Raw genomic sequence first — 54,229 nt, 5'->3', positions numbered from 1 at the left:
GGGACCGGTCAGGTCCGGGCCACCGGGCCTCGTGGAGCGTCCGGGACCTCAGGGCCGGCCGGGGCCGGCGCCGGCGGCCGTCAGCACTCGATGACGTTGACGGCGAGGCCGCCGCGCGAGGTCTCCTTGTACTTGATCTTCATGTCGGCCCCGGTCTCCTTCATGGTCTTGATCGCCTTGTCGAGGGAGACGTGGTGGCGGCCGTCGCCGCGCAGTGCCATCCGGGCGGCGGTGACGGCCTTGACCGACGCCATGCCGTTGCGCTCGATGCAGGGGATCTGGACCAGGCCGCCGACCGGGTCGCAGGTGAGCCCGAGGTTGTGCTCGATGCCGATCTCGGCGGCGTTCTCGACCTGCTCGGGGGAGCCGCCGAGGACCTCGGCGAGGCCGCCCGCGGCCATCGAGCAGGCGGAGCCGACCTCGCCCTGGCAGCCGACCTCGGCGCCGGAGATGGAGGCGTTCTCCTTGAAGAGCATGCCGATGGCGCCGGCCGCGAGCAGGAAGCGGACGATGCCGTCCTCGTCGGCGCCCGGGATGAAGTTCAGGTAGTAGTGCAGGACGGCGGGGATGATGCCGGCCGCACCGTTGGTGGGGGCGGTGACGACGCGGCGGCCGGAGGCGTTCTCCTCGTTGACCGCCATCGCGTACAGCGTCACCCACTCCATCGCGTTGGCCGGGCCGATGCCCTCGGCGCGCAGCGCGCGGGCCCCGGAGGCGGCCCGCCGGCGGACCTTGAGGCCGCCGGGGAGTATCCCCTCGCGGGACATGCCGGCCCGGACGGACTCCTGCATGACGCGCCAGATCTCCAGCAGCCCGGAGCGGATCTCCTCCTCGGTCCGCCAGGCCTTCTCGTTCTCCAGCATCAGGCCGGAGATGGACAGGCCGGTCTCCCGGCTGAGCCGGAGCAGCTCGTCGCCGGTGCGGAAGGGGTACTTCAGCGCGGTGTCGTCGGGCTTGACCCGCTCCGCGCCGATCGCGTCCTCGTCGACGACGAAGCCGCCGCCGACCGAGTAGTAGGTCTTCTCCAGCAGGGTGGAACCGTCCGCGCGGAAGGCCCAGACGGTCATGCCGTTGGCGTGGTAGGGCAGCGAGCGGCGGCGGTGCAGGACCAGCTGGCTGTCGGGGTCGAAGTCGATGGCGTGGGTGCCGAGCAGGTTGAGCCGCTTCTCGGCCTTGATCCGCTCGACGTCCCGGTCCGCCTGGTCGACGTCGACGGTGCGGGGGGAGTTGTTCTCCAGGCCGAGCAGGACGGCCTTCGGGGTGCCGTGGCCGTGACCGGTCGCGCCGAGCGACCCGTACAGCTCGGCGCGGACGGCCGCCACCTCGGTCAGCAGGCCCTCCGACTTCAGGCGGCGGGCGAACATCCGGGCGGCGCGCATCGGGCCGACGGTGTGGGAGCTGGACGGGCCGATGCCGATGGAGAAGAGGTCGAAGACGCTGATGGCCACGGAGGGACGTCCTTGTCTGGTCTCGTGGGATGAGCAGGCGGGCGGGTGCTGACACGGGACGGGGCACCGCGCGCACTCTCCAGTGTGCGCGGTGCCCCGGAATCCCTGGTGGACCGGCGGGGTGAGGCCGGTCACCTGCACCCGAACTACAGGTTCGGGTAGAGCGGGTACTTGTCGGCCAGCGCGGTGACGCGGGCCTTCAGCGAGGCGGCGACGGTCTCGTCGTAGGCCGGCTTCAGGGCCTCGGCGATGATGTCGGCGACCTCGCGGAAGTCCTCGGCCTGGAAGCCGCGGGTGGCGAGAGCCGGGGTGCCGATCCGCAGGCCGGAGGTCACCATCGGCGGGCGCGGGTCGTTCGGGACGGCGTTGCGGTTGACGGTGATGCCGACCTCGTGCAGACGGTCCTCGGCCTGCTGGCCGTCGAGCTGGCTGTTGCGCAGGTCGACCAGGACGAGGTGGACCTCGGTGCCGCCGGAGAGCACGGACGCACCGGCCTCGGCGACGTCGTCCCGGAGCAGGCGCTCGGCGAGGATCCTGGCGCCGTCGAGGGTGCGCTGCTGGCGCTCCTTGAACTCCTCCGAGGCGGCGACCTTGAAGGCGACGGCCTTGCCGGCGATGACGTGCTCCAGCGGGCCGCCCTGCTGGCCGGGGAAGACCGCGGAGTTGATCTTCTTGGCCCACTCGGCCTTGGAGAGGATGACGCCGCCGCGCGGGCCGCCCAGGGTCTTGTGGGTGGTGGTGGTGACCACGTCCGCGTACGGCACCGGGTTGGGGTGCAGACCGGCGGCGACCAGGCCGGCGAAGTGCGCCATGTCGACCATGAGCAGCGCGCCGACCTCGTCGGCGACCCGGCGGAACGCGGCGAAGTCGAGCTGGCGCGGGTAGGCGGACCAGCCGGCGATGATCAGCTTCGGCTGGTGCTCCTTGGCGAGGCGCTCGACCTCGGCCATGTCGACCCGGCCGGTCTTGTCGTCGACGTGGTAGGCGGCCACGTTGTAGAGCTTGCCGGAGAAGTTGATCTTCATGCCGTGGGTCAGGTGACCGCCGTGGGCCAGGGACAGACCCAGGATGGTGTCGCCCGGCTGGATCAGCGCGAACATCGCGGCGGCGTTGGCCTGCGCGCCGGAGTGCGGCTGGACGTTGGCGTGCTCGGCGCCGAACAGGGCCTTGATCCGGTCGATCGCGATCTGCTCGACCACGTCGACGTGCTCGCAGCCACCGTAGTAGCGGCGGCCGGGGTAGCCCTCGGCGTACTTGTTGGTCAGGACCGAACCCTGGGCCTCCATGACCGCCACCGGGGCGAAGTTCTCGGAGGCGATCATCTCCAGGGTGGTCTGCTGGCGGTGCAGCTCGGCGTCGACCGCGGCGGCGATCTCCGGGTCGAGGGCGTGCAGGGACTGGTTCAGAACCGTCATGGTGGGGTCTTCCCGGGAGGAGAGAAGGAGAGCCGCGCGCGGCGCCCCCGCGGGGGCGGCGACGGGCGACGGGAGGGCGAAGCCGGTGGGCGCGGGGCGGGCCGCCGCGCTGCGGCCCCCCCCCACGGGTGGCTCAGGCCGAGGGGTTGGTGAGCGCGGTGTACTCGTCCGCGCTCAGCAGCTCGTCGGTGGACTCGACGCGCACCTTGAACAGCCAGCCGCCGTCGAAGGGCTCGCCGTTCACCAGGGCGTTGTCGTCCAGGACGGCCTGGTTGACCTCGGTGATCTCGCCGGTCACCGGCGAGTAGAGGTCGCTCACCGACTTGGTGGACTCCAGCTCACCGCAGGTCTCACCGGCGGTCACGGTGTCGCCGACCTCGGGCAGCTGCACGTAGACGATGTCACCGAGGGCGTCGGCCGCGTGCTTGGTGATGCCGACCGTGGAGACGCCGTCCTCGGCGACGGTCAGCCACTCGTGCTCCTTGGTGTACTGCAGGTGCTGGGGGTTGCTCATGACGTCATTCTCCAGGATGGGAAGCGGGTACGACGAAGCGGCCCGGTGGGCGGGCATGCCTCGGGAAGGGGAAGGGGTCAGCGGGCGCGCTTGTAGAACGGCAGCGCCACGACCTGGACGGGCTCGTGCTTGCCGCGCACGTCCACCGCGACGGTGGTGCCGGGGGCGGCGTGCGCCGCGTCCACGTAGGCGATCGCGATCGGCTTGCCCAGGGTGGGGGAGGGGGCGCCGGAGGTGATCCGGCCGATCGGCTCGCCGTCGGCGGAGACCACGCTGTACTCGGCGCGCGGGACGCGCTTGCCCTCGGAGACCAGGCCGACCAGCACCCGCGGCGGGTTGGCCTCGGCCGCGGCGGCGGCCTTCTCCAGCGCCTTGCGGCCGATGAACGCGCCCTCGTTGGTGGTCTTGTCGAAGCGGACGACCCGGCCCAGGCCGGCGTCGAACGGGGTCAGCTCGGTGGACAGCTCGTGGCCGTACAGCGGCATGCCGGCCTCCAGGCGCAGCGTGTCGCGGCAGGAGAGACCGCACGGGACCAGGCCGCGGTCGGCGCCGGCCGCGGTCAGCGACTGCCAGATCTGCTCGGCGTCGCCCGGGTGGCAGAAGATCTCGAAGCCGTCCTCACCGGTGTAGCCCGTGCGGGCGAGCAGCACGTCGCGGCCGGCCACCTGGGCCGGGAGGATCGCGTAGTACTTCAGGCCGGGCAGGTCGGCGTCGGTGGTGTCGGCCAGGATGCCGGTGGCCTCCGGGCCCTGCACGGCGATCAGCGCGTAGGTGTCGCGGTCGTCGGTGACGACGGCGTCGAAGCCCTTGGCGCGGGCGATCAGCTCGTCCAGCACCAGCTGGGCGTTGGAGGCGTTGGCGACGACCAGGAACGCGTCCTCGCGCAGGCGGTAGACGATCAGGTCGTCCAGGATGCCGCCGTCCTCGGCACAGATCATGGTGTAGCGGGCGCGCAGCACGCCGAGCGCGGAGACGAAGCCGACCAGCGCGTGGTCCAGCATCTCGCCGGCCTGCGGGCCGGTGACGGTGATCTCGCCCATGTGGGAGAGGTCGAAGAGGCCGGCCCTGGTGCGGACGGCGAGGTGCTCCTCGCGCTCGCTCCCGTAGCGCAGCGGCATGTCCCAGCCGGCGAAGTCGGTCATGGTCGCGCCGAGGGCGCGGTGCAGCGCGTCGAGCGCGGTCAGGCGGAGGGACGACATGGCCAGGAACTCCTCGGTCGGGGCACTCAGGGGTGCACGCGCCGGAGCCGGCCCTGCTCGGGACCGACCCTGCGCGCGGGCATGCGGCGGCTGGGCCTCCCCATCTGTCGTCGAACCTGAGAGCTTCACCGCGCGCTGTCCTACGGGAACAGCATGGCGGCTTGCACCGTGGGTGGGCGTACGGCAGGGCCGTGCGCCGCTTTCCAGATGTGCCTAACCCGTGCGGTAGGGGTGCCTGAGAGATTCCGGGGAGGACTTGCTCCTTCGGCGCCGGCTGTGCCACCAGACGGGGCACTCCGGACTCTCCCGCGCGGGTTCGAGCGGCCGGTATGGAGTTAGGGGCCTCGGTGGGAATACACCCGAGACGCGGACATCATGGCACGTCCGCCCGGATGAGGGGAGAGGGGGAGGGGCCGGGCCGGGGGATCCGGCCACCGGGGAGCCCGGCGCCGGGGCGCTCCGGAGCAGGGCCGGGGCGGTGCCCGCTAGGCTGCGGGCGTCGGCGAGCGGAGGGCGGTACAGCGGCGCATGGGGAACCCGGTGGAGCAGCAGCAGGGGTGGGGCGGCCAGGAGCCGGTGCCGCCGGGCGGCGGATGGCCGGCCAACGAGCTGGAGCAGGTGCTCACCGCCGCGCTCGGTGATCCGGGGGCGACCCCCCGGGTGATCGAGGTGCTGGCCCGCAGCCAGGTGTGGATCCCGCTGCCGGCCGGCGGCGACCCGCAGGGGCAGTCGCTGGACCTCCCGGTCGTCGAGCTGGCCGGCGACCCGTACGTGCCGGTGTTCTCCTCGCAGGAGGTGTTCGTCCAGCAGGCGCCGGGGATGGCCTTCGCGGTCGCGCCGATGTGGGAGTTCGCCCGGGGCCTGCCGCTGGGCGTGGGGGTCGCGGTCAACCCGGAGGCGGCGGTGGGCATCCCGGTGCCGCCGGAGGGCGTGGCCGAACTGCGCCGCGGGCCGCGCGAGGACCGCTGGGAGGCCGGGGACGCGCCGTCCGGCGGCCGGGTGGCGCTGCGCGAGCCGGTGCCGGGCGAGGACCCGGAGCCGTTCCTGGCCGCCTGCCGGAACGAGCTGTTCGCCCTGCCGGGGGTGTTGACCGCGCGGCGGGCACTGGCCAGTGTGGAGGGCGAGCCCACCGTGATGTTCGTGGGCGTCCAGCTCGATCCGTCGGCCCCGGCCGACCCGGGGGCGGTCAACGAGGCGCTGGGGCGCGCGCTGGGAACCGCGCCGCTGCCCGGCGGCGTCCACCTCGTACTGCTCGACCTCGCGGACGACCCGGTGGTCGACTGGATGCTGAACCGGGTCGCCCCTTTCTACGTACGGGGTTGATCCGGCCCCCGGCCGCGGTCGGGCGGGGGAGCGGTGCGCACCCTGGCACGTCGGCGTGGCGGTGGTCGGCGGCGCCCCATAGGGTGCGTCCTGGCGGCCGCGGGGCCGCCGGTGGCAGACGAGGAACGAAGAGGCGCAGCGAGGTGGGCGCATGAGTGCGGGAGCGGTAGCGGGCGGTGCACCGGGGCCCTGGGGCCAGGCACCCACCGGACGTCCGGATCAGGGCGCGCTGGAGCGCGCCCTGCGCGAGGTGGCGCCGGAGCGCTACGAGGCGTACGAGACGCTGCTGCACGCGCTGGCCGAGGGGCAGGTCTGGATGCTCCTCTGGCACGGTACGCCGGGCAGCGCGGACGCCCAGTACGGGAACATGGAGATCAGCGGCCACGGCTACGCGCCGGCCGTGACCTCGCCCGAGCAGTTGACGGCGTCCGGCTGGGCCCGGGCGCACGAGGTGATCTCCGGCCGGGAGATCGCCGCCTCGCTGTTCCGGACCCGCTGGGGGCTCTGGCTGAACCCGCACGCGCCGGGTGGCGGTGTCGGGGTGCCCTGGGCGGACCTGCGCCGGGTCGCGGCGGGGCTGGACCGGCTGCCGGCCGGTCCGTTGAAGCTGAGCGAGCCGCAGGTGCCGGCGCAGCAGTTCTTCGCGCTGCTGGAGCGCCAGGCGGTCGAGGTGCGGGCGGTGCGGGCGCTGCGCCGGGCCTGGGTGCGCCCGACGGTGGGCGAGCCGTACCTGGCCATCGGCCTTGAGCTGTACGAGAGTTCGCCGCCCACGGTGGAGGCCGTGCGAGCGCTGATGCAGCGGGCGATCGCGGTCGCGCCGGAGGGCCTGGCCGTCTCGACGGTGGCGATGGCGGACGAGTTCGACCCGGTGGCGCTCTGGATGCGGGCCAACGCGCGCCCGTTCTACGACCGGGAGGCGGCCGGGACGGGCCGCCCGCAGGGGCCGTACCCGCCGGTGCCGCCGCCGCCCTACGCCTCGCAGCAGGGGCCCGGCTACGGCTACGGCACGCACCCGCCCGCGCCGGGCTGGCCGGGGCAGCAGCCGCCGCCCCAGCAGCCGTGGCCCGGCTACCCCGGGCGCTGAGCCGCCAAACGCAATAGCAACGTTCCTTTTCCGGAACCGGTCTGACGACAAGTCAGGCCGGTTCCGACGTTTTCCGGACGAACTTCCCGAAGTCGGTGGCCATCATCTTGACATGGCTGTTACAGCTGTGTGAAGAGGGATATACCGGGGATCAGGGAGGTGCATGGGCGCAGATCACAGTTGGGCATCTGTCGGTTGTCAGGGCTGGCGCAAGCCAGTTCGGATGGCAGAGAGTTCTGCAACAGCCGCCGCGCGTGGTTGGCGCCTCACAAAGGCGAACGCGCTGACGGACCGCAATATCCACGTGATGCCCATGCCGCGTGGCAGCAGTACTGAGCACGCCGTACCGCTGGGAACACCGCACTCCGCATGCCCGCACGTCCGCACCAGCCGTACCGCCGATCCCGGCGTCCGGCACCCGTGGGCCGGCCACCGTCGGCGAGGGGACCGAACTGACCATGACCGCACCCGTCAAGACCGCCGGCAACGCTCCGGAGGCAGCAGCCGCCGCGAGCCCGGCCAACAAGATCGAGGGCCGCTCGCTCGGCCGGATCGCCTGGACCCGCTTCAAGCGGGACAAGGCCGCCGTCGCAGGCGGCGTCGTCGTGATCCTGCTGATCCTGCTCGCCGTGCTGGCCAAGCCGATCGAATCGGTCTTCGGCCTCGACCCCGACGCGCTCAACCAGGACCTGCTGGACGCCAACCTCGGCGGCCTGCCGCTGGGCGACTGGGGCGGGATGAGCTGGGACCACCCGCTCGGTGTCGACCCCCTGCAGGGCCGTGACCTGCTCTCCCGCGTCATCGAGGGCTCCTGGGTCTCCCTGCTGGTCGCCTTCGGCGCGACCCTCCTGTCCAACACCATCGGCACCGTGCTCGGCGTGATGGCCGGCTACTACGGCGGGTGGGTGGACACCCTGATCAGCCGGGTGATGGACGTCTTCCTCGCCTTCCCGCTGCTGCTCTTCGCCATCGCGATCTCCGCCTCGCTCCAGGGCGGCGCGTTCGGCCTGCACGGCCTCCCGCTGCACATCGCCGTGCTGATCTTCGTGATCGGCTTCTTCAACTGGCCCTACATGGGCCGGATCGTGCGCGGCCAGACCCTCTCGCTGCGCGAGCGCGAGTTCGTCTACGCGGCCCGCAGCCTCGGCGCGCGGGGTCCGTTCATCCTGTTCAAGGAGCTCCTGCCGAACCTGGTCGGTCCGATCCTGGTCTACTCGACCCTGCTGATCCCGACCAACATCCTCTTCGAGGCGGGCCTCAGCTTCCTCGGCGTCGGCATCCAGGCACCCCAGGCCTCCTGGGGCGGGATGCTCAACGACGCGATCCAGTACTACCAGGTGGACCCCCAGTACATGGTGGTCCCCGGTATGGCGATCTTCCTGACGGTGCTCGCCTTCAACCTGCTCGGCGACGGGCTCCGTGACGCCCTCGATCCCAAGAGCAACTGACCCAGCGTCAGGACCCTCCGTTCGGCCACCACTTCCTCAAGGGGTTGATCCCACCCATGCGCAGGTCCCGTACCGTCGCACTGACCGCCGCAGCTGCCGCCGCGGTCCTGGTCGTCACCGGCTGTTCGTCGAGCTCCAAGAGCGACGACGCCAAGTCCACCGCCACCGGTAGCTCCGCGGCCGGCGGTGCCTCCGGCGCCGACGCGGCCACCAAGGGCATCGTCAACGCCTCGGACAAGAAGGGCGGCACCGTCACGTACGAGATGCGTGGCACGCCGGACTCGCTGGACCCGGGCAACACGTACTACGCGTACATCTACAACTTCTCCCGCCTGTACGGGCGTCCGCTCACCACCTTCCAGCCGGACGGCCAGAAGCTCGTCCCGGACCTGGCCGAGTCGCTCGGCCAGGCCAGCGCGGACGGCCTGTCCTGGACGTACAAGCTGCGCGCGGGCCTGAAGTACGAGGACGGCACGCCGATCACGTCCAAGGACGTCAAGTACGCGGTGCTGCGCTCCAACTACGCGCCGGAGGTCAACTCCAACGGCCCGACGTACTTCAAGGAGATGCTGGTCGACAACGAGACGCCGTACCAGGGTCCGTACAAGGACAAGGAAGGCGACCTCAAGTCCATCGAGACGCCGGACGACCAGACCATCGTCTTCCACCTGAAGCACGCCTTCGCGGACTTCGACTACCTGGTCTCCGCCCCGCAGACGGTGCCGGTCCCGAAGGACAAGGACACCGGCTCCAACTACGTGAAGCACGTCATCTCCTCGGGCACCTACAAGTTCGAGAGCTACGAGGACGGCAAGCAGGCGGTCCTGGTCCCGAACACCAACTGGGACAAGAGCACCGACCCGATCCGCAAGCAGCTGCCGGACAAGATCGTGCTCAAGATGAACATCGAGCAGTCCACGATCGACAAGGACCTGCTCGCCGGGAACGCCCAGGTCGACCTGGTCGGCGCCGGCGTCGACCAGCAGACCCAGGCGAAGATCCTCCAGGACCCGAAGCTCAAGGCCTCCACCGACAACGCCTACGGCGGCCGTCTGGTCTACACCGCGATCAACTCCAAGGTCGCGCCGTTCGACAACGTCGAGTGCCGCAAGGCCGTCCAGTACGCCATCGACAAGGTCTCGGTGCAGACCGCGATCGGCGGCCCGATCCGCGGCGCGGTCGCCAACACCGTGCTGCCGCCGGACATCCCGGGTCACGAAGACTTCAACACCTACCAGACCAAGGACAACAAGGGCGACGAGGCCAAGGCCAAGGACGCCCTGAAGGCCTGCGGCAAGCCCGGCGGCTTCGACACCGTCATCACCGCGCGCACCGAGCGCGGCCCGGAGATCGCCGCCGCGACCTCGATCCAGGCCGCGCTGAAGAAGGTCGGGATCAACGCCGAGATCCAGCAGTACCCGCAGGGCAAGTACCTCTCCGACCACGTCGGTGTCCCGGCGTTCAACAAGGAGAAGAACGTCGGCCTGATGATGATGCAGTGGGGCTCCGACTGGCCGACCGGCTACGGCTTCCTGCAGCAGATCGTCGACGGCCGCTCGATCAAGGCCTCCGGCAACAGCAACCTCGCCGAGCTGAACGACCCCGAGGTCAACAAGCTGATCGACGACGCCGCGGTCAACACCGACAAGGCGGCCCGCGAGAAGATCTACGCCCAGATCGACAAGAAGGTCATGGACGCGGCCGTCTACGTCCCGCTGACCTACTTCAAGGTCTTCCTGTACCGCCCGGACAGCGCGACCAACCTCGTCTCCACGCCGGCCTTCTCGGGTGAGTACGACTACCTGAACATCGGCACCACCAAGTAAGAGCCTGGCTCCGCATCCCTGAAGGCAGGTGAAGGCAGCGGCGCCCGCCGTCGTCCGGAGGATCCCGGACGGCGGCGGGCCGCCGGAGCCGCCCAACTGTGTTTGCCTACATCATCCGCAGGACGCTGGCCGCCGCGGTGCTGCTGCTGGTGGTCAGCGCGGTCACCTTCGCGATCTTCTTCCTGCTCCCGCGTCTGGCCGGCGAGACCACCGACCAGCTCGCCGCCCAGTACATCGGGAAGAACCCGTCCCCCGAGGCGATCGCGGCGGTCAAGAAGAACCTCGGGTTCGACCAGCCGCTGTACACCCAGTACTGGAACTTCCTGAAGGCGCTGGTCGCCGGTGCCGAGTACAACTTCGGCCCTGACCCCGCCACCTGCCACGTGCCGTGCTTCGGCTACTCGTTCAAGAACCACCTGGAGGTCTGGCCGGAGCTCACCAAGCGCATCCCGGTCACCATCTCCCTGGCCATCGGCGCCGCCGTCATCTGGCTCGTCTCCGGCGTCACCACCGGCGTGATCTCCGCGCTCAAGCCGAAGTCGATCTTCGACCGGCTCTCCATGGGCGTCGCCCTGGCGGGCGTCTCGCTGCCGGTCTTCTTCACCGGTGCGCTGCTGCTCACGCTCTTCAGCTACGAGTGGCCGATCCTGGACAACCTCCAGTACACCAACTTCACCGACGACCCGCTGATGTGGGCGCGCAACCTGATCCTGCCGTGGATCTCCCTCGCCTTCCTGTACTCCGCGCTCTACGCCCGGCTCACCCGCGCGGGCATGCTGGAGACGATGAGCGAGGACTACATCCGCACCGCCCGGGCCAAGGGCCTGGCCGAGCGGAAGGTGGTCGTCCGGCACGGCCTGCGGGCCGCGCTCACCCCGGTCGTCACCATCTTCGGCATGGACCTCGGCCTGCTCCTCGGTGGCGCGCTCATCACCGAGCAGGTCTTCTCGCTCCAGGGCGTCGGCTTCTTCGCGGTCTCCGCGATCAAGGACAACGACCTGCCGAAGATCCTCGGCGTCACCCTGCTCGCCGCGTTCTTCATCGTCCTGTGCAACCTCGTGGTTGACCTCCTGTACGCCCTTGTCGACCCCCGGGTGAGGCTGTCGTGACCGAGCTCCAGAAGACCGCGGCACCCGAGGCCGCCCCGACCGGGTCCGCCCCGACGGGGGATGCCTTCCTCTCCGTCCGGGACCTGCGGATCCACTTCGACACCGACGACGGCCTGGTCCGCTCGGTCGACGGGGTCAGCTTCGACCTCAGCAAGGGGCGGACCCTCGGCATCGTCGGCGAGTCCGGCTCCGGCAAGTCCGTCACCTCGCTCGGCATCATGGGCCTGCACCGCTCCAAGCGGGCCCGGATCGGCGGCGAGATCTGGCTGGACGGCGAGGAACTGGTCGCGGCCGGCCCGGACCGGGTCCGCCAGCTGCGCGGCCGCCAGATGGCGATGATCTTCCAGGACCCGCTCACCGCGATGCACCCGTACTACACGGTCGGGCAGCAGATCGTCGAGGCCTACCGGGTGCACCACCCGCGGGCCACCAAGAGGCAGGCGCGGGCCCGCGCGGTCGAGATGCTCGACCGGGTCGGCATCCCGCAGCCCGACCGCCGGGTCGACGACTACCCGCACCAGTTCTCCGGCGGCATGCGCCAGCGCGCGATGATCGCCATGGCCCTGGTCAACGACCCCTCGCTGCTGATCGCCGACGAGCCCACCACCGCCCTGGACGTCACCGTCCAGGCGCAGATCCTGGACCTCATCCGCGACCTCCAGGAGGAGTTCGGCTCCGCCGTCATCATCATCACCCACGACCTCGGGGTGGTCGCCGAGCTCGCCGACGACATCCTCGTCATGTACGGCGGCAAGTGCGTCGAACGCGGCCCGGCCGAGACCCTCTTCGACGCGCCCGAACACCCCTACACCTGGGGCCTGTTGGGCTCGATGCCGCGCCTCGACCGGGAGCTCCAGGACCGGCTCGTCCCGGTCAGGGGCACCCCGCCCAGCCTCATCAACGTGCCGTCCGGCTGCGCCTTCCACCCGCGCTGCCCGTACGCCGAGCTGACCGGCGGGCGCTCGGCCGGCGAGGTCCCGGTGCTCACCGAGGCCGCGGCCGGACACCACGCCGCCTGCCACCTCGCGACCGCCGACCGGCACCGCATCTTCACCGAAGAGATCGCGCCCCGACTGTGAGCCCCGCCCCGTACCACCTCTCTGGAGAGAACCGATGACGGACACTCAGGCGGCGGCCATCCCTTCTCCCGCACCCGCCCCCGACCGGGAGCCGCTGCTCCGGGTGGCCGGCCTGACCCGGCACTTCCCGATCCACGGCGGCCTGCTGCGGCGCCAGACCGGCGCCGTCCGCGCGGTCGACGGCATCGACTTCACGGTCAACGCCGGTGAGACCCTGGGCGTCGTCGGCGAGTCCGGCTGCGGCAAGTCCACGATGGGCCGGCTGGTCACCCGGCTCGACGAACCCACCGGCGGGACGATCGAGTTCGAGGGCACCGACATCACCCACCTGGGCGTCGGCGCGATGCGGCCGCTCCGCCGTGACATCCAGATGATCTTCCAGGACCCGTACTCCTCGCTGAACCCCCGGCACACCGTCGGCACCATCGTCAGCGCGCCGTTCCGGCTGCAGAAGGCCGAGCCGGCCGGCGGGGTGAAGCAGGCCGTCCAGGACCTGCTGGAGCTCTGCGGACTCAGCCCCGAGCACTACAACCGCTACCCGCACGAGTTCTCCGGCGGCCAGCGCCAGCGCATCGGCATCGCCCGGGCGCTCGCCCTGCGGCCCAAGATGATCGTCGCGGACGAACCGGTCTCCGCCCTGGACGTCTCCATCCAGGCGCAGGTGGTCAACCTGCTGGACGACCTCCAGCAGGAACTCGGCCTGACCTACCTGATCATCGCGCACGACCTCTCGGTGGTCCGGCACGTCTCCGACCGGGTCGCGGTCATGTACCTCGGCAAGATCGTCGAGATCGCCGACCGGGACTCGCTCTACAGCCGCCCGATGCACCCCTACACCAACGCCCTGATGTCCGCGGTGCCGGTGCCCGACCCGCGCCGCAAGCAGCGGGCCGGGCGTGAGCGGATCCTGCTCAAGGGCGACGTGCCGTCCCCGATCAACCCGCCCAGCGGCTGCCGGTTCCGCACCCGCTGCTGGAAGGCCCAGGACGTCTGCGCGAGCCAGGAGCCGCCGCTCGTCGCGCTGGAGTCCGGGCACCAGGTGGCCTGCCACTTCCCCGAGAACGCTCCCGGGTCCGCCGCCGCGGCCGCCCCCGGGACCGCCCCGTCGGGCGGACCGGTGCCCGTCTCCGGGTGAGGCCCGGGCCGCCCGCCGAACGGCGCAGGCCGTCCCGCACCGTCCGTCCGGAGCTCCGGGCTCCGGACGGACGGTGCGCGGAGGTCCGGACCATCGGGTCCATAGTGGTCCGGTGACCTCGCAGATCTTCCCCTCCGACGTGCAGCAGTCGCTGGACCTCGTCGGCATCTTCGTCTTCGCCCTCTCCGGAGGGCTGCTCGCCGTCCGCAAGAACATGGACATCTTCGGCATCTGTGTGCTGGCCGAGGTCACCGCACTGGGCGGCGGGGTGATGCGCGACCTCGTGATCGGCGCCACCCCGGTCGCCGCCTTCAGCAACCTCGGCTACTTCGTCACCCCGCTGGCCGCCGGGCTGGTCGTCTTCTTCCTGCACCCCGAGGTCGAACGGATCAACCGCGCCGTGCAGACCCTCGACGCGCTCGGCCTCGGCCTGTTCTGCGTCACCGGGACCGCCAAGGCGCACGACTACGGGCTCGGAGCCGTCGCGGCCGTCGCGCTCGGCATGGTGACCGCGGCGGGCGGCGGCGTCATGCGCGACCTGCTCGCCGGGGAGATCCCCTCCCTGCTCCGCTGGGACCGGGAGATCTACGCCGTGCCCGCCCTGGTCGGCTCGGCGCTGGTCGCCGTGCTCATCGCCCTCGACCGGCTGACCGCCCTCACCGGCACCGCCGCCGCCCTGACCGCCTTCCTGCTCCGGATGCTCGCCCTCAAGTACGGCTGGCGCGCACCGCGGGCCTGGCACCGCAACGGTTCTCGCACCAGCGAGGAGTAGGCGAACCGCCGTACGCCAGCGAGATCGCCTCGACCGTGCAGAGCAGCTCCGGCACCAGCCGCACCAGCTCGGCGGGCGACACCCGGCCGGTCGGCGCCGAGACCGCGCAGGCCGCCACGGCCCGCCGGTCGCTGCCGGCCACCGGCGCGGCGACGCAGGTGACCGCCTCCCGGTGCTCGGCCGACTCGGCGGCCCAGCCCCGGCGGCGGACCGCGGCCAGGTCGGCGGAGAGCTCCGCCTCGGGCAGGCCGTCCCCGGGCAGCCCGGCCAGCAGCACCCGGCCGATCGCCGTCCCGGCCGCCGGGGCGCGCCGCCCGATCCTGGTCGGCCGCCCGGCCTCGCCGTCCCACCGGCCCGCCAACTCGTCCAGGTACAGCACCTCGCCGTCCTGCAGCACCGCCAACTGCACGGTGCAGCCGGAGCGCTCGGCGAGGGCCGCCAGGTACGGCGCGGCCACCTGGCGGACGTCGATCTCCTCCAGGGCCCGGTTCGCCAGCGACAGCACCTTGCCGCCCAGCCGGTAGCGACGGTCGGACTGCCGGTGGACGAAGCCGTGCTCCTCCAGCGTGCGCAGCAGCCGCAGCGCGGTCGACTTGTGCACCCCGATCGAGGTGGCGGCCTGTTCGAGGGAGACCGGGCCGTCGCCGAGCGACCCGAGCAGGGTCAGCGCACGATCGACAGACTGCGACATTCCGCCCCGTCCTGTTCCGTCCGGCCGCATTGCGGTGGCCGTCAGGCTAACCGTTCGAGGCGGGTGCCCCCTACCGGGCCCCGGCCGCCCGGCACCCCCGCCGTCCGGGTCCGCCCCTCCGCCCGCCGCCGGACCCGCCCGTCCGACTGCCCGCCCGGGCACGGCGGGTCACCGGCCGCCCGGGAGCGGCGGTCGGTGGCCGGATCGGTACGGTGGGCGGATCGGCCGCCGGACCGCACACCGGGGGCCCTCTACAATCGGATGGTTATGCCATACCTGGACCATGCGGCGACCACGCCGATGCTGCCCGAGGCGATCGCCGCGATGACGGCGCACCTGGGGGTCGTCGGCAACGCCTCCTCCCTGCACGCGGCCGGCCGCCGGGCCCGCCGCGTCGTCGAGGAGTCCCGCGAGTCGCTGGCCGACTCGCTCGGCGCCCGGCCCAGTGAGATCGTCCTCACCGCCGGCGGCACCGAGTCCGACAACCTGGCCGTCAAGGGCCTGTACTGGGCCCGCCGGGGGGCCGACCCGGCCCGCACCCGGGTGCTCTGCAGCCCCGTCGAGCACCACGCGGTGCTGGACGCCGTGCACTGGCTCGCCGAGCACGAGGGCGCCACCGTCGACTACCTGCCGGTGGACGGCCTCGGCCGGGTGCACCCGGCGGCGCTGCGCGAGGCGGTCGAACGCGACCCGGCCTCGGTCGCGCTCGTCACCGTCATGTGGGCCAACAACGAGGTCGGCACCGTCCAGCCGGTCGCCGAACTCGCCGCCGTGGCCGCCGAGTACGGCATCCCGATGCACGCCGACGCGGTCCAGGCGCTCGGTCAGGTCCCGGTGTCCTTCGCGGACTCGGGGCTCACCGCGCTCACCGTCACCGGCCACAAGATCGGCGGACCGTTCGGCATCGGCGCCCTGCTGCTCTCCCGCGGCGCGACGCCCGTCCCGCTGCTGCACGGCGGCGGCCAGGAACGCGACGTCCGCTCCGGCACCCTCGACGCACCCGCCGCCGCCGGCTTCGCGGCCGCCGCGGCGATCGCCGTCGAACGCCGCGCCGAGCACGCCGGCACGCTCGGCGCACTGCGGGACGACCTGGTCGCCGAGGTGCTGGCCGGGGTCCCGGACGCGGTGCTCAACGGCGACCCGGCGGCGGACGGACGGCTGCCCGCCAACGCGCACTTCTCCTTCCCCGGCTGCGAGGGCGACGCACTGCTGATGCTGCTCGACGCCCAGGGCATCGAGTGCTCCACCGGCTCGGCCTGCTCGGCCGGCGTCCCGCAGCCCAGCCACGTCCTGCTGGCGATGGGCGTCGACCCGCTGCTCGCCCGGGCCTCGCTCCGCTTCTCGCTCGGCCACACCTCCACCCGGGAGGACGTCGCCGCCCTCACCGGGGCCATCGGCCCGGCCGTCCACCGCGCCCGCAACGCCGGTCTCGCGGCCGTCCGGCGCTGAGGAAAACCCCGGCGGAATGCCGGACGGCACCACGTACGCTTGGACTCATCATGACTGACTTCCCGGGTGCTCCGACCGCTCCGTCCCCCACCGGCCGCCTGCGCGTGCTCGCGGCGATGTCCGGCGGGGTGGACTCCGCCGTCGCCGCGGCCCGCGCCGCCGAGGCCGGACACGAGGTGACCGGCGTGCACCTGGCGCTCTCCAGCAACCCGCAGTCCTTCCGTACCGGCGCCCGCGGCTGCTGCACCATCGAGGACTCCCGGGACGCCCGCCGGGCCGCCGACGTGATCGGCATCCCGTTCTACGTCTGGGACCTCGCCGAGCGGTTCCGCGAGGACGTGATCGACGACTTCGTCGCCGAGTACGCGGCCGGGCGCACCCCCAACCCCTGCCTGCGCTGCAACGAGAAGATCAAGTTCGCCGCGCTGCTGGACAAGGCGGTCGCGCTCGGCTTCGACGCCGTCTGCACCGGCCACTACGCCCGGATCGTCGACCTGCCGGACGGCCGCCGCGAGCTGCACCGCGCGGTGGACGGCGCCAAGGACCAGTCCTACGTGCTCGGCGTGCTCGACGCCGACCAGCTCGCCCACTCGCTCTTCCCGCTCGGCGACACCACCAAGGACGTCATCCGCGAGGAGGCCGAACGGCGCGGCCTGGCCGTCGCCAAGAAGCCCGACAGCCACGACATCTGCTTCATCGCGGACGGCGACACCCAGGGCTTCCTCGCCCGGCACCTCGGCACCGCGACCGGCGACATCCTCGACGCCGACGGCACCAAGCTCGGCGAGCACGACGGCGCGTACGGCTTCACCATCGGCCAGCGCAAGGGCCTGCGGATCGGCCGCCCGGCCGCGGACGGCAAGCCGCGCTACGTCCTCGACATCTCGCCGGTGAACAACACCGTCACCGTCGGTCCGGTCGAGGGCCTGGACGTCACCGCGCTGACCGCGATCCGTCCGCGCTGGTGCGGCGACGAGGCACCCGCCGAGGGGCGCTACACCGCCCAGCTGCGCGCCCACGGCGAGGAGGTCCCGGTCGCCGCCTCGGTCGCCGACGGCGAACTCCGCGTCCGCCTCGACACCCCGGCCCGCGGCATCGCCCCGGGCCAGGCGGTCGTGCTCTACGACGGCACCCGCGTGGTCGGCTCCGCCACCATCGCCACGACGGAGCGCCCGGCCGTCAACGCCTGAGCACACGACGGTCGGGCCCGTCCAGCCAGGCCCACTGCCGCTCCGCCGTGACCGTCAGGCCGAACCGGCCGGGGGGACGGCCGGCCGTTGTCGAGCCACCAGCGGTGGGCCTCCTCGACCTCGTCCCAGAGCCGGCGGGGGCCGTACTGCCACGCGGTGCCGTCCTCGACGGCGGCCCAGGAACGGGCGTCGGTGGTCGCCACCCACAGCCGGGCGCCGTCCTCGTCCCAGGCGGTCCACACGGTCCCCAGCCGCAGCCCGAGCGCGAAGCGGGCCTCCCACTCGTCTCCCGTGACCCGCCACGGGGACAGCACGGTCCGGCGTTCTTCGGGGACGTGCTCGTCGCGGACGACGTCGCGGAAGATCCGCAGATCCTGCCGCTGGGTGCGCATCAGCATGAATGCCGAGTGCGGGGCGAACCGGCCCTGCGCACGGCCCCGTTCGACGGTGAGCCTGAGAAGACCCCAGCAGAGCATGGGGTTGTCCCAGGGAGTGAGGACGATGCCGCCCGGCCTGGTCTGTTCGATCCACGCCCACGGGACCCGTCGGACCGAGCAGGTCGAGATGATCCGGTCGTACGGCAGTCGACGGTGCCGGCCGAGGGAGCCGTCCCCGCAGATCACGTCGACGGTCAGGCCGGCCGCGTTCAGGGAGGTCTGCGCCTGCCGGGCGACCCGGGGGTCGATCTCGATCGAGGTGACGCCTCCGGGGCCGAGGCGGTGGGCGAGGAGCGCGGCGTTCCAACCGGTACCGGTGCCGATCTCCAGGACGTGCATGCCGGGGCGGACATCGAGGTCGCGGAGCATCCGGACGACGATCGAGGGGGCGGAGGCCGAGGAGGAGGGCCAGGCCTCGGTGGGGTCGGGCGGTTCGGCGCCGTCGTTGACCTGGGTGACGATCGGCACGTCCGCGCAGGCGGCATCGAACCAGCGGTCGTGGTCGGTCCGGAGGTCGCACGGCACGTAGCCGCCTCGGCCGTCGTCCAACCAGACCCGCTCCGGGAGGAAGCGGTGGCGGGGGACTGCCGTGATCGCTTCCTGCCACTCGCGGGGGACGGGGCCGCCGAGCGCTTCGCCGGCGGCCCGGAGCAGGCCGCGGGCGGCGGCCTGCTCCGGGTGGTGAGGGGAGTCCGTCACTTCTTGTCGTCGTCCTTCCGGTGCTTCGGCTCGGGTGCGGGCCGCGCGCCGTCGGGGGACGGCTTGTCCGTGCCGGGGTCCTTCTTGCCCCCGTGCTTCCCGCCGCTGTCCTTGTCGGTTCCCCAGGCCATGGGTCCTCCTCGTGTTGTGGTGGTGATCGGGTTGTGGCTACCGGTCCGGAGGGCGCGGCGTGGGCGGATTCGTCGGCTTCGGTCGGGGTGGCTTCGGTTCGGGCGCGGGCATGGCGGTGCTCCTTTCTGTGCGAGGGGAGAGCGGTCCGGCTTCAGCGGGCGCGGTCGATCAGCACCAGGGCACCGGCGACGACGTGGAGTGCGGCCGCGACCGACACCCCGTAGGCGGCCCAGACCCGAACGGGATCGTCGCCGGAAGGCGAGCCGCCCTCGGAACAGCGATCGTCGTCCGTCGACGGGCGGTTCATCGGGGGATCGAAAGGTCGGCGTGCACGACCTTTCCGAGTGCCTCGACGCTCACGCCCCATCTGCCCCGGGTCAGGCGGTTCACCAGGGTCAGGCCGCGGTGGCACTCCTCGTCCGGAGCGGCCTGGATCAGTACCGGCAGGGCACACGAGCCGTCCCGAACCGAGATCCGCACGGTCGTCCGCGAGATGACTCGGACGGTGACCGCCATCTGCTGCCGGCATCCGGTCTTCGCGGCATTGGCGACCAGCTCGCTCGCGACCAGCTCGGCCGTGTCGAGCAGCTGGTCCAGTGCCCATTTCGTCAGGGTCTCCCGGAGGAACCGGCGAGCCTGCCCCGCCGATTCCGGCAGGTAGGGCAGCAGGATCTCGGCTGCCGCCGAGTCGAGGATCGGTTCAGGGCCGGACGGCGCGTGAGTCTCCATCAGGGTGTGCTGCATGGGAGCTCCAAGGTGTCGGCCACGGGTGTGGCCATCTCCTTTAGATGAGGTCTTGCCATGCACTCATGTATATGAGTGCATGGCAGAAGAGTGCCCTACTCCTGTACATGAGTCAACCCGCCGCGGGAGCGATCCCGAGGCGGGTTGAAGAAATTAACCGATGGTCAGTCGCGTGCCGGGAAGCGGTAGTCGAGAACGAACTGGTCGGCGGCCATGACGGTGTCGCACACCTCCACGACTCGGCCGCTCACGGAAATTGCGTCACGAACGAGGTGGATCACCGGTGCGCCGGGGCTCAGGGCGAGCGCCTTGGCTTCGGGCTTGGTCGCGAGACGGGCCCGCACGGACTCGGTGAACTCGGCCAGGGAGTGCCCGTGCTCCTCCAGTCGTGCGTAGATGCCGCCGCCTCCGGGGTTTTCGGCGAAGACCTCCGGGATGTCCTTGACGACATCCCACGGCAGGTAGGAGGTGGCTTCCTCCGTCGGTACCCCATCCCGGAAGTATCGGCGCTTGCGTGCCAGTACCTGGGTGCCTGCGGGAAGCTCCAGGCGGTCGGCGATCTCCGGAGGCACCGCAGTGGGGCCTACGAACAGCACTGTCACGGAGGGTGCGCCGCCCGAAGTCTCCGCTTCTGCCAGGTACGCGGCCTTGCCGGCCCTGCGGTGGGCGCGGCGGAAGCGGTCCGCGGACTTCCGCTGAACCGGCGGACGGGAGCGGACGAACGAGCCCCGACCGTGGTGCGTCTCGATCAGTTGAGTCGTCCGGAGTTCGGCGATGGCCTTGCGCACCGTCCCGGACGCGACTCCGTACCGCTGCATGAGTTCAGCTTCACTGGGTACGGTCGCGCCGGGAGCGAGGGCGCCCGATGTGATCTGTGCGGCGAGATCAGCCGCAATCTGCAGGTACTTCGTTGTGGCCGACGAGGCCAACTCACCATTCGCCATAGTCCTTCAAGGCTCCTATTCTCCTGCACATGAGTAACAGTGCCGGGAAGGCCCAGTCAACGTCGCTGCACTCCGTGTCCGTCGCAGGGGTGGTGGTGCGGGAGGACGGGCGGGTGCTGGCGATCCGCCGGGCGGACAACGGGGCGTGGGAGCCGCCGGGCGGGGTGCTGGAGCTGTCCGAGGCCGTCGAGGACGGGGTGCGGCGGGAGGTCTTCGAGGAGACGGGCATCAAGGTCGGTGTGGAACGTCTGACCGGCGTGTACAAGAACGTGACCCGCGGCATCGTCGCGCTGGTCTTCCGCTGCCGTCCGGAGGACGGGACGGCGCGGCTCTCGGACGAGTCGACCGCCGTCGACTGGCTCACGCCGGCGGAGGTCTCCGACCGGATGGCCGAGGTGTACGCCGTGCGCGTGCTCGACGCGCTCCGGGACGGTGCCGCGCCCAGCATCCGTGATCACGACGGCCGGCGGGTGCTCGGGCGGTAGGGCGTCCCACCGGGGAGGAGGATCTCCGGACCGTGATAGACCGGACGCACTATGAACCTCACTGTCTTCTGCTCCGCGTACTCGCTCGACGACCGCTACTCGGCTCCGGCCGCCGAGTTCGCCCGGCTGCTGGGGGAGGGCGGGCACACGCTGGTCTGGGGCGGTTCGAACGCCGGGCTGATGGGTCTGCTCGCGGACGGGGTGAAGGCCGCCGGGGGCCGGCTGGTCGGGGTCTCCGTCGAGTTCCTGAGGCACAAGGCGTACGACGGGGCCGACGAGCTGATCACCACCGCCGACCTCGCCGAGCGCAAGGCCCAGCTGCTGATGCGGGCCGATGCCGTGGTGGTGCTCGTCGGCGGCCTCGGCACGCTGGACGAGGTCACCGAGGTGCTGGAGCTGAAGAAGCACGCGCTGCACGACAAGCCGGTGGTCGTCCTGGACACCGAAGGTTTCTACGCGGGCCTGCGCACCCAGCTGGAGCGGATGGACGCCGAGGGCTTCCTGCCCCGCCCGCTGGGCGACCTGATCACCTTCGCCGGTACTCCGGCCGAGGTTTTCGAACAGCTCAAGTCCGGCGCCTGAGAGGATCGGCCCCATGGCTGCACATCTGATCACCGGCGCCGGCTCCGGCATCGGCGCCGTCCTCGCCGAACGCCTCGCGGAACGCGGGGACGACCTCTGGCTGCTGGCCCGCGACGCCCGCCGCGCCGCCGAGCTGCGCGAACGCTTCCCCGGGGCGCAGACCCTGGTCGGCGACCTCGGCACCCCGGCGAAGCTCTCCTGGGCCCTGGGGCACCAGGCACCGCCGATCGAACTCGACTCGCTGCTGCACGTCGCGGGCATCGTCGAGCTGGGCCCGGTCGGCGAACTGCCGGTCAAGGCCTGGCAGGACACCCTGAACGTCAACCTGGTCGCGCCCGCCGAGCTGACCCGTCTGCTGCTGCCCTCGCTGCGGCTGGTCAAGGGCCACGTCGTCTTCGTGAACTCCGGTGCCGGTCTGCGGGCCAGTGCCGACTGGTCGGCGTACGCGGCGAGCAAGCACGGCCTGAAGGCGCTCGCCGACTCGCTGCGCGCGGAGGAGCACGGGCACGGCGTCCGGGTCACCTCGGTCTACCCCGGCCGCACCGCCACGGCGATGCAGGTCAAGGTGCACCAGCAGGAGGGCAAGGAGTACGACGCCGGGCAGTGGATCGAGCCGGAGTCGGTGGTGAAGGCGATCCTGACCGCCCTCGACGTCCCGCGCGACGCCGAGATCACCGACATCACCGTCCGCCCCGGCCGCTGAGCCGCGACCGGCGGGGCGGGAGGTCGGCCGGTCCGACCTCCCGCCCCGGCGCACTAGGCTCGGGCGGGTGAGCAACGGACACCCCTTCCCCGACCTGGTCGGCGCCGCCACCGGCGTCGGATCGCTGCCCGGCACCGACGCCCGGGAGGCCGCCAGGACCTCCACCGGTGCGCTGGAGCACCTGCCGTTCCTCCCCGAACTGCCCGCGCGCGGGCCGGGCGCGGACATGATCGGACGCTCCGCCGGGATGCTGGTCGAGCTGTTCACGCAGACCGAGCCGAGCGGCTGGCGGTTCGCCGACCGCCCCGGCCGGGACACCCGCCGCGCCCACTCCTGGCTCGGCGAGGACCTGGACGCGCTGGAGGAGTACACCCAGGGCTACCGGGGACCGCTCAAGGTCCAGGCGGTCGGCCCGTGGACGCTGGCCGCGTCGATCGAGCTCAAGCACGGCGAGAAGGCGCTCGCCGACCGCGGCGCCTGCCGCGACATCGCCGCCTCGCTCACCGAGGGCCTCCGCCGCCACCTCGCCGACGTCCGCCGTCGCGTCCCCGGCGCCGAGGTCGTCCTCCAGCTCGACGAGCCCTCGCTGCCCGCCGTGCTGGCCGGCTCCGTGAAGACCGCCAGCGGCTTCCAGCGGCTGCGCTCGGTCGACCGGCAGGTCGCCGAGGAGGTCCTGCGCGAGGTGGTCCTCGGGCTGGACGCGCCGGTCGTGGTGCACTGCTGCGCGCCGCAGGTGCCGCTGCCGCTGCTGCGCCGCGCCGGGGTGGTCGGGGTCTCGCTGGACTTCTCGCTGCTGACCGAGCGTGAGGACGAGGAGCTGGGCGAGGCGATCGACGCGGGCACCGTGATCCTCGCCGGTGTCGTCCCCTTCACTGACCAGGGAGTGTCGGACGCGGCCGGTAGTGTCCAGGGTGTCAGGACGTTGTGGCGCAGGCTCGGGTTCGCCCCGGAGCTGCTGGGCCGCCGTGTGCTGGTGACGCCCACCTGCGGGCTGGCCGGGGCCTCACCGGCCTACGCGCGCACGGCACTGTCACTCAGCGTGAAGGCGGGCCAGAGCCTGGTGGACAACCCGGAATGAGAAGTTAACGGAGGGCTTGCGGTGGTGGCTGTCGAGGGCTGGGAGGACGTTCCGGCGGAGGTTCGCAGGCGGCACGCCGAGCTGGCCACCGAGATCGAGGACCACCGGGCCCGCTACTACGAGCAGGACGCTCCGGTCGTCAGCGACGCCGAGTTCGACGCGCTGATGCGCGAGCTGGAAGGGCTGGAGGCCGAGCACCCGGCGCTGGTCACGCCGGAGTCGCCGACCCAGCGGGTCGGCGGCGCGCCGACCGGGCTGTTCGCCCCCGTCGAGCACCGGGAGCGCCTGCTCAGCCTGGACAACGCGATGGACGACGACGAGCTGGCCGCCTGGGCCGAGCGCGTCGCCGCCGAGCTGGCCGGCATCGACTACCACTACCTCTGCGAACTCAAGGTGGACGGCCTGGCCGTCAACCTCACCTACGAGAACGGCCAGTTGGTGCAGGCGGCGACCCGCGGCGACGGCCGGGTCGGCGAGGACATCACCGCCAACGTCCGCACCATCAAGGAGATCCCGCACCGGCTCAAGGGCGAGAACATCCCCGAGCTGGTGGAGATCCGCGGCGAGGTCTACTTCCCGACCGACGCCTTCGAGGCGCTCAACGCCTCCTTCGCGGAGGAGAACGAGCGCCGCCGGCTGGAGAACGAGGAGCGCGCCAAGGAGGGCAAGCGGCCCCGGGCGATGATCCGGCTCTTCATGAACCCGCGCAACGCCGCCGCCGGCTCGCTCCGTCAGAAGGACCCGCTGGTCACCGCCTCCCGTCCGCTGCAGATGGTGGTGCACGGCATCGGTGCCCGGGTCGGCTTCGACATCGACGACCAGTCGCACGCCTACCGGCTGCTGCACGACTGGGGCCTGCCCACCGCGCGGCACAACGAGGTGGTGGGGACCCTCGACGAGGTCCGCGCCTTCATCCGGCGCTTCGGCGAGCAGCGGCACTCGGTCGAGCACGAGATCGACGGCGTGGTCGTCAAGGTCGACGAGATCGCCCTGCAGGGCCGGCTCGGCTCCACCTCCAAGTCCCCGCGCTGGGCGATCGCCTGGAAGTACCCGCCGGAGGAGGTCACCGGCAAGCTGGCCGAGATCAAGATCGGCATCGGGCGCACCGGCCGGGCCACCCCGTACGCGGTGCTGGCCGAGCCGGTCAAGGTGGCCGGCTCGATGGTCCAGTACGCGACGCTGCACAACCAGGACGTGGTGAAGGCCAAGGACGTCCTGCTGGGCGACACCGTGGTGCTGCGCAAGGCCGGCGACGTCATCCCGGAGATCCTCGGCCCGGTCTACGACGTGCGGGACGGCAGCGAGGTGCCGTTCGTGATGCCCTCGCACTGCCCCGAGTGCGGTGCCGAGCTGCGGCCGATGGCCGAGGGGGACATCGACCTGCGCTGCCCCGACGCCCGGTTCTGCCCGGCCCAGATCCGCGAGCGGATCGCCTTCCTCGGCGGGCGCTCGGCGCTGGACATCGAGGGTCTGGGCTACGTCGCGGCCACCGCGCTGACCCAGCCGCTGACGCCGGCCGAGGCGCCGGTGCGCAACGAGGGCGACATCTTCGGCCTGACGGTGGAGCAGCTGCTGCCGATCAAGGTCCTGGTGCGCGACCAGAAGACCGGCATGCCGAAGCTCGACGACGAGACCGGCGAGGAGAAGGAGGTGTTCTTCTTCGCGACCACCGCCGGGGCGCCGAAGAAGAACACCGGGGTGATGCTCGACAACATCGAGAAGGCCCGGGACCGCCCGCTCTGGCGCTTCCTCAACGGCCTCTCGATCCGGCACGTGGGCCCGGTCGCGGCCCAGGACCTGGCCCGGGAGTTCCGCGACCTGGACGCGATCTTCGCGGCGAGCGAGGAGCGGCTGGCCGCGACCGACGGCGTCGGCACGGGCACCGCGCGGTCGATCATCGAGTGGTACCAGGTGGACTGGCACCGCGAGATCCTGGAGAAGTGGCGTGCGGCCGGCGTCCGGTTCACCGAGGAGGCCCCCGAGGAGGAGGCCGAGCGTCCGCTGGAGGGCCTGACCGTCGTCGTCACCGGGACGCTGGCCGGGCACACCCGGGACGGCGCCAAGGAGGCGCTGACCTCGCGCGGCGCGAAGGTGACCGGATCGGTGTCGAAGAAGACCCACTTCGTGGTCGCCGGGGACAACCCGGGGTCCAAGTACGACAAGGCCGTCCAGCTCGGACTGCCGGTCCTCGACGACGCCGGCTTCGACGTCCTGCTGGCGCAGGGCTCGGCCGCGGCGCGGGTCCACCTGGGCCTGCCGCCGGAGCCCGAGGCCGAGGAGCCGGTGAAGAAGGCGCCCGCGAAGAAGCGTGCGGCGAAGGCCGCCGCGGGAGCGGTCGCGGAGGCCGCCGAGGGCGCGGCGGACGCGGGGGAGAGCGCGGCGGGGGAGCCCGCCGAGGCGCCCGCGTCGGAGGCCGCCGGGCAGGATCCGTCGGCGCCGGAGCCGGGGGCGGAGGAGCCCTCTGAGGGCTGACCCGCGCGCGGAGGCCGGGGATCCGTCTTGTTATCGTCCTGATGCAACGTCATCGGGTGTCGCACGGTGGGAGCGGGCATCGTGTCACCGTGCGACACCGGAGCGCGGTGGCGCATTTCCGGTTGTCCGAAAGTCTGCCCGTCGGGTGGACCCGCGCATACCCTGGAGCGCAACAGAGTGTCAGCAGGGGTGGGGGTACCGGCTGAGCCGGACTCCGCGGGGCCGCTCCATGCCCGGCAGGCTGCCGGCACCGGTACGGTGCCTCACCGCTAGGCGGCCTGACGGGGCGGGCCCGACGGAGGACAGGGCTTATGGATCATACGACCGGCGGTGCGCCCACACGCCCGCCGCAGGGGGTGGCGGGTGCGGTCCTGCTGCTCGGAGTCCTGCTGGCCGGCGCCGCACCGCTCATCCCGCTGGCCGTCCTGGTCTACCGCTACGAACCCGAGCTGCTGCCGCTGTTCGCGGTTCCGCTGGCCGTGCTGGTCGCCGCCTGGCGGATCGCCCGGGACCGTGCCCGGGACCAGCTCACCGACCCGCTGACCGACCTGCCCAACCGCCAGGCGTTATTGATCGCGGCCCAGGAGGCGATCGCCGAGCACGCCGAGGGATACAGCGTCGGTCTGATCCTGCTCGACCTCGACCGCTTCCGGTCGCTCAACGACACCCTCGGTCATACCGCCGGTGACCGGCTGCTGGTCCACATCGCCCGCCGCCTGCACCGGGCGCTGCGCTCCGGCGGTGCGGCCGGCAGCGCCACCCGGGAGTCGATCGACGACGTCTTCGCCGGGCTGCCCCGGCACTACCGCGGCCGCCCGATGGTGGCCCGGATGGGCGGCGACGAGTTCGCCGTCCTGCTGCCCGGCATCGGCTGTCCGGACTCGCTGGAGAAGGTCGCCAAGGCGCTGATCGCCGAACTCGCCGCGCCGATCCGGCTGGACGGCCTGCTGCTCGTCCTGGAGGCCAGCGCCGGCGTCTGCGTCTACCCGCAGCACGCGCAGGACGCCGAGTCGCTGCTGCGCCGGGCCGACGTCGCGATGGGCCACGCCCAGCGCGGCCGTACCTCGGTCGAGCAGTACGACGAGGCGCAGGACGCCGACACGCCGTACCGGATCGGGCTGCTGGGCGACCTGCGGCGGGCCCTGGAGACCGGCGAGGTGCAGCTGCACTACCAGCCCAAGGTGGCCTTCGACGGCCGGGTGGTCGGGCTGGAGGCGCTGCTCCGATGGGAGCGGCCCGGCCAGGGGAAGGTCTCGCCGGACGAGTTCGTCGGGCTGGCCGAGTCCAGCGGCCTGATGCCCCGGCTGACCGACTACGTGCTGGAGGCCGCCGTCGGCCAGCTCGCCACCTGGCGCGAGCAGGGCCTCCAGGTGCAGGTCGCGGTGAACGTCTCCCCGCGCGACGTGCTCAACCCGGGCTTCGCCCAGCGGGTCGCCGGCCACCTGGTCCGCCACCAGGTCCCGGCCCACGCGCTCCAGCTGGAGATCACCGAACGGCTGCTGCTGGACGACTCCCGGCGGGCCGCCGACACCCTCGCCGAGCTGCGCGGCTACGGCGTCGGGATGTCCCTGGACGACTTCGGCACCGGCCACTCCTCGCTGGTGCGGCTGCGCAGCCTGCCGGTCGGCGAGCTGAAGATCGACCGCTCCTTCGTCTCCCGGATGGTCGCCGACGACCACGACGCGGCGGTGGTCCGCTGCTCGGTGGAGCTGGCGCACTCGCTCGGCCTGACCGTGGTCGCCGAGGGCGTCGAGGACGACGAGACCTGGGAGCGGCTGAACCGCATGGGCGTGGACGCCGTGCAGGGCTGGCTGGTCTCGGCGGCGCTGCCGGCCGAGCAGGCCACCGCCTGGCTGCGGGTGCACCGCACCGGCGCGCCGCCGGTGGAGCGGCTCACCACCGCCCCCGCCGTCCAGCTGCCGTCGGTGATCCACCCGGTGCGGCCCCCGGTGCTCCCGCCGGTGCCCCACGTTCTGCCGCCGGTGATCCAGGCGGTCCAGGCCGCGAAACTGGAGATCCAGGCGCCCGGGCAGCAGAGTTGGGCGCCGACCCGCCCCCAGTGAGCCGCCCCGCTCACCCGGGTGACCCGGGCCCGCCCTCGCTCGTTGGCCGGTGGCCGGGCCGTGCCCCATAGGATGGGGACCACAGACCAAGAGGACGGGAGCGCCGGACAGGCCGCTCCTGCCCGGGCCCGGCGCCGCCGGAAGGCGGTACCGGGCCTCACCAGAACTCACCCTGAGGATCGCTGCATGCCTGGCATCACGCGCGAGGAGGTTGCCCACCTCGCTCGGCTGTCGCGTCTTGAGTTGCAGGCCGAAGAGCTGGACCACTTCGCCGAGCAGCTCGACGTGATCATCGGCGCGGTCGCCCGCGTTTCCGAGGTCGCCGGACAGGACGTCCCGCCGACCTCCCACCCGCTGCCGCTGACCAACGTCATGCGCGCGGACGAGGTGCGGCCGTCGCTCACCCCGGAGCAGGCGCTGGCCGGTGCCCCCGCCGCCGAGGAGCAGCGTTTCCGTGTGCCGCAGATCCTCGGGGAGGACTGACCGAGATGACCGACCTGATCCGTTACACCGCGGCCGAGACGGCGAACGCCGTCGCCACCGGCGAGGTCTCCGCCGTCGAGGTCGCCCAGGCGCACCTGGACCGCATCGACGCCGTCGACAAGAAGGTCAACGCCTTCCTGCACGTCGACACCGAGGGCGCGCTGAGCGCCGCCCGGGCCGTCGACGAGAAGCGCGCCAGAGGCGAGGAGCTGGGCCCGCTGGCCGGCGTCCCGCTGGCGCTGAAGGACGTCTTCACCACCAAGGGCGTCCCGACCACCTGCGGCTCCAAGATCCTCGAAGGCTGGATCCCGCCGTACGACGCCACTCTGACCACGCGTCTCAGGGACGCCGGCGTGGTGATCCTCGGCAAGACCAACATGGACGAGTTCGCGATGGGATCCTCCACCGAGAACTCCGCCTACGGCCCGACCGGCAACCCGTGGGACCTCTCCAAGATCCCCGGCGGCTCCGGCGGCGGTTCGGCCGCCGCGCTGGCCGCCTTCGAGGCCCCGCTGGCGATCGGCACCGACACCGGCGGCTCGATCCGCCAGCCCGGGGCCGTCACCGGCACCGTCGGCGTGAAGCCCACCTACGGCTCGGTCTCCCGCTACGGCCTGGTCGCGTTCTCGTCCTCCCTGGACCAGGGCGGCCCGTGCGCCCGCACCGTGCTGGACGCGGCGCTGCTGCACGAGGCCATCGCCGGCCACGACCCGCTGGACTCCACCTCGATCGACGCGCCGGTCCCGGCCGTGGTCGAGGCCGCCAGGCGGCGTGACGTCCGCGGCATGCGGATCGGCGTCGTGAAGGAGTTCGCCGGCGAGGGCTACCAGGCCGGCGTGATGCAGCGCTTCAACGAGTCGGTGGAGCTGCTGCGCGAGCTGGGCGCCGAGGTCGTCGAGGTCTCCTGCCCGTCGTTCACCCTGGCGCTGCCCGCGTACTACCTGATCGCGCCCAGCGAGGCCTCGTCCAACCTGGCCCGTTTCGACGCGATGCGCTACGGCCTGCGGGTCGGCGACGACGGCACCCGCTCGGCCGAGGACGTCACCGCGCTCACCCGCGAGGCCGGCTTCGGCGCCGAGGTCAAGCGCCGCATCATCCTCGGCACCTACGCGCTCTCCTCGGGCTACTACGACGCCTACTACGGCTCGGCCCAGAAGGTGCGCACGCTGATCTCGCGCGACTTCGACGCGGCCTTCGCCGGCGTGGACGTCCTGGTCTCGCCGACCACCCCGACCACCGCCTTCCCGATCGGCGAGCGCGCCGACGACCCGATGGCGATGTATCTGGCCGACCTGTGCACGATTCCGTCCAACCTGGCGGGCAATGCGGCCATGTCGCTGCCGTGCGGGCTGGCCCCGGAGGACAATCTCCCGGTCGGCCTGCAGATCATCGCACCCGCGATGGCGGACGACCGCCTGTACCGCGTGGGCGGCGCCGTGGAGGCCGCACTCAACGACAAGTGGGGGCACACCCTGCTGGAGGAGGCACCGGCACTGTGAGCAAGATCGAGAAGGCCAAGGGCTTCAAGCACTCGAAGCCAGGCATCTGGCTGTCCATCGGCACGAGCGCGTTCAGCGTGATCACCGTGGTGAAGGACGTCCGCAAGGCCCGGGGCGAGAACGACACCCTGAAGCTGGTCAACGCCCTGGTCGGTGCCGCCGCGCTGGTCACCGGCACCGCCCTGCTGGTGCGCGAGCTGCGCCGGCTGGGCGACGACGACGTCCTGCTGGGCTGACCGAGCCCGCGAGGCCCGGCCTGTACCCGCCGTACAGGCCGGGCCGGCACCTCCAAGACTTTTAGTGAAGGGGACGCTGTGAGCGTCAAGAACCTGGTCTCCTACGAGGACGCTCTCGCGTCGTACGACCCGGTGATGGGCCTTGAGGTCCACGTCGAGCTGGGCACCAAGACCAAGATGTTCTGCGGTTGCTCGACCGAGCTGGGTGCCGAGCCGAACAGCCAGGTCTGCCCGACCTGTCTGGGCCTGCCGGGCTCGCTGCCGGTGGTCAACGCGATCGGCGTGGAGTCGGCCGTCAAGATCGGCCTGGCGCTGAACTGCGAGATCGCCGAGTGGTGCCGGTTCGCGCGGAAGAACTACTTCTACCCGGACATGCCGAAGAACTTCCAGACCTCGCAGTACGACGAGCCGATCGCCTTCGACGGCTACCTCGACGTGCAGCTGGAGGACGGCTCGACCTTCCGGGTGGAGATCGAGCGCGCCCACATGGAGGAGGACACCGGCAAGTCCAGCCACGTCGGTGGCGCGACCGGCCGCATCCACGGCGCCACGCACTCGCTGCTCGACTACAACCGGGCCGGCATCCCGCTGATCGAGATCGTCACCAGGCCGATCGTCGGCGCCGGCGAGCGCGCCCCCGAGGTCGCCAAGGCGTACGTCGCCGAGCTGCGCGAGCTGATCAAGGCGCTGGGCGTCTCCGAGGCCCGGATGGACAAGGGCCAGATGCGCTGCGACGTCAACCTGTCGCTGCGCCCGAACGGCACCGAGACCTTCGGCACCCGTTCGGAGACCAAGAACGTCAACTCGCTGCGCAGCGTCGAGCGGGCCGCCCGGTTCGAGATCCAGCGGCACGCGACGGTGCTCTCCGACGGCGGCACGATCGTCCAGGAGACCCGGCACTTCCACGAGGAGGACGGCAGCACCACGGCCGGCCGGATCAAGGACAACGCCGAGGACTACCGCTACTTCCCGGAGCCGGACCTGGTCCCGATCGCGCCGTCCCGCGCGTGGGTCGAGGAGCTGCGGGGCGGTCTCCCCGAGCTGCCGCGGGTGCGCCGGGCCCGTCTCCAGGCCGAGTGGGGCCTGACCGACAAGGACATGCAGTCGGTGCTGAACGCGGGCGCCGTCGAGTCGATCCAGGAGACCATCGCCGCCGGCGCCCCGGCCGACCAGGCCCGCAAGTGGTGGATGGGCGAGCTGGCCCGCCGGGCCAACGAGACCGGCACCGAGCTGAGCGAGCAGCCGATCACCCCGGCGCAGGTCGCCCGGGTCGCCGCGCTGGTCGCCGAGGGCAAGCTGAACGACAAGCTGGCCCGCCAGGTCATCGAGGCCGTGCTGGCCGGTGAGGGCGAGCCGGACGAGGTCGTCGAGAAGCGCGGCCTGGCCGTCGTCTCGGACGACTCCGCGCTCGGTGCCGCCGTCGACCAGGCCATCGCCGAGAACGAGGCGATCGCCGCCAAGATCCGTGACGGCAAGGTCGCGGCCGTCGGCGCCCTGGTCGGCGCGGTCATGAAGGCCACCCGTGGCCAGGCCGACGCGGCCCGTGTGAAGGATCTGATTCTGGAGAAGCTGGGCGCTTCTGCCTGAGTTTCTAAGGTGTCTTAGACCTTCTAAGGTCTACTTAGGCGCCTCAGGCCCGGTCTTGCCCCTCGTAAGGGGTAGGCCGGGCCTTTGCCGTGTCCGGGCCGGGCACCCGGGCCCGGCACCTAAGGCCCGGACGGCCCGGAAGATCCGGCAGGCTGCCGATGCGCCCCACCCCCCTGGGAGAGGAGTGTTTACCCCAGAACGAGAGAGACACACCGAAACCCACAAGGGGAACACCGTGATCGAGTACGAGCTCATCAAGCAGCACGAGCAGGAACTCCAGGCCCTGGCCGAGCACGAGCGGCTGGTACGCCAGGCGAAGGGCGCCAAGCGCACCGGATGGCGGCCGAACGTCGCCTTCCGCTCCGTGCGCCGCGCCGTGCGTCCCGGCGAATGCTGACGGACCGGCACCAGCCCGGTGCCGCAGGGAATCCGGAGGGGGAGGCGACACGGGGGTGCGCCTCCCCTTCCGGGCGTCCGGAGGGCGGGATAACCGCTCGGCCGGCGCTGGACCTCTATGGCATGCTCGCAGCCATGCAGCAGATATCGGTGAGTCCCGTCTTCGTCGGCCGCGATCCGGAGCTCACCGCCCTGACGGCCGCGCTGCGACGGGCCGGCTCGGGACAGCCGCAGGCCGTGCTGATCGGCGGCGAGGCGGGCGTCGGCAAGACCCGGCTGCTGGAGGAGTTCCTGCGACAGGCCTGCGACGACGACGTGCTGACCACCGTCGGCGGCTGCCTGGAGATCGGCGCCGAGGGCCTGCCGTACGCACCGCTGGCCACCGCGCTGCGCCGGCTCCACCGCGGCATGGGGGCCGACTTCGAGGGCGCCGCCTCGGGGATGGAGGGCCATCTCGCCCGGCTGCTGCCCGACTTCGGCGAGGCTGACGGCGAACCCAACAACGAGTACGGACGAGCCCGGCTGTTCGAGCACACCGCGAGGCTGTTCGAACGACTCGGCACGGACCGTACTCTCGTGCTCGCCGTGGAGGACCTGCACTGGTCCGACCGGTCCACCCGCGAGCTGTTCTCCTACCTGGTCCGCACCCTGCACCGGGCCCGCGTCCTGCTGGTCGCCACCTACCGCAGCGACGACCTGCACCGCCGCCACCCGCTGCGGCCCTTCCTGGCCGAACTGGAGCGGCTGCGCACCGTGCAGCGCATGGAGCTGGAGCGGTTCGGGCCGGGCGAGGTGGCCGCGCAGCTGGCCGGCATCCTCGGCACCGCCGCGCCCGACCGTCAGCTCGTCGACCGGATCCACCGCCGCTCGGAGGGCAACCCGTTCTTCGTCGAGGAGCTCGCCACCTCCGTCCGGGAGGGCTGCTCGGCCGGGCTCACCGACTCGCTGCGGGACATCCTGCTGGTCCGGGTGGAGGCCCTGGACGAGCAGACCCAGCGGGTCCTGCGGATCGCCGCCGAGGGCGGCTCCTACGTCGAACACGCCCTGCTCGCCGCCGTCCTGGACGACGAGGAGGAGCTGATCGACTCGCTGCGCGAGGCGGTGGGCGCCAACATCCTGCGCCCGGACACCGACGGCGACGGCTACCGGTTCCGGCACGCGCTGGTCCGCGAGGCCGTCTCGGACGACCTGCTGCCCGGTGAACGGCACCGGATCAACCGCCGGTTCGCCGAGGCCCTGGAGGCCGAGCCGCACCTGGTCGGCAGCGACACCCGGCCGGCCCGGCTGGCCAACTACTGGTACCACGCGCACGACCCGGCCCGGGCCCTGCCGACGGCCCTGGACGCCGCCCGGGCCGCCCGGCGGCGCAACGCCTTCGCCGAACAGCTGCGGATGCTGGAGCGGGCCCTCGAACTCTGGGACGAGGTCTCCGAGGAGGTGCTCGGCGGCACGCTGCGGCCGTACGACTGGGCCGAGACCTACCCGCCGTGCTCCTGCGACGCCGACGCCCACGACGAGAGCTGCGACCGGCTGAACCTGATCGACGTGCTGGCCGAGGCGGTCGTCGCGGCCCGCCGCACCGGCGACCGCGAGCGCGGGCTGAGCCTGGCCCGACGGGCGCTCAAACTGGTCGACGAGGTCGAACACCCGGCCCGCGCCGCCTGGTTCCGGATCAACCGGGCCCGGATGCTCGGCCACCTGCGTCGCTCCGGCGACGAGGAGGAGATCGCGTACGCGCACCGGCTGGTCGAGCACCTGCCGGCGTCCGCCGTCCAGGCGGAGGTGTTCGCGCTCGGCGCCGGCAGCGGGATGCTCTCCAACCCCCGGCCCGAGCTGGTCGAGCTCGCCGAGCGGGCCGTCCGGATCGCCCGCCAGGTGGGCGCGCACGCCGTCGAGCAGCACGCCGTGATGACGCTCAGCGGACTGCGCAACGACCTCGACTCCGACCCGGACGCCGCGGTCGCCCAGCTCACCGCCGCGGTGGAGGCCACCCGGCGGATCGGCGCACCGGACGTCCTGCTGCGCGGCATCAACAACCTCTCCTCCATGCAGCGCGGGCTCGGCCGGGCTGAGGAGGCGGTGGCGCTGGCCCGCGAGGGCCTGGAGTCGGCGCGCGGCAACGGCCTGCAGCGCAACATCGGCGCCATCCTGACCGGCAACCTCGTCGAGGCGCTGATGGACCTCGGGCGGATCGACGAGGCCGAGCGGGTGCTCGCCGAGTGCGACCTGCTCGGCTCGACCGGCACCCACGCCGAGTTCCTGGACCGGATGCGCGGCGAACTCGCCCTGCTCCGCGGTGACCTGTCCGGCGCCGCCGCGATGCTGGCGCAGGCCAGGGCGGCCAACCGGGTCGGTCAGCTCCAGCACTCCGTCCCGATCGCGCGGCTGGCGCTGCGGATCGCGGTCGGGGCCGGCCGCCCGCTGGACGCCCGCGCCGAGCTGCTCGCCGCCCTGGACGAGGACCTCCGGTGCGGCTACCTCGCCGACCTCTACCCGCTGCTGGTCGACGGCGCCGCCGCCGAGGCGGACACCCGGGGCCTGCCGGAGGCCGGCCCCGGCCGGGCCGCGGTGCTGGCCCGGATCACCGCCGTCGCCGCCGGGCTGACCCCGACCGCGCCGCTGCACCGCGGCTGGGCCCGGCTGCTGGCGGGCGAGCTGGCCCGCGCGGAAGGGGCGGACGCCCCGGCGCACTGGGCCGCCGCGATCGAGGCGCTGCGCCCGACCGGGCTGCCGTACCCGCTGGCGCTCGCGCTGCTGCGGGCCGGCGAGGCGGAGGTGCTGGCCGGCCGCCGCGAGGCTGCGGTCGAACTGCTGCGCGAGGCAAGGGAACTGGCGATCGCCCGGTCCGACGCCGGACTCGGCGCGGAGGTCTGTGCGCTGGCCGAGCGGGCCGGTCTGGCGCTCACCGTGCGCCGTCCCGCCCCGGCTCCGGCGGCCCCGATCGGCGACTCCTTCAGCCTCACCCCCCGTGAGCGGGACGTGCTCCGTCTGCTCGCGCGGGGCTGCACCAACCGGCAGATCGCCGAGGAACTGTACATCTCGCCGAAGACCGCGAGCGTGCACGTGTCCAACATCCTCGGCAAGCTCGCGGTGGCCGGTCGGGGCGAAGCGGCCGCGCTGGCGCACCGGTTGCGGCTCTTTCCGGAGGACCTGGTCCCGGCCGGCCGCTGACCGCCCGACCCCGCAGATGCCCGACCGGTACCGCCGCCTTCCGGCGGTGGCCGGTCGGGCACTGCCGTGTGCTCCCGTGCGCGCCGCGTGAGCCCCTGCCCGCGCGCCCCCGCCAACCGGCCGGTTTCGTCGGAATCGAGTGTATTTCCCCACCTCCGCGCCATTACTCTACGTTGAGTGTGCGTGTCATTGAGTGACCGAAGTGGTGTAGGGTCCCGACCGGGAACATCGGTGCGGCGGGCCGGCCTGCAGGCCGCCCACCCCCTGGGCCACCGCCCTGACGGGGCGCCAGGTCACCGCGTACGGCCACCAGGCGTGCGGCCGGTGGTCCGTGGCCGGGGCGCCAGGCCCCGGGCCGGAGGGGGAGAGGCCGAGTGAGCCCCACCGACGCGGTGCTGCCCGGAGCCGGACGGCCGGAGGTGCCGGACACCGACCTGCCCGCGACCGGGCCGCCCACCGCCGGCCGGCCGGAACGGGGCCGCTTCCCCGCCGCCGACCGGCCCGCCCGCGACCGCCCGGCCGTTGACCACGCCGCCGTCGACCGCCCGGCCGCCGACCGGGCCAACGGCCGTGCCGCCGACCGGGTCACCGCCGCCGCCCGCCCCGCCGTTCCGGGCGCGGCCGGCCGGTTCGGGCCGGCCCGCCGCGCGCTCCGCAGCCGCAACCTGCCCGGCGCCGCCCTCGGCGTGCTCTGCCTCGCCTATGCCCTGGGTGCGGCGCTCGGCTGGGGCTCGCACCAGATCGCCGTCTTCATGGGCGACTTCGGTCTGGCCGCGGCGGCCCTCGCCGCCGCGCTCTCCTGCCTCGCGTACAGCTGCACGGTCGGTGGCCACGCCCGCCCGGCCTGGCTGCTGTTCGGCCTCTCCTCGCTCATGGTCGCCTTCGGCAACGGCACCTGGGGCTGGTACGAGCTGGTCGAGCGGACCCCGCTGCCGCCGAACTCGCTCGCCGAGTACGCCTTCCTGCTGTTCGCCCCGCTCGCCATCACCGGCGTCCTGGTGCTCGCCCAACGCCCCCGCACCGCCGCCGGCTGGCTCTGCCTGCTGCTGGACGGCTGGCTGGTGGCCGGCTCGCTGTTCACCCTCAGCTGGAGCCTCGCGCTCGGCCGCACCGCCGCCGGCGAGGACGGCTCCCCGCTCCGGCTGGCCCTCAACCTGGCCTACCCCGTCCTGGACATCCTGCTGGTCTCGCTGGTCGTCGGGCTGCGCTTCGGCGGCCGGGACGGCAACCGGGCCGCCGTCCACACCGCCATGGTCGGCCTCGCCGTCACGGTGCTCTGCGACGCCCTGTTCACCTCGCCCGAGCTGCGCAGCAGCTACCACTCCGGCGAACTGCTGGACGCCGGCTGGTTCGCCGGCAGCCTGCTGCTCGCCTGGGCGCCGTGGTCCCCGCGGTGGCGCCGCCCGCTGCGCGAGCACCCGGCGCTCGGTGGACTGCCCCGGCGCCGGGTCGCCACCACCTTCAGCGCGCTCACCCCGTACGCGGCCGCCGCCGTCTGCACCGCCGGCATCCTCTACAACGCCCTCGGCGGGCGGTCGCTGGACCGGGTGGTGGCCTCGGCCGCCTGCACCGTCGGCCTGGCGCTGATCCTGCGGCAGGGCATCATGCTGCTCGACAACCTCTCACTGGCCCAGGAACTCGCCCACAAGGAGGCGCACTTCCGCTCCCTGGTGCAGGGCTCCAGCGACGTCATCATGATCGCCGGCGCCAACGGCGTGCTCTCCTACGTCTCCCCGGCCGCGCTCGGCGTCTACGGGCGCGACCCGGAGGAGCTGGTCGGCGGCAACCTGCTCGACCTGATCCACCCCGAGGACGTCGACCGGGTGCTGCTGGAGGTCCGCCGCTTCCTGGCCCGCGGCCGGCTCGCCGCCCACCGCGACCCCGGCGGCGCCGAACCGGCCGCCGCCCGGGTGGAGTGCCGGATCAGCTCCGGTGACGGCGAGTGGCTGCACGTCGAGTCGACCGTCGACCGGTACCGCGACGGTCTGATCCTCAACAGCCGGGACGTCACCGAACGCGTGATACTCCAGGCCCAGTTGCAGCACAACGCCTTCCACGACCCGCTCACCGACCTGCCCAACCGGGCGCTGTTCACCCAGCGCCTGCGCGCCGCCCTCGCCACCCGCAGCCAGCAGGACGAGGCGGGCGCCGGGGTCGCGGTGCTCTTCCTCGACCTGGACGGCTTCAAGGCCGTCAACGACACCGCCGGCCACCAGGTCGGCGACGAGCTGCTCGTCCGGGCCGCCCGCCGGCTGCAGTCCGCCGTCCGCTGCGGGGACACCGTCGCCCGGTTCGGCGGCGACGAGTTCGCCGCGCTGGTCTGCGGCCCGCTCGGCCGCCTCCAGGTCCAGGAGCTCGCCGACCGGCTGCGGACGGCGCTCTCCGAGCCGTACTGGATCGGCGGCGTCGAACTCAGCGTGGCCGCCAGCATCGGCATCGCCTTCGGCACCCCCGAACGCGGCCCGGCCGCCGACCCGCGCGCCGCCACCGACGAGCTGATGCGCAACGCCGACCTCGCGATGTACCGGGCCAAGTCCGAGGGCAAGGGCCGGGTGGTGCTCTACACCCCCGCCATGCGCGCCGACCTGGAGCGCCGCACCGAACTCGACGAGCGGCTCCGGGCGGCTGTCCGGGAGGGCGGCTTCACCCTGCTCCACCAGCCCGTGGTGGACCTCGCCAACGGTGTGGTCACCGGCGTCGAGGCGCAGGCCCGCTGGCGCTCCGCCCAGGGCCTGCTGCTCACCCCCGCCGAGTTCCTGCGCTCCACCGAGCACGGCGACGCCGCGACCCGGTTCTCCCGCTGGCTGATCCGCGAGGCGGTCACCGCCGCCGCACTGCGCCGCGGCCTGCCGCTCAGGGGCCGCCCGGCGCCGCCGCCCGTCCCGGTCTCGATCCGGCTCTCCGCCGAGCGGCTCTGCGCGCCGGGCCTGTACGAGGCGGTGGTCGCGGCGCTGCGCGACAGCGGGCTGCCCGGCGGCCAGCTGGTCATCGAGGTGGCCCGGATGGGGCCGGACACCCTGGCGGACGAGCTCGGCCGCCGGCTCGGCGCCCTGCGGATGCTCGGCGTCTCCACCGCGCTGGCCGGCTTCGGGGCCGGCAACGGCTCGCTCGGCGCGCTCGCCCGGCTGCCGTTCGACGGCCTCAAGCTGGACCGCACGCTCGTCCAGGACCTGGGGGAGTCCCCGCTCAGCCGGACCCTCGCCGGGCACGCCCTGCGGCTCGGCCGCGACCTCGGGCTGGTCACCGCCGCCGAGGGCGTCGACCTGCCCCGGCAGATGGCCGTGCTGCAGGAACTGGGCTGCCGGCAGGGCCAGGGTTCGGCCTTCGCCCCGCCGCTGGACGAGACCCGGCTGAGACGCGCGCTGGCCCGCCGTTCCTACCCACTGCCGAGACCGGTCGGCGCCCTCGCGGCGCGGCGGGCCTTCCTCGCCGCGGACGCCCGTACGAGTGGCGGCGGCGAGGGTGCGCCGGGACGTGTCGCACCTCACCACGGTGGCCCCGACCTGCCCGAACACCGAGCCGCCGCAGGTCCGGGAGCGGGTCCGCATGGCGAGACTGTCGTCCCACCTGCTTGACAGTCGACCCTTGACGGGAGGAAGGTCGTTGCCATGCGCACCCGAATTCTCGTACTTGGCGGGCGCGTCGGCTGAGCGGGCCTCGCCCCGTTCGTGACAGACCGACGCGCCACCCCTCGCATGCCCTTGGCACGAGGGGTTTTTTGTTGCACTGACGCTGTTCCACCACCGCAAGACCCCTGGCCCCGAGCCCCTCGAATTGGGACGATTGGGGCAGAGCCGGCGATCGGCCCGCAAGCGGGACCCCACCCTCGACCTACCGGGGCCCGGAACCACCGGGCCGGCAAGAACCGAGAAGAGACAGGCAGATGACTGAGCACGCCGCATCCCCCCGCCGCGGGGACACCCCGGCCGCCCACGCTCCCGCTCCCCAGCACGTCGTCGAGACCATGACCGGCGCCCAGTCGCTCATCCGCTCGCTGGAGGCCGTGGGCGCGGACACCGTCTTCGGTATCCCGGGCGGGGCCATCCTTCCCGCGTACGACCCGCTGATGGACTCCGTCAAGGTGCGCCACATCCTGGTCCGCCACGAGCAGGGTGCCGGCCACGCCGCGACCGGCTACGCGCAGGCCACCGGCCGGGTCGGGGTCTGCATGGCCACCTCCGGCCCGGGCGCCACCAACCTGGTGACCCCGATCGCCGACGCCTACATGGACTCGGTGCCGATCGTCGCGATCACCGGCCAGGTCGCCTCCAAGGCGATCGGCACGGACGCCTTCCAGGAGGCGGACATCTGCGGCATCACGATGCCGATCACCAAGCACAACTACCTGGTCACCGACCCGGCCGAGATCCCCCGGGTGATCGCCGAGGCGTTCCACATCGCCGCCACCGGCCGCCCCGGCCCGGTCCTGGTCGACATCGCCAAGGACGCCCTGCAGGCCACCACGACCTACCGCTGGCCGGTCGAGACGTCGCTGCCCGGCTACCGTCCGGTGACCAAGCCGCACGCCAAGCAGATCCGCGAGGCCGCGAGGCTGCTGGTCTCCGCCAAGCGCCCGGTCCTCTACGTCGGCGGCGGCGTCATCAAGGCCGGTGCCACGGCCGAACTGCGCATCCTGGCCGAGCTGACCGGCGCCCCCGTGGTCACCACCCTGATGGCGCTCGGCGCCTTCCCGGACAGCCACCCGCAGCACCTGGGCATGCCCGGCATGCACGGCTCCGTCCCGGCGGTCACCGCACTGCAGAAGTCCGACCTGCTCTTCACCCTCGGCGCCCGCTTCGACGACCGGGTCACCGGCAAGCTGGACGGCTTCGCGCCGCACGCCAAGGTCGTCCACGCCGACATCGACCCGGCCGAGATCGGCAAGAACCGCCCCGCCGACGTGCCGATCGTCGGCGACGCCCGCGAGGTGCTGGCCGACCTGATCGTCGCCGTGCAGGCCGAGTTCGACGCCGGCCACAAGGGCGACTACGCGGACTGGTGGGAGAAGCTCGACGCCTGGAAGAAGACCTACCCGCTGGGCCACGAGCCCGCCCCGGGCGGCCAGCTCTCCCCGCAGCAGGTCATCGAGCGGATCGGCCGGCTGGTCGGCCCGGACGCGATCTACGCGGCGGGCGTCGGCCAGCACCAGATGTGGAGCTCGCAGTTCATCCGGTTCGAGAAGCCGGGGACCTGGCTGAACTCCGGCGGCGCCGGGACGATGGGCTACGCGGTGCCGGCCGCGATGGGCGCCAAGGCGGGCCGCCCGGAGACCGCGGTCTGGGCGATCGACGGCGACGGCTGTTTCCAGATGACCAACCAGGAACTGGCCACCTGCGCCCTGAACGACATCCCGATCAAGGTCGCGGTCATCAACAACGGCTCGCTGGGCATGGTCCGCCAGTGGCAGACCCTGTTCTACAACCAGCGCTACTCCAACACCGTGCTGCACTCCGGGCCGGAGCACGACGGCATCGAGCCGCCGGCCCAGGGCACCCGGATCCCCGACTTCGTCCTGCTCTCCGAGGCGATGGGCTGTGTCGGTCTGCGCTGCGAGCGCCCGGAGGACCTGGACGCGGTGATCAAGCAGGCGATGGAGATCAACGACCGCCCGGTGGTCATCGACTTCATCGTCCACCAGGACGCCATGGTCTGGCCGATGGTCGCGGCCGGCACCAGCAACGACGAGATCCTGTTCGCCCGGGGCGTCCGCCCCGACTTCGGCGACGACCTCGACTGAAGCCCCCACCTCCAGAACGACCTAGGGAACAGAGACCCATGTCCAAGCACACCCTCTCCGTCCTGGTCGAGAACAAGCCCGGCGTGCTCGCCCGCATCGCCTCGCTGTTCTCCCGTCGGGGCTTCAACATCGACTCCCTCGCCGTCGGCCCCACCGAGCACCCGGACGTCTCCCGGATGACGATCGTGGTCAACGTCGAGGACCTCCCGCTGGAGCAGGTCACCAAGCAGCTCAACAAGCTCGTCAACGTGATAAAGATCGTCGAACTCGACCAGTCCGCTGCGATCCAGCGGGAACTGGTCCTGGTGAAGGTCCGCGCCGACAGTGAGACCCGGTCGCAGATCGTCGAGATCGTCCAGCTGTTCCGCGCCAAGACGGTCGACGTGTCCCCGGACGCGGTGACCATCGAGGCCACCGGCAGTTCGGACAAGCTGGAGGCCATGCTCCGGATGCTGGAGCCGTACGGCGTCAAGGAGCTCGTCCAGTCCGGTCTGGTCGCCATCGGCCGCGGCGCCCGTTCGATCACGGACCGCTCGCTGCGCGCCCTCGACCGCAGCGCGTAGCGCCCCGCCGGCCGCCCGCCACCACCCTCCCGGGCGGCGTGCCGGCGCGCGACACCGCGGTCCGTCTCACACCCTGAAGCACCGTCCCACCGCACCGCCGGGTCCACGTACGGTTGGAACCGCAGTACCCGGCAACACCACCACGCAAGGAGAAGTGCCCCCGTGGCCGAGCTGTTCTACGAAGACGACGCCGACCTGTCCATCATCCAGGGCCGCAAGGTCGCGGTCATCGGCTACGGCAGCCAGGGCCACGCCCACGCGCTGTCCCTGCGCGACTCGGGCGCGGACGTCCGGGTCGGCCTGAAGCCCGACTCGAAGTCGCGCCAGAAGGCCGAGGAGGCCGGGCTGCGCGTGGTCACCCCCGCCGAGGCGGCGGCCGAGGCCGACGTCATCATGATCCTCGTCCCGGACCCGATCCAGTCCGACGTGTACGAGGCGGACATCGCCCCGCACCTGAAGGCCGGCGACGCCCTGTTCTTCGGCCACGGCCTGAACATCCGCTTCGGCTTCATCAAGCCCCCGGCCGACGTCGACGTCTGCATGGTCGCCCCGAAGGGCCCGGGCCACCTGGTCCGCCGCCAGTACGAGGAGGGCCGCGGCGTCCCCGCGATCGTCGCCGTGGAGCAGGACTTCAGCGGCAACGCGTTCGCCCTGGCGCTGTCCTACGCCAAGGGCCTGGGCGCCACCAAGGCCGGTGTCATCAAGACCACCTTCACCGAGGAGACCGAGACCGACCTGTTCGGTGAGCAGGCCGTCCTCTGCGGTGGCACCGCCGCCCTGGTGAAGGCCGGGTTCGAGACCCTGGTCGAGGCCGGCTACCAGCCGGAGATCGCCTACTTCGAGTGCCTGCACGAGCTGAAGCTCATCGTCGACCTGATGTACGAGGGCGGCCTGGAGAAGATGCGCTGGTCGGTCTCCGAGACCGCCGAGTGGGGCGACTACGTCACCGGCCCCCGCATCATCACCGACGCCACCAAGGCCGAGATGAAGAAGGTCCTCACCGAGATCCAGGACGGCACCTTCGCCAACACCTGGATCGCCGAGTACAAGGCCGGTCTGCCCAAGTACAACGAGTACAAGAAGGCCGACGAGGACCACCTGCTGGAGACCACCGGCAAGAAGCTCCGCAAGCTGATGAGCTGGGTCAAGGAAGAGGCCTGAGCCTCACCGCTCCTGTGACGCCCTTGTACAACTAGGCTGCTCCCGTCCGGGTGATTTCGCCGGACGGGAGCAGCCTGGTACCCAGCCCGTCGATACACTTCCGAGTGCGCGTCAGGCCCACAGCGTCGTGCGTCTACCTACGCGGCATGCCACCTTCCCCCCGCCTTCCACGCCACCTACGTGCCGGGGAGAACCGGACAGTTAAGGACAACACTGTCGTGAGCACTGCTAACACTGTGAAATCCGGCGTCGTACTGATCGCCGAGGAGCTGTCGCCCGCCACCGTCGACGCCCTCGGTCCCGACTTCGAGATCCGTCACTGCAACGGCGCGGACCGCACCGAGCTGCTGACCGCCATCGCGGACGTCGACGCCGTCCTGATCCGCTCGGCCACCAAGATCGACGCCGAGGCACTGGCCGCCGCACGCAAGTTGAAGGTCGTCGCCCGTGCCGGCGTGGGCCTGGACAACGTGGACGTCGCCGCCTCCACCAAGGCCGGCGTCATGGTCGTCAACGCGCCGACCTCCAACATCGTCACCGCCGCCGAACTCGCCTGCGGCCTGCTGATCTCGGTCGCCCGCAACATCGCGCCGGCCAACGCCGCGCTCAAGCAGGGCGAGTGGAAGCGCAACAAGTACACCGGCGTCGAGCTGAGCGAGAAGGTCCTCGGCGTGGTCGGCCTCGGCCGGATCGGCGTCCTGGTCGCGCAGCGGATGTCCGCGTTCGGTATGAAGATCGTCGCGTACGACCCCTACATCCAGGCCGCCCGCGCCGCGCAGATGGGCGTCAAGCTGGTCTCCCTGGAGGAGCTGCTGGAGGTCTCGGACTTCATCACCGTCCACCTCCCGAAGACCCCGGAGACCATCGGCCTGATCGGTGACGAGGCGCTGCACAAGGTCAAGCCGAGCGTCCGGATCGTCAACGCGGCCCGCGGCGGCATCGTCGACGAGGAGGCGCTCGCCTCCGCGCTGCGCGACGGCCGGGTGGCCGGCGCCGGCCTCGACGTGTACACCAAGGAGCCGTGCACCGACTCGCCGCTGTTCGCCTTCGACAACGTGGTGGCCACCCCGCACCTGGGCGCCTCCACCGACGAGGCGCAGGAGAAGGCCGGCATCGCCGTCGCCAGGTCGGTCCGGCTGGCGCTGGCCGGCGAGCTGGTGCCGGACGCGGTCAACGTCCAGGGCGGCGTCATCGCCGAGGACGTCCGTCCGGGTCTGCCGCTGGCCGAGAAGCTCGGCCGGATCTTCACCGCGCTGGCCGGCGAGGTGGCCGTCCGGCTCGACGTCGAGGTGCGCGGCGAGATCACCCAGCACGACGTGAAGGTGCTCGAACTCTCCGCGCTCAAGGGCGTGTTCGAGGACGTCGTGGCGGAGACGGTGTCCTACGTCAACGCCCCGCTGTTCGCGCAGGAGCGCGGCGTCGAGGTGCGCCTGACCACGTCCAGCGAGAGCCTGGAGCACCGCAACGTGATCACCGTGCGCGGCACCCTGGCGAGCGGCGAGGAGATCGCCATCTCCGGCACGCTGTCCGGCCCGAAGCAGACCCAGAAGATCGTCGGCGTGGACGCCTTCGACGTGGACGTGGCGCTCACCGACCACATGGCCTTCTTCAAGTACGAGGACCGCCCGGGCGTGGTCGGCGTCCTCGGCCGCCACCTCGGCGACGCCGGCGTCAACATCGCCGGCATGCAGGTGGCCCGTGACGGCAGCGGCGCGCTGGCCTCCATCACCGTGGACAGCCAGATCCCGCAGGACGTCCTGACCGCCATCGCCGGCGAGATCGGCGCCCGCTTCGCCCGCTCGGTCGACCTGGGCGACTGAGCCCCGGAACGCCCCGCCGGCAGGGCCCGGACCACCGTTCGCACGGTGGTCCGGGCCCTGCTGCTTTCCTCCGGGTGACCCGCGTCTCAGATAGTAGGAAATCCAAGTATTCGTGCAGACACGGCCGCGCCCCGGTCGTACCGTGGAGGGACCGTACGGTGTGCCGCCCCTGCAGCCAGGGCGTTCGGCCCGGACGGCCCCGCATGCCCGATGGGCGGGTGATCCCCGCCCGGCGTGCCGTCCCGTGACCCGCCGCCGCCCCCGTGCGGCGCGCTTCGCACGGGTCCCCCCGTCGCACACCCTCCACCGCGTCCTTCCCCGGCACGCAACGAACCAAGGAGCCCGGCATGTCCCCGACCGCAGACCGCCACGCCGCTTCCGCCGCCGCCACCGCCACGACCCGCGCCCCCCGCCGCCGTCGGACGGCCGAGCCGAACCCCTTCGCCGCCGCCGCGCTGCAGCGTGCGCTCGACCGCCGCGACAACGGCGGGTCGGCCGGCCGCGCCTGACGGGCGGGCCCTGGCCTGACGGGAGGGCCCGCCTCCGGCGGGCTCGCCGTCCCCTCCGGACGACCGGATCCGCAGGATCCGCGTTCATCCTCCGAATAGGCCGACCGGGCTGACGGCGGGTCACTCGGGAGAGTGCAAGTCGCCACCGTTCGGGGGATGTTGCTCGCCCTGACCGGCGCGATATTCCTAATTTGGGGCCCCCGGAAGGGTGATCGACGGCCGCGCGGGCGGGCGTCAGCGGCGCGACATGCGGATCAGCTCCCCCGGCCGGGGGAGAGGGTCCCATGCGTCAGCCGACCGTCCGTCGACCGCTCGTCCGGATCGGGCTCGTCCTGAGCCTCCTGGCCGGGCCGATCCTGCTCACCGCCGCCCCGGCGGCCGGCAGCCCACCGGGCGCCCCGCCGGGCCGCACGGCCGCGGCCGGCGCCCCGGCCTCCGTCCTGCTGGAACTCCGCACCGAAGCCGTCGCCCCCGCCTGGCGCCGGGCCGGCGCCGAGGCCCGGCGGGCCCAGCGCTCTCCGGAGGCCGTCCGGGGCGAGGCGGCCCGGGCCGGAGCCGGACAGCGGGCCCGGGCCTCCGCGGCCCTGGACCGGCTCGCCGAGGCTGTCCGCGGCGTCGCTCCCACCGCCCGGGAGCTCTACCGCACCCGCACCCTGCTCACCGGCCTCGCCGTCACCGTGCCCGCCGACCGGCTGCCCGCGCTGCGCACCCTGCCCGGGGTCGCGGCCGTCCGCCCGATCGTCCGCAAGCAGCGCGCCAACGCCCACTCCGTGCCGGTGACCGGCGCGCCCGAGGTCTGGTCCGGGGCCTCCGCGGACACCTCCTCCGGAGCCGCCGGGAACACCGGCGGGGGCGTCCGGATCGGCGTCGCCGACAGCGGCATCGACTACACCCACGCCGACTTCGGCGGCCCCGGCACCGAGGAGGCCTTCACCGCGGTGGACGGCGCGAAGCCCGCGCCCGCCGGCCTCTTCCCCAACGCCAAGGTGGTCGGCGGCCGGGACCTCGTCGGCGACGACTACAACCCCGACCCGGCCTCCCCGCACTACCAGCCCGAACCCCGCCCCGACGACAACCCGATCGACTGCGCCCGCAACGGCCACGGCACCCACGTCGCCGGCACCGCCGCCGGCCTCGGCGTCACCACCGACGGACGCCCCTACACCGGTCCCTACCGGCCCGGCCTCGACCCGGCCGGCTTCAGGGTCGGCCCCGGCGCCGCACCCGGCGCCCAGCTCTACGCGATCCGGGTCTTCGGCTGCGACGGCTCCACCGACCAGCTCGCCCAGGCCCTCGACCTGGCCGCCGACCCCGACGGCGACGGCGACCTCGGCGACCGGCTCGACGTCCTCAACCTCTCGCTCGGCAGCCGCTTCGGCTCCACCGACGACGCCGACGCCCTCGCCGTCGACCGGCTCTCCGAACTCGGCACCGTCGTGGTCGCCGCCGCCGGCAACGAGGGCGACGTCCACGGCATCGGCGGCAGCCCCGGCACCGCCGCCCGGGCCGTCGCCGTCGCCGCCTCCGTCGACCCGCACAGCGACGCCGACGGCATCACCGTGCTCGACCCCGAACCGCTCGCCGGCGTCGTCCCCGCCCACTGGAGCGCCCGCTACCAGGACTGGTCCACCGCCGACGTGACCGGCGCGCTGGCCCTGCCCGCCGACCAGTCCGACGGCTGCACGGCCTTCACCGAGGCCGACCGGCAGCGGATCGGCGGAAAGATCGCCGTCCTCGCCTGGCGCACCCGCGAATCCGAGCGCGCCTGCGGCTCCGGCCCCCGCGCCGACCACGTCGCCGAGGCCGGCGCGATCGGTGCGCTGCTCGCCGCCGACGACGACCACCTCGCCGAGATCGCCGGGAACGACCGCGTCCCGCTCGCCCTGCTCGCCCGCGCCGACGGCGCGCGGCTCCGCGAGGGCGCCGCCGCCGGCCCGGTCCGGGTCCGGCTCGCCGCACCCGGCAACCCGCTGCACGGCGTCGTCCCCCAGGACCAGCCGCAGCGCCTCGACACCCTCACCGACTTCACCTCCCGGGGCATCGGCGTGCCCGGCGTGGTCAAGCCCGACCTGGCCGCCCCCGGCGAGACCATCTGGTCCGCCAAGGTCGGCAGCGGCAGCGGCGGCCAGCGCGAGGACGGCACCTCGATGGCCACCCCGCACACCGCGGGCCTGGCCGCCCTGGTCCGCGCCGCCCACCCCGACTGGACCGTCGAGCAGGTCAAGGCCGCGCTGATGAACACCGCCGGCGACACCTGGGCCGGCGACGGCGCCACCGGCCCGGTCTACGGCCCCGAACGCACCGGCGCAGGCCGGGCCCGGGTGGACCGCGCCGTCCGCACCCCCGCCGTCGCCTACGCGGCGGGCGCGGGCGCGGTGGAGGGCGCCGTCGGCGTCTCCTTCGGCCCGGTGGCGGTCGGTGGACCGCTCACCCTCGACCGCGAGGTCGAGGTGCGCAACCTCTCCGGCTCCCCGGTCGTGTACCGCACCGGCTACGCCGCCGCGACCGAACTGCCCGGCGCCCGCTTCGACGTCTCGCCCGGCCGGGTCGACGTCCCGGCCGGCGGCAGCGCCCGGGTCCGGGTCACCCTCGCGGTCCCCGGACAGCTCGGCCGCGTCCCGGACCCGACCATCGCCACCCTCCAGGGCGGCAAGGCCCGCACCTACCGGGGCGAGCTCTCCGGCCGGCTGCTGCTCACCCCGGACGACCCGGCCGTCCCCGAGCTGCGGGTGCCCGTCCTCGCGGCCCCGCGAGCGGCCTCCGAGCTGACCGCCACCACTCCGGTCCGGACCATCCGCGCGAACGCCCTGGCCGCCCTCTCCGGCACCGCCGCGCCCGGCGACCGGCCCGGACTGCTCAGCGCCTTCGCCCTGGGCGGGGAGGCCGCCCGCTGGCCCGACTGCCCGCCGGACAGCGGTGCGGCGGTCGGCCCGGGCGCCGGCATCGTGCCGGACGACAGCACGGACGAGGCCGCCGGGATCCAGGACGTCTGCGTCGAGCGCGCCGGGGACCGGGCCGCCAACCTGCGGGCGGCCGGCGCGGCCACCGACGCTCCCGCCGTCGCCGGCGACCCGCTCGCCGAGGGCGTGCTCTACCTCGGGGCCCAGGTCTGGGCGCCCGCAGCCACCCCGGTCGGCCTGTTCGGCGTCCGGGCCTCGCTCGACACCGACGGGGACGGCGCCACCGACGTGATCGTCAAGGCCGACCGGCAGCGCGGCAGCGACGTCCTGGTGGCCCGGGCGCTCGACGCCCGCACCGGCGCCGAGTTGGACGTCCAGCCGCTCAACGCGCGCTGGGGGGACACCGACACGGCGTTGCTGGACAGCGACGCGGTGGTCCTCCCGGTCCGGCTGGCCGTCCTGCCGGGCGTGCGGGCGGGTCACAGCACCGTCCGCTACGCGCTCTGGACCGGTGTGGCCGGCGCGGGGAAGCCCGATCCGGCCGGGGCCTTCTCGGCGATCGGCCTGCGCGGCACCCGGCCCACGCTGACCGTCGACGTCCTGCAACCGGCTGTCGACGTCCGCACCGGTCAGGGCGGCCCGGCGGCCCTCGCCGCGCCGGCCGGGCCCGGCACCGTCCTCGACATCCGCCGCACCGAGGGCGACACGTCCCGCCTGTTCCTGCTCCACCACTTCAACCCGGACGGCCGGAGGGGGCAGGTCCTGACCCTGCCGTGACCCCGAGGAGGGAGCGCCCGCAAACAGCCGGGCGCTCCCTCGAAAGGTGGAAGATCGGGACGGTCGGCCCGAGTGGCCTGAGATCAGCCGCGAGGATGCCCGCATGGGAGGAACCATGAGCGTCGCGCCGTACCCCGACTGGATTCGGCCCCCCGCCGGTGGTTACACCGCCGAGGACCTCGACCGGCTGCAGGATCTCCCGCCGCACACCGAGCTGCTCGACGGGCGCCTGGTCTTCGTGAGTCCGCAGACGAAGTTCCACGTGAGGACGAAGCGCCTGCTGGAGCGTGCGCTGGAACAGGCTGTTCCGGACGGGTGGGAAGTCTGGCCCGGGATGACGGTGACCATCGACCGGCGGAACCGTCCGGAGCCGGACCTGCTCGTCGTCAACGCGTCCTCGGACACCGGGTATCTCCAGACGACCTTCGACGCCGAACACGTCCTGCTCGCCGTCGAGGTCGTCTCGGAGGAATCGCGGGACCGGGACCGGGAGGTCAAGCCGCGGAAGTACGCGAGGGCGGGCATCCCGCACTTCTGGCGGGTCGAGTGCGACGAGGGGCGTCCGATCGTCCACACCTTCGAGATCGACCCGGCCACCGGCCTCTACGGCCCCACCGGCATCCATCACAAGCAGCTGAGGCTGAACCGGCCCTTCCCGGTCGACATCGATCTGACCTGATCGCTTCCGGGTGGCTATGTCCGGATAGTGGACGGCAGATGTCAGGCTCTGGGACGGCGGAGTAGCCTCCGAGCATGTCTCGCACGATTCGTCTCGCAGTTGTCCCCGGTGACGGCATCGGCCAGGAAGTGGTGGCCGAAGGCCTCAAGGTCCTTGGTGCGGTGCTCCCCGCCGACGTGAAGCTGGAGACCACCGAGTTCGACCTCGGCGCCCGGCGCTACCACCGCACCGGCGAGACGCTGCCGGACAGCGTCCTGGCCGAGCTGAAGGCGCACGACGCGATCCTGCTCGGCGCCATCGGCGACCCGAGCGTCCCGTCGGGCGTCCTGGAGCGGGGGCTGCTGCTCAAGCTGCGGTTCGCCTTCGACCACCACATCAACCTCCGCCCCGGCCGGCTCTTCCCCGGCGTGAAGTCCCCGCTGGCCGGCGAGCCGGACATCGACTTCGTGGTCGTCCGCGAGGGCACCGAGGGCCCGTACGTCGGCAACGGCGGCTCGCTGCGCACCGGGACCGAGCACGAGGTGGCCACCGAGGTCAGCCTGAACACCGCCTTCGGCATCGAGCGGGTCGTCCGGGACGCGTACGCGCGTGCCGCCGCCCGGCCGCGCAAGAAGCTCACCCTCGTCCACAAGAACAACGTGCTGGTGCACGCCGGCCACCTGTGGACCCGGATCTTCGAGCAGGTCGGCCGGGAGTTCCCCGAGGTCACCACCGACTACCTGCACGTCGACGCGGCGACCATCTTCTTCGTCACCCAGCCCGAGCGGTTCGACGTCATCGTGACCGACAACCTGTTCGGCGACATCCTGACCGACCTGGCCGCCGCCGTCACCGGCGGGATCGGCCTGGCCGCCAGCGGCAACATCAACCCGAGCGGCGCGTTCCCGTCGATGTTCGAGCCGGTGCACGGTTCGGCGCCGGACATCGCGGGCCAGGGCAAGGCCGACCCGACCGCCACCGTGCTGTCGGTCGCCATGCTGCTGGAGCACCTCGGCCTCGCCGCCGAGGCCGCCCGGATCGAGGCCGCGGTCGCCGCGGACCTCACCGAGCGGACCGGAACCCGCACCACCGCCCAGGTCGGCGACGCGCTCGCCGCCCGAGTATCCGGCTAGGCCGGAACCGAAAGAAGGTAGTCCGGCCTGGCAGGGCCGGAACCGACAGACGGTGTTCCGGCCGGTGGGCCGGACCCCATAACGGCAGCTTGCGGCTCTCCGAGGAGCCGGCGACTGTTCGGCACGGCCCTCTGGATGCGAGTATCGACAGTGGGCCGTGCCGTTGTGCGTCCGTTTCGGGGAAATCCACCGAAACGCTCACCCGGCGGAGGCGGCCCGGACCAACCCCACGGTGAAGGACACACAGCCATGAGCACGCCCACCCAGGCGCCCATCACGTTCGACCTCAAGCCCTCCGCCCACCCGCTCTCCGACGCGGAGCGCGAGGCCCGACTGGTTAACCCGGGTTTCGGCAGGGTCTTCACCGACCACATGGTCACCATCCGCTGGACCGAGGGCGTGGGCTGGCACGACGCCCAGCTGGCGCCGTACGCGCCGCTGGAGATCGACCCGGCCAACATGACCCTCCACTACGGTCAGGCGATCTTCGAGGGCCTCAAGGCCTACCGCCAGGCCGACGGCTCGATCTCGACCTTCCGCCCGGAGGCCAACGCGGCCCGCTTCCAGTCCTCGGCCCGCCGCCTGGCGATGCCGGAGCTGCCGGTCGAGACCTTCGTCGAGGCGGTCGAGCTGCTCGTGCAGCAGGAGCAGGCGTGGGTCCCGAACGAGGCCGAGCAGAGCCTCTACCTGCGCCCGTTCATGTTCGCCACCGAGGTCGGCCTGGGTGTCCGCCCGGCCAACTCCTACCTCTTCATGATCATCGCCTCCCCGGCCGGCGCCTACTTCTCCGGTGGCGTCAAGCCGGTCTCGGTCTGGCTCTCCGAGGACTACGTCCGCGCCGCCCCGGGCGGCACGGGCGCCGCCAAGTGCGCCGGCAACTACGCCGCCTCGCTGGTGGCCCAGGCCGAGGCCGCCGCCAAGGGCTGCGACCAGGTGGTCTGGCTCGACGCCGCCGAGCACCGGTGGATCGAGGAGATGGGCGGCATGAACCTGTACTTCGTCTTCGGCGAGGGTGCGGACGCCCGGATCGTCACCCCGGAGCTGTCCGGCGCCCTGCTGCCCGGCATCACCCGTGACTCGCTGCTCCAGCTCGCGGCCGACCTCGGCTACGCGGTCGAGGAGCGGAAGATCTCCACCGAGGAGTGGAAGCAGGGCAACGCCGACGGCACCCTCACCGAGGTCTTCGCCTGCGGCACCGCCGCGGTGATCACCCCCGTCGGCTCGGTCAAGTCCCGCGGCGGCGACTGGACCGTCGGCGCCGGCGAGCCCGGCCCGGTCACCATGGAGCTGCGCAAGACCCTGCTGGCCATCCAGGGCGGCCAGGCGGCCGACACCCACGGCTGGCTGCACAAGATCGTCTGACCGCCGCGAGCGGCACGTCCGGGAGCCCGCCAAGGCGGGCCCCGGACGGAACGGGAGCCGCCCGGGCCGCGCGCCGGCCCGTCGCGCGGCCGCGGCCCCCGTTCCGGATACCGAGACGGGGCGGCCGGATCCCGGATCGGTGTGCCAGACTGCGAGCGTGTCCTCGCTTTCGCTGATTATTAGCAGCAGGCGCGCCGGTCCGCAGTGACCGCTCCCGCAGTACCCGATGCGGAGCGACCACCAGCGTCCAGACCCGCGCGCAGACCTCTCGCACCCGCGAGGGGTCTTTTTGTTTCCCCCGGACCGGCCGGAGCCCCCACAAGGGGCCGAGGGACACCGGGGAGCGCGCGGGATGCTGGACAGTGGAGCCGGATCAGAACCGGCAGAGCAGCACCCGACCTCCCGGAACGGAGAACCCAGGGTCATGACCCAGGCGAGCAACCTCCCAGACGACGCCTTCCACGTCTTCGACACCACCCTGCGCGACGGGGCCCAGCGCGAGGGCATCAACCTCACGGTGGCCGACAAGCTGGCCATCGCCCGGTACCTGGACGAGTTCGGGGTCGGCTTCATCGAGGGCGGCTGGCCCGGCGCCAACCCCCGGGACACCGAGTTCTTCGCCCGCGCCGCCACCGAGCTGGACCTGGCCAACGCCCAGCTCGTCGCCTTCGGCGCCACCCGCCGGGCCGGCGGCAACGCGGCCGACGACCCCCAGCTCGCCGCCCTGGTGAACTCGGGCGCGCCCGTCGTCACCCTGGTCGCCAAGGCCCACGACCGCCACGTCGAGCTGGCGCTGCGCACCACGCTGGACGAGAACCTGGAGATGATCCGGGACAGCGTCGCCCACCTGCGCGCCCAGGGCCGCCGCGTCTTCATCGACTGCGAGCACTTCTTCGACGGCTACAAGGCCAACCGGGACTACGCCCTCGCCGTGGTCCGGGCCGCCCACGGGGCCGGCGCCGACGTGGTGGTGCTCTGCGACACCAACGGCGGGATGCTGCCGGCCGGCGTGCACGACATCGTCGCCGACGTCCTCCGCGAGACCGGGGCCCGGCTCGGCATCCACGCCCAGGACGACACGGGCTGCGCCGTCGCCAACACCCTGGCCGCGGTGGACGCGGGCGCCACCCACGTCCAGTGCACCGCCAACGGCTACGGCGAGCGGGTCGGCAACGCCAACCTCTTCCCGGTGGTCGGCGCGCTGGAGACCAAGTACGACCGCCGGGTGCTGCCCGCCGGCAAGCTGGCCGAGATGACCCGGATCTCGCACGCCGTCGCGGAGCTGGTCAACCTGACCCCCTCCACCCACCAGCCCTACGTCGGCTTCTCCGCGTTCGCCCACAAGGCGGGCCTGCACGCCTCGGCGATCAAGGTCGACCCGGACCTGTACCAGCACATCGACCCGGAGACGGTCGGCAACACCATGCGGATGCTGGTCTCCGACATGGCCGGCCGGGCCTCCGTCGAGCTGAAGGGCAAGGAGCTCGGCTACGACCTCTCGACCGACCGCGACCTCGCCGGACGGGTGGTGGCCAGGGTCAAGGCGCAGGAGAGCCTCGGCTACACCTACGAGTCCGCCGACGCCTCGTTCGAGCTGCTGCTCCGCGACGAGGTGCGGGGCGACCGCGCGCGCTTCTACACCCTGGAGTCCTGGCGGACCATCAGCGAGCAGGGCCCGGAGGGGAGTACCGGGAACGAGGCCACCGTCAAGCTCCGGGCCAAGGGCGAGCGGATGATCGCCACCGGCGAGGGCAACGGTCCGGTCGACGCGCTGGACAAGGCCCTGCGCACGGCGCTGGAGCGGATCTTCCCGCAGCTGGCCAAGCTGGAGCTGGTCGACTACAAGGTCCGGATCCTGGAGGGCCAGCACGGCACCGGCTCGAAGACCCGGGTGCTGATCGAGACCACCGACGGGACCTCCGCCTGGTCCACGGTCGGGGTGGCGGACAACGTGGTGACCGCCTCCTGGCTCGCCCTGGAGGACGCCTACACCTACGGCCTGCTCCGGTCCGGTCTGGAGCCCGTCACCGAGTGACCGGCGTGACCGTGCGGCCCGTGGACCGGAGGGTCCGCGGGCCGCACCGCTGTCGCGCGCACCGTCGCCGTACGCGCCCGTCTCACCGGAGGCGGGCGAGGAGGGCGTGTTCGACGAGGGTGATGAGGGCGCTCTTGGCGCTGTCCCGGCGTCGGGCGTCGAGGGTGACGACGGGGGTGTC

General features: G+C 72.6%; 43 protein-coding genes, 1 pseudogene and 1 riboswitch. Of the genes and pseudogenes, 33 read left to right on the top strand and 11 right to left on the bottom strand.

Annotation, left to right across the window (positions count from 1 at the left end):
- Positions 1 to 80: 80 nt before the first annotated feature.
- From ACFWOG_RS09430 to gcvT, 4 genes are all read right to left on the bottom strand, one after another.
- The gene (locus ACFWOG_RS09430; protein WP_329882954.1) at positions 81 to 1,448 is read right to left on the bottom strand and encodes an L-serine ammonia-lyase; all 1,368 of its coding nucleotides are present in this window, start codon (positions 1,446 to 1,448) and stop codon (positions 81 to 83) included.
- A gap of 146 nt (positions 1,449 to 1,594) precedes the next feature.
- Complete coding sequence (gene glyA / locus ACFWOG_RS09425) at positions 1,595 to 2,863, bottom strand: serine hydroxymethyltransferase (RefSeq protein WP_329882953.1); 1,269 nt, start codon at positions 2,861 to 2,863, stop codon at positions 1,595 to 1,597.
- 133 nt (positions 2,864 to 2,996) lie between these two features.
- Positions 2,997 to 3,377 carry a glycine cleavage system protein GcvH gene (gcvH, locus tag ACFWOG_RS09420; protein ID WP_329882952.1) on the bottom strand — a complete coding sequence of 127 codons (381 nt, stop codon included), beginning with the start codon at positions 3,375 to 3,377 and terminating at the stop codon, positions 2,997 to 2,999.
- 77 nt (positions 3,378 to 3,454) lie between these two features.
- Positions 3,455 to 4,576, bottom strand: a complete 1,122-nt coding sequence (gene gcvT / locus ACFWOG_RS09415) for a glycine cleavage system aminomethyltransferase GcvT (protein WP_329882951.1) — start codon at positions 4,574 to 4,576, stop codon at positions 3,455 to 3,457.
- A gap of 213 nt (positions 4,577 to 4,789) precedes the next feature.
- Positions 4,790 to 4,895, bottom strand: a riboswitch (glycine riboswitch).
- 209 nt (positions 4,896 to 5,104) lie between these two features.
- Here gcvT and ACFWOG_RS09410 point away from each other — a divergent pair.
- From ACFWOG_RS09410 to ACFWOG_RS09375, 8 genes are all read left to right on the top strand, one after another.
- Positions 5,105 to 5,899, top strand: coding sequence for an enhanced serine sensitivity protein SseB (locus ACFWOG_RS09410; RefSeq protein WP_329952184.1), 795 nt, complete (start codon positions 5,105 to 5,107; stop codon positions 5,897 to 5,899).
- Positions 5,900 to 6,050: 151 nt separating this feature from the next.
- Positions 6,051 to 6,983 (top strand): enhanced serine sensitivity protein SseB C-terminal domain-containing protein, encoded by a 933-nt coding sequence (locus ACFWOG_RS09405; RefSeq protein WP_329882949.1) that lies wholly within the window; start codon positions 6,051 to 6,053, stop codon positions 6,981 to 6,983.
- Positions 6,984 to 7,441: 458 nt separating this feature from the next.
- Positions 7,442 to 8,431, top strand: a complete 990-nt coding sequence (locus ACFWOG_RS09400; protein ID WP_329882948.1) for an ABC transporter permease — start codon at positions 7,442 to 7,444, stop codon at positions 8,429 to 8,431.
- 56 nt (positions 8,432 to 8,487) lie between these two features.
- A complete protein-coding gene (locus ACFWOG_RS09395) occupies positions 8,488 to 10,257 on the top strand; it encodes an ABC transporter substrate-binding protein (RefSeq protein ID WP_329882947.1) in 1,770 nt (589 codons plus the stop codon).
- Between the two features lie 98 nt (positions 10,258 to 10,355).
- Complete coding sequence (locus ACFWOG_RS09390; protein ID WP_329882946.1) at positions 10,356 to 11,366, top strand: ABC transporter permease; 1,011 nt, start codon at positions 10,356 to 10,358, stop codon at positions 11,364 to 11,366.
- Positions 11,363 to 12,445, top strand: coding sequence for an ABC transporter ATP-binding protein (locus ACFWOG_RS09385; protein ID WP_329952183.1), 1,083 nt, complete (start codon positions 11,363 to 11,365; stop codon positions 12,443 to 12,445). Before ACFWOG_RS09390 ends, ACFWOG_RS09385 begins: the two co-directional genes overlap by 4 nt.
- A gap of 34 nt (positions 12,446 to 12,479) precedes the next feature.
- The gene (locus tag ACFWOG_RS09380; RefSeq protein WP_329882944.1) at positions 12,480 to 13,580 is read left to right on the top strand and encodes a dipeptide ABC transporter ATP-binding protein; all 1,101 of its coding nucleotides are present in this window, start codon (positions 12,480 to 12,482) and stop codon (positions 13,578 to 13,580) included.
- Between the two features lie 112 nt (positions 13,581 to 13,692).
- Positions 13,693 to 14,352 (top strand): trimeric intracellular cation channel family protein, encoded by a 660-nt coding sequence (locus ACFWOG_RS09375; RefSeq protein WP_329952181.1) that lies wholly within the window; start codon positions 13,693 to 13,695, stop codon positions 14,350 to 14,352.
- On the opposite strand, the gene ACFWOG_RS09370 is transcribed toward ACFWOG_RS09375, so the two are convergent.
- Positions 14,288 to 15,043: an IclR family transcriptional regulator gene (locus tag ACFWOG_RS09370; RefSeq protein WP_380356370.1), complete on the bottom strand. Its 756-nt coding sequence runs from the start codon at positions 15,041 to 15,043 to the stop codon at positions 14,288 to 14,290. The genes ACFWOG_RS09375 and ACFWOG_RS09370 overlap by 65 nt on opposite strands.
- Before the next feature lie 267 nt (positions 15,044 to 15,310).
- On the opposite strand from ACFWOG_RS09370, the gene ACFWOG_RS09365 reads away from it, so the two are divergent.
- Positions 15,311 to 16,492 carry a cysteine desulfurase family protein gene (locus tag ACFWOG_RS09365; RefSeq protein WP_329882941.1) on the top strand — a complete coding sequence of 394 codons (1,182 nt, stop codon included), beginning with the start codon at positions 15,311 to 15,313 and terminating at the stop codon, positions 16,490 to 16,492.
- A 50-nt stretch (positions 16,493 to 16,542) separates the two neighbouring features.
- Positions 16,543 to 17,682, top strand: coding sequence for a tRNA 2-thiouridine(34) synthase MnmA (gene mnmA / locus ACFWOG_RS09360; RefSeq protein ID WP_329882940.1), 1,140 nt, complete (start codon positions 16,543 to 16,545; stop codon positions 17,680 to 17,682).
- Here the strand turns inward: mnmA and ACFWOG_RS09355 are convergent.
- The 5 genes from ACFWOG_RS09355 to ACFWOG_RS09335 form a co-directional block, all read right to left on the bottom strand.
- A complete protein-coding gene (locus ACFWOG_RS09355) occupies positions 17,613 to 18,818 on the bottom strand; it encodes a methyltransferase domain-containing protein (RefSeq protein WP_380356367.1) in 1,206 nt (401 codons plus the stop codon). The genes mnmA and ACFWOG_RS09355 overlap by 70 nt on opposite strands.
- Positions 18,815 to 18,949 (bottom strand): hypothetical protein, encoded by a 135-nt coding sequence (locus tag ACFWOG_RS09350; protein ID WP_327680895.1) that lies wholly within the window; start codon positions 18,947 to 18,949, stop codon positions 18,815 to 18,817. Before ACFWOG_RS09350 ends, ACFWOG_RS09355 begins: the two co-directional genes overlap by 4 nt.
- A 152-nt stretch (positions 18,950 to 19,101) precedes the next feature.
- The gene (locus ACFWOG_RS09345) at positions 19,102 to 19,257 is read right to left on the bottom strand and encodes a hypothetical protein (protein WP_355404356.1); all 156 of its coding nucleotides are present in this window, start codon (positions 19,255 to 19,257) and stop codon (positions 19,102 to 19,104) included.
- Positions 19,254 to 19,694, bottom strand: a complete 441-nt coding sequence (locus ACFWOG_RS09340) for an ATP-binding protein (RefSeq protein ID WP_380356363.1) — start codon at positions 19,692 to 19,694, stop codon at positions 19,254 to 19,256. The genes ACFWOG_RS09345 and ACFWOG_RS09340 overlap by 4 nt, the downstream gene beginning before the upstream one ends.
- A 164-nt stretch (positions 19,695 to 19,858) precedes the next feature.
- A complete protein-coding gene (locus ACFWOG_RS09335) occupies positions 19,859 to 20,638 on the bottom strand; it encodes a GntR family transcriptional regulator (RefSeq protein WP_380356361.1) in 780 nt (259 codons plus the stop codon).
- 17 nt (positions 20,639 to 20,655) lie between these two features.
- On the opposite strand from ACFWOG_RS09335, the gene ACFWOG_RS09330 reads away from it, so the two are divergent.
- The 23 genes from ACFWOG_RS09330 (at position 20,656) to cimA (ending at position 54,048) form a co-directional block, all read left to right on the top strand.
- Positions 20,656 to 21,123, top strand: coding sequence for an NUDIX hydrolase (locus ACFWOG_RS09330; protein ID WP_380356386.1), 468 nt, complete (start codon positions 20,656 to 20,658; stop codon positions 21,121 to 21,123).
- Positions 21,124 to 21,174: 51 nt separating this feature from the next.
- Positions 21,175 to 21,705 (top strand): TIGR00730 family Rossman fold protein, encoded by a 531-nt coding sequence (locus ACFWOG_RS09325; protein WP_380356358.1) that lies wholly within the window; start codon positions 21,175 to 21,177, stop codon positions 21,703 to 21,705.
- 13 nt (positions 21,706 to 21,718) lie between these two features.
- Positions 21,719 to 22,408, top strand: coding sequence for an SDR family oxidoreductase (locus ACFWOG_RS09320; protein ID WP_329882938.1), 690 nt, complete (start codon positions 21,719 to 21,721; stop codon positions 22,406 to 22,408).
- 67 nt (positions 22,409 to 22,475) lie between these two features.
- Positions 22,476 to 23,486 carry a methionine synthase gene (locus tag ACFWOG_RS09315; protein ID WP_329952177.1) on the top strand — a complete coding sequence of 337 codons (1,011 nt, stop codon included), beginning with the start codon at positions 22,476 to 22,478 and terminating at the stop codon, positions 23,484 to 23,486.
- A gap of 24 nt (positions 23,487 to 23,510) precedes the next feature.
- Positions 23,511 to 25,958: an NAD-dependent DNA ligase LigA gene (gene ligA, locus ACFWOG_RS09310; protein ID WP_380356383.1), complete on the top strand. Its 2,448-nt coding sequence runs from the start codon at positions 23,511 to 23,513 to the stop codon at positions 25,956 to 25,958.
- Positions 25,959 to 26,269: 311 nt separating this feature from the next.
- Positions 26,270 to 28,021, top strand: coding sequence for a bifunctional diguanylate cyclase/phosphodiesterase (locus ACFWOG_RS09305; RefSeq protein ID WP_329952175.1), 1,752 nt, complete (start codon positions 26,270 to 26,272; stop codon positions 28,019 to 28,021).
- 186 nt (positions 28,022 to 28,207) lie between these two features.
- Positions 28,208 to 28,504: an Asp-tRNA(Asn)/Glu-tRNA(Gln) amidotransferase subunit GatC gene (gene gatC, locus ACFWOG_RS09300; RefSeq protein ID WP_035845952.1), complete on the top strand. Its 297-nt coding sequence runs from the start codon at positions 28,208 to 28,210 to the stop codon at positions 28,502 to 28,504.
- A 5-nt stretch (positions 28,505 to 28,509) separates the two neighbouring features.
- Positions 28,510 to 30,003: an Asp-tRNA(Asn)/Glu-tRNA(Gln) amidotransferase subunit GatA gene (gene gatA, locus ACFWOG_RS09295; protein WP_329952174.1), complete on the top strand. Its 1,494-nt coding sequence runs from the start codon at positions 28,510 to 28,512 to the stop codon at positions 30,001 to 30,003.
- Positions 30,000 to 30,239: a hypothetical protein gene (locus ACFWOG_RS09290; RefSeq protein ID WP_329882933.1), complete on the top strand. Its 240-nt coding sequence runs from the start codon at positions 30,000 to 30,002 to the stop codon at positions 30,237 to 30,239. The genes gatA and ACFWOG_RS09290 overlap by 4 nt, the downstream gene beginning before the upstream one ends.
- Before the next feature lie 78 nt (positions 30,240 to 30,317).
- Positions 30,318 to 31,826, top strand: a complete 1,509-nt coding sequence (gatB, locus tag ACFWOG_RS09285) for an Asp-tRNA(Asn)/Glu-tRNA(Gln) amidotransferase subunit GatB (RefSeq protein WP_329882932.1) — start codon at positions 30,318 to 30,320, stop codon at positions 31,824 to 31,826.
- Positions 31,827 to 32,061: 235 nt separating this feature from the next.
- On the top strand, positions 32,062 to 32,223 hold the full coding sequence (locus tag ACFWOG_RS09280) for a hypothetical protein (protein WP_329882931.1): 162 nt from the start codon (positions 32,062 to 32,064) through the stop codon (positions 32,221 to 32,223).
- A 134-nt stretch (positions 32,224 to 32,357) separates the two neighbouring features.
- Positions 32,358 to 35,393, top strand: a complete 3,036-nt coding sequence (locus ACFWOG_RS09275; protein WP_355404373.1) for an AAA family ATPase — start codon at positions 32,358 to 32,360, stop codon at positions 35,391 to 35,393.
- 686 nt (positions 35,394 to 36,079) lie between these two features.
- Positions 36,080 to 38,968, top strand: a complete 2,889-nt coding sequence (locus ACFWOG_RS09270) for a putative bifunctional diguanylate cyclase/phosphodiesterase (protein ID WP_380356380.1) — start codon at positions 36,080 to 36,082, stop codon at positions 38,966 to 38,968.
- Between the two features lie 308 nt (positions 38,969 to 39,276).
- Positions 39,277 to 41,130 carry an acetolactate synthase large subunit gene (locus ACFWOG_RS09265; protein WP_329882929.1) on the top strand — a complete coding sequence of 618 codons (1,854 nt, stop codon included), beginning with the start codon at positions 39,277 to 39,279 and terminating at the stop codon, positions 41,128 to 41,130.
- 38 nt (positions 41,131 to 41,168) lie between these two features.
- A complete protein-coding gene (ilvN, locus tag ACFWOG_RS09260) occupies positions 41,169 to 41,693 on the top strand; it encodes an acetolactate synthase small subunit (RefSeq protein ID WP_329882928.1) in 525 nt (174 codons plus the stop codon).
- A 162-nt stretch (positions 41,694 to 41,855) separates the two neighbouring features.
- A complete protein-coding gene (ilvC, locus tag ACFWOG_RS09255; RefSeq protein WP_329882927.1) occupies positions 41,856 to 42,854 on the top strand; it encodes a ketol-acid reductoisomerase in 999 nt (332 codons plus the stop codon).
- 218 nt (positions 42,855 to 43,072) lie between these two features.
- Positions 43,073 to 44,674, top strand: coding sequence for a phosphoglycerate dehydrogenase (gene serA, locus ACFWOG_RS09250; RefSeq protein WP_329882926.1), 1,602 nt, complete (start codon positions 43,073 to 43,075; stop codon positions 44,672 to 44,674).
- 347 nt (positions 44,675 to 45,021) lie between these two features.
- Complete coding sequence (locus ACFWOG_RS09245) at positions 45,022 to 45,183, top strand: hypothetical protein (protein WP_329882925.1); 162 nt, start codon at positions 45,022 to 45,024, stop codon at positions 45,181 to 45,183.
- 284 nt (positions 45,184 to 45,467) lie between these two features.
- On the top strand, positions 45,468 to 48,860 hold the full coding sequence (locus tag ACFWOG_RS09240) for a S8 family serine peptidase (protein WP_380356348.1): 3,393 nt from the start codon (positions 45,468 to 45,470) through the stop codon (positions 48,858 to 48,860).
- A gap of 103 nt (positions 48,861 to 48,963) precedes the next feature.
- On the top strand, positions 48,964 to 49,539 hold the full coding sequence (locus tag ACFWOG_RS09235) for a Uma2 family endonuclease (protein ID WP_380356345.1): 576 nt from the start codon (positions 48,964 to 48,966) through the stop codon (positions 49,537 to 49,539).
- Between the two features lie 74 nt (positions 49,540 to 49,613).
- Positions 49,614 to 50,651, top strand: coding sequence for a 3-isopropylmalate dehydrogenase (locus tag ACFWOG_RS09230; protein ID WP_329882923.1), 1,038 nt, complete (start codon positions 49,614 to 49,616; stop codon positions 50,649 to 50,651).
- A 249-nt stretch (positions 50,652 to 50,900) separates the two neighbouring features.
- On the top strand, positions 50,901 to 52,013 hold the full coding sequence (locus ACFWOG_RS09225) for a branched-chain amino acid aminotransferase (protein ID WP_329882922.1): 1,113 nt from the start codon (positions 50,901 to 50,903) through the stop codon (positions 52,011 to 52,013).
- Positions 52,014 to 52,437: 424 nt separating this feature from the next.
- Entirely contained in the window at positions 52,438 to 54,048 is a 1,611-nt protein-coding gene (cimA, locus tag ACFWOG_RS09220) for a citramalate synthase (RefSeq protein WP_329952170.1), read from the top strand.
- 82 nt (positions 54,049 to 54,130) lie between these two features.
- Here cimA and ACFWOG_RS09215 read toward each other — a convergent pair.
- Positions 54,131 to 54,229: pseudogene (locus tag ACFWOG_RS09215) on the bottom strand (ATP-binding protein); the annotation flags it as partial.

The organism is Kitasatospora sp. NPDC058406, assembly GCF_042722765.1.
Classification (GTDB): Bacteria; Actinomycetota; Actinomycetes; order Streptomycetales; family Streptomycetaceae; genus Kitasatospora.
Note: the sequence above shows the minus strand (reverse complement) of the source record. Positions and strands in the feature narration are given on the sequence as shown.

Excerpts from the sequence above, each read along its gene's own strand:
- ACFWOG_RS09400 (WP_329882948.1), top strand. The coding sequence starts at position 7,442 with ATGACCGCACCCGTCAAGACCGCCGGCAACGCTCCGGAGGCAGCAGCC.
- ACFWOG_RS09345 (WP_355404356.1), bottom strand. The coding sequence starts at position 19,257 with ATGAACCGCCCGTCGACGGACGACGATCGCTGTTCCGAGGGCGGCTCG.
- ACFWOG_RS09235 (WP_380356345.1), top strand. The coding sequence starts at position 48,964 with ATGGGAGGAACCATGAGCGTCGCGCCGTACCCCGACTGGATTCGGCCC.
- ACFWOG_RS09230 (WP_329882923.1), top strand. The coding sequence starts at position 49,614 with ATGTCTCGCACGATTCGTCTCGCAGTTGTCCCCGGTGACGGCATCGGC.
- ACFWOG_RS09305 (WP_329952175.1), top strand. The coding sequence starts at position 26,270 with ATGGATCATACGACCGGCGGTGCGCCCACACGCCCGCCGCAGGGGGTG.
- ACFWOG_RS09265 (WP_329882929.1), top strand. The coding sequence starts at position 39,277 with ATGACTGAGCACGCCGCATCCCCCCGCCGCGGGGACACCCCGGCCGCC.
- ACFWOG_RS09370 (WP_380356370.1), bottom strand. The coding sequence starts at position 15,043 with ATGTCGCAGTCTGTCGATCGTGCGCTGACCCTGCTCGGGTCGCTCGGC.
- gcvT (WP_329882951.1), bottom strand. The coding sequence starts at position 4,576 with ATGTCGTCCCTCCGCCTGACCGCGCTCGACGCGCTGCACCGCGCCCTC.
- mnmA (WP_329882940.1), top strand. The coding sequence starts at position 16,543 with ATGACTGACTTCCCGGGTGCTCCGACCGCTCCGTCCCCCACCGGCCGC.
- gatA (WP_329952174.1), top strand. The coding sequence starts at position 28,510 with ATGACCGACCTGATCCGTTACACCGCGGCCGAGACGGCGAACGCCGTC.
- ACFWOG_RS09410 (WP_329952184.1), top strand. The coding sequence starts at position 5,105 with ATGGGGAACCCGGTGGAGCAGCAGCAGGGGTGGGGCGGCCAGGAGCCG.
- ACFWOG_RS09365 (WP_329882941.1), top strand. The coding sequence starts at position 15,311 with ATGCCATACCTGGACCATGCGGCGACCACGCCGATGCTGCCCGAGGCG.
- ACFWOG_RS09395 (WP_329882947.1), top strand. The coding sequence starts at position 8,488 with ATGCGCAGGTCCCGTACCGTCGCACTGACCGCCGCAGCTGCCGCCGCG.
- ACFWOG_RS09405 (WP_329882949.1), top strand. The coding sequence starts at position 6,051 with ATGAGTGCGGGAGCGGTAGCGGGCGGTGCACCGGGGCCCTGGGGCCAG.
- ACFWOG_RS09240 (WP_380356348.1), top strand. The coding sequence starts at position 45,468 with ATGCGTCAGCCGACCGTCCGTCGACCGCTCGTCCGGATCGGGCTCGTC.
- ACFWOG_RS09275 (WP_355404373.1), top strand. The coding sequence starts at position 32,358 with ATGCAGCAGATATCGGTGAGTCCCGTCTTCGTCGGCCGCGATCCGGAG.
- ACFWOG_RS09245 (WP_329882925.1), top strand. The coding sequence starts at position 45,022 with ATGTCCCCGACCGCAGACCGCCACGCCGCTTCCGCCGCCGCCACCGCC.
- ACFWOG_RS09325 (WP_380356358.1), top strand. The coding sequence starts at position 21,175 with ATGAACCTCACTGTCTTCTGCTCCGCGTACTCGCTCGACGACCGCTAC.
- gatC (WP_035845952.1), top strand. The coding sequence starts at position 28,208 with ATGCCTGGCATCACGCGCGAGGAGGTTGCCCACCTCGCTCGGCTGTCG.
- ACFWOG_RS09225 (WP_329882922.1), top strand. The coding sequence starts at position 50,901 with ATGAGCACGCCCACCCAGGCGCCCATCACGTTCGACCTCAAGCCCTCC.
- ACFWOG_RS09350 (WP_327680895.1), bottom strand. The coding sequence starts at position 18,949 with ATGGCCTGGGGAACCGACAAGGACAGCGGCGGGAAGCACGGGGGCAAG.
- ACFWOG_RS09320 (WP_329882938.1), top strand. The coding sequence starts at position 21,719 with ATGGCTGCACATCTGATCACCGGCGCCGGCTCCGGCATCGGCGCCGTC.
- ACFWOG_RS09380 (WP_329882944.1), top strand. The coding sequence starts at position 12,480 with ATGACGGACACTCAGGCGGCGGCCATCCCTTCTCCCGCACCCGCCCCC.
- ACFWOG_RS09340 (WP_380356363.1), bottom strand. The coding sequence starts at position 19,694 with ATGCAGCACACCCTGATGGAGACTCACGCGCCGTCCGGCCCTGAACCG.
- cimA (WP_329952170.1), top strand. The coding sequence starts at position 52,438 with ATGACCCAGGCGAGCAACCTCCCAGACGACGCCTTCCACGTCTTCGAC.
- glyA (WP_329882953.1), bottom strand. The coding sequence starts at position 2,863 with ATGACGGTTCTGAACCAGTCCCTGCACGCCCTCGACCCGGAGATCGCC.
- ACFWOG_RS09335 (WP_380356361.1), bottom strand. The coding sequence starts at position 20,638 with ATGGCGAATGGTGAGTTGGCCTCGTCGGCCACAACGAAGTACCTGCAG.
- ilvN (WP_329882928.1), top strand. The coding sequence starts at position 41,169 with ATGTCCAAGCACACCCTCTCCGTCCTGGTCGAGAACAAGCCCGGCGTG.
- gcvH (WP_329882952.1), bottom strand. The coding sequence starts at position 3,377 with ATGAGCAACCCCCAGCACCTGCAGTACACCAAGGAGCACGAGTGGCTG.